The following is a 57671-nucleotide window of genomic DNA, read 5'->3' as shown; positions in this document are numbered from 1 at the left end:
TCCTCATTTAAAATGAGCGTCATGTGACCAAATTGAGGTGCTTCCCAACCAAATGCATCATAAATCATCATTTGTCTTGGTGTATTTGATATATGTTCTTCCCCACGTAATACATGACTAATCTTCATCAAGTGGTCATCAATCACTGCTGCAAAGTTATATGTTGGAACACCATTTTTCTTAACAATTACCCAGTCACCAAAATCACTTGATTCAAAGGAGATTGTACCACGCACAATATCATCAAATGTATACGTCACATTCTCAGGTACTCGGAATCTTATACTTGCCTCTCGTCCTTCAGCTTCAAATTGCGCTATTTGCTCATCCGTTAAGTTGGCATGTGCACCAGAGTATTTTGGAACTTGGCCTTTTGCACGTTGCTCTTCGCGTTCTTGTTCAAGTTCTTCCTCTGTCATATAGCATTTATAAGCTAAATTACGCTCAAGTAATTCATCTACATACTTTTGATAAATATCTAGTCGTTCAGTTTGACGATATGGTCCATATGCACCACCAATATCCGCGCCTTCATCCCATTCTAAACCAAGCCATTTTAAATATTTAAGTTGGCTTTCTTCTCCGCCTTCAACATTTCGTTTCTCATCCGTATCTTCCGTTCTAATAATAAACTGGCCACCAAAATGCTTAGCAAATAAATAATTAAATAATGCTGTTCTAGCATTTCCAATATGCAAGTGACCTGTTGGGCTCGGTGCATACCTTACACGAACTTCTTTTGTCATTGTCTTGCTTCCCCTTTCAATCAATTGCTCCTATTATCTTATCACTTTTTCATCAGGTTGTCCGAATGTTAGACTATTTTTGATAAAAAAAGCCTAGCACCACATCTATTAATTCTTATTATGTTAAACCTGACTTGTTTTAATCAATCTTACTAAATAATTTTCGACCTTTTCTAATGATCATTAGAAAAAGTGATAACACTCGTTATCACTTTTCTACCTTATCATTTATACCCTTTTTACAAAGCTTTTTCAAGTGCTTTTGGCTTGGCAAATATCATCCTACCTGCTGATGTTTGTAATACGCTCGTAATGATCACATCAATGGCTTCACCGATATAGTTCCTGCCTTCTTCAACTACAATCATCGTACCATCATCTAGGTAAGCAACACCTTGATCGTGCTCTTTACCATCTTTAATCACTTGAACTTTCAATAATTCTCCCGGTAAAACAACTGGCTTAACTGCATTGGCTAAATCATTAATATTTAAAACTTGTACATTTTGAAATTCACAAACTTTATTTAGATTAAAATCGTTCGTTACTACTATTCCGTCAACTTGCTTGGCAAGCTTAACTAATTTACTATCAACTTCTTGTGTATCCTCAAAATCGCCTTCATACATTTCAATTTTATCAGTAACATCTTTTTGCAATCGATTTAAAATATCTAACCCTCGGCGACCTCGATTACGCTTTAACGCATCAGAAGAATCTGCTATATGCTGAAGCTCTTGTAACACAAATTGAGGAATAATTATTGTCCCTTCAATAAAATGCGTCTGACATATATCTGCGATTCTCCCATCAATAATAACGCTCGTATCTAAAATCTTCGGTTTTGAACCGACCTGAGCTTGCGTCTCCTCTTCAGGTGATTGTTGCAAGGCCTTATCCTTCCTAGCTACCATCATAATATTAATAAATTCATCACGTCGCTTAAATCCAACTTGAAAACCTAAATAGCCGAATAAACCCATTATGAATAGAGGAATGACCTGCGATACGAAAAAGATATTAATATCATAGATTGGACGATTAATTAAGTAAGCAATTACTAAACCTAACGTTAAACCTATACCACCGAATAATAGATCCATTAAAGGCGCACTAAGTAGATACTTTTCTAAATACTGAATAAAGTAAACGATATAATCAACAAGCCAAAAGGAAATTAAATATAGTATGATTGCACCAAGAACTAAACCAATATACGGAGCTACAATAGGTTGATCGATCCACGTTCCTCTTGTAAAACTAATCAATTGGATTAATAGGGGCAAATAAAGGAATCCAAGAGTCCCTCCAGCTACAATTATAAATAGTTGTACGACTTTTTTAAGCATTCACTTCACCTCCTACATTCTATAATCCCCAATATATGATATTTTTAACCTTCTATTTTTTAAACAATCTAGTGCTATTCTATAATTGAAATTTTCATTGCTTCTTGAATAGAGTTAACACCGATGACCTCTATAGAATCTGGTATTTGTAGACCATCTAAATTTCGGGCTGGGATAATCACTCGTTTAAATCCTAATTTATTTGCCTCTTGGATACGTTGTTCAATTCGAGACACACGACGTATCTCACCAGTTAAGCCAACCTCTCCAATTAATACATCATAAGGTGAACATGCCTTACCTTTAAAGCTTGATGCTATACTAATCGCTACTGCTAAATCTATTGCTGGCTCATCTAGTTTAATACCCCCAGCAACTTTGACGTAAGCATCTTGATTTTGCATAAGTAATCCTACTCGTTTTTCTAATACAGCCATAAGCAGAGGTACTCGATTATGGTCAATACCAGTTGCCATTCGTCTAGCTTGGCCAAAGCTGGTCGGGGAAATTAACGACTGAATCTCAACAAGTACAGGTCTTGTCCCTTCCATTGATGCAACAACAGTAGATCCAGCTACACCTTGTGATCGCTCTTCTAAAAATATCTCTGATGGATTTAATACCTCATGAAGACCAGATTCCTTCATTTCAAAAATACCCATCTCATTTGTACTACCAAATCGGTTCTTTACACCGCGTAAAATTCGATAGCTATGATGTCTTTCACCTTCGAAGTAAAGCACTGTATCTACCATATGCTCAAGCATTCTAGGTCCTGCAATTGCGCCTTCCTTCGTAACGTGACCAACAATAAAAATAGGGATATGCTTTGTTTTCGCTATGCGCATTAGTTCACCCGTGCACTCTCGAACTTGTGAAACACTTCCAGGTGCACTTGTGACCTCATCTTTAAATACAGTTTGAATCGAGTCAATTACGACTAAAGAGGGATTTAGTTGATCAATTTGTGCTGAGATTATGCTCATGTTTGTTTCAGATAACACATATAACTGATCTGAACTAACATCAAGCCGGTCTGCTCGTAATTTTGTCTGTCGAACAGATTCCTCTCCAGAGATGTAGAGGACAGGATTACCTTTATTAGCTAATTGATTTGTAATCTGTAAAAGGAGCGTTGACTTTCCTATCCCTGGGTCACCACCGATTAAAACTAGTGAACCGGGAACGACACCTCCACCTAATACTCGATTTAACTCAGGCATATCAGTTTTCATTCTAGGCTCTTCTTTAGTTTCAATTGCTGTTATCTTTTCTGGCTTTTGGCCACTTTGTTGTCCTAACCCTCGATGCTTCGTTGATGTTTTAATGACCAATTCTTCTTCTAAAGTATTCCACTGTTGACAGGTAGGGCACTTTCCCATCCACTTAGGTGACTCATAGCCACATTCTCTACATACGAAGCTTGTCTTCTTTTTAGCCAAGGTCATCTCCCCTTTCCTCTATTATACGCTAAAATATAATGACAGATATTACATATTAGTTAATTCTTTGTGTAAAAATGGTGTAAACAAACTGATGCATCTGTATCACTTCGTTTTATCTATTATATGTAAAATAAAGCAGGAGGTAAAGTTTACCTCCCGCTTCCCTCAATTAAAGTAAATTTACTGCTTATTTAAAATAATAAATTTACCATTACTACTTAATCCAATCCGAATTGTTTCGTTCTTGTTGATCTCTCCTCTTAGCAATGCTTCAGATAAAAGATCTTCAATATTTTTTTGGATTGATCGACGTAATGGACGCGCTCCATACTCTGGATCAAAGCCTTCTTCTGCAATTTTTTCGATCGCTTTATTTGAGATTGTAAAGTCTAAGCCCTGTTTAACAAGACGATCTTGAAGTTGGCGAACCATTAATGTCACAATATCCTTCATATGACCACGCTCAAGCGCATGAAATACGATTGTTTCATCGATGCGGTTTAAGAACTCTGGTCTAAATGCTTTTTTCAGAGCATCTGTAACATTAGCTTTCATTTGCTTATGGTCTGTTTGGTGATCATCAATATTAAAGCCAACAAATTTATTTTTCTGCAATTCGCTTGCTCCAACATTTGATGTCATGATGAGAACTGTATTTCTAAAGTCAACGAGCCTTCCTTTTGAATCAGTTAATCGGCCATCTTCTAATACTTGTAACAGAATATTAAACACTTCTGGATGTGCTTTTTCAATCTCGTCAAGTAAGACAACAGAATATGGTTTACTACGGACTTTCTCAGTCAATTGGCCACCTTCTTCATACCCTACATATCCCGGAGGAGATCCAACTAAACGAGATGTCGTATGCTTTTCCATATATTCAGACATGTCAATACGAATCATTGCATCTTCATCACCAAACATTGCCTCAGCTAATGCACGCGCTAGTTCCGTTTTCCCAACTCCTGTTGGTCCTAAAAAGATAAATGAACCAATTGGACGCTTCGGATCTTTTAACCCAGCTCGAGCACGTCTAATAGCTTTAGAAACTGCTGTAACGGCTTCAGACTGGCCAATTACGCGACCATGTAAGATGGACTCTAAATTTAACAGACGATCCGCTTCATCTTTTGTTAACGAGTCTACTGGCACACCAGTCCAATTTGATACAACTGAAGCAATATCTTCAACAACAACTCTCGAATCTTCTTTCCCTTGCTTCTCTTGCCACTTTTCTTTTGTTAGTTCTAATTCTTTTTTCAGTTTTTGTTCTTGATCACGTAGTGCCGCTGCTTTTTCAAATTCTTGACTTTGAACAGCTGCATCCTTCTCTTTTCTAATTTCCGTTAGTTTGTTCTCTAACTCTTTTAAATTTGACGGAGCTGTATAAGAACGCAGGCGAACCCTTGATCCAGCTTCATCGATTAAATCAATCGCTTTATCTGGTAAAAAGCGATCCGTAATATAACGACTTGATAAATGAGCAGCTGCTTCAATTGCTTCATCTGTAATTGTAACTCTATGATGTGCTTCATATCGATCACGGAGTCCCTTGAGAATTTCAATTGACTCCTCTACAGTTGGCTCATCAACTCGAATCGGTTGAAACCTACGCTCTAATGCTGCATCTTTTTCAATATACTTTCGATACTCGTCAATCGTTGTTGCACCGATACACTGTAATTCTCCACGGGCTAACGAAGGTTTTAATATATTTGAAGCATCAATTGCACCTTCAGCACCACCTGCACCAATCAATGTATGCAACTCATCAATAAATAAAATAACATTTCCTGCTTGGCGAATTTCTTCCATAACCTTTTTCAAACGGTCCTCGAATTCACCACGGTATTTTGTCCCCGCTACTACCGTTCCCATATCGAGTGTCATAACACGCTTATCTCGTAATGTTTCAGGAACTTCATTATTTACTATTTGCTGGGCTAAGCCTTCTGCTACCGCTGTTTTTCCGACACCTGGCTCTCCAATTAATACAGGGTTGTTCTTAGTACGACGACTTAATACTTGAATGACGCGTTCAATTTCCTTCTCACGACCGATGACAGGGTCTACATTACCTTCTCTTGCCGTCTGAGTTAGATCACGCGCTAAAGAGTCTAGCGTTGGTGTACTTGCTGGGTTACTTTGGGTATGTCTTGCTTGACCTTTTCGGACAGATTCATTACTACCTAAAAGCTGTAATACTTGCTGTCTTGCCCTGTTTAGACTAACACCTAAATTGTTTAAAACTCTTGCTGCAATCCCTTCGCCCTCTCGAATTAATCCAAGTAAAATATGTTCTGTTCCAACATAGGTGTGACCTAACTTTCTTGCTTCATCCATAGATAATTCAATGACCTTTTTTGCGCGTGGCGTATAGTGGAGCGCTTGAGATGTTTGACTGCCTACGCCAATTAATGCTTCAACTTCTTCTTGGATTTTATCCTTTTCTAAGTTAAGCGCATGGAGTGCTTTAGCCGCAATCCCTTCTCCTTCTCGAATAAGACCAAGTAAAATATGCTCTGTCCCAATATTGTGGTGACCTAATCGGATCGCTTCTTCTTGTGATAATGCCAACACTTTTTGCGCTCTCTCTGTAAATCTTCCAAACATCATTCACTCATCTTCCTTCCCTACGATTCTTCTATATTTAAACGTTCCCGTATGATACTAGCTCGCTTAATATCACGTTTATCTGGTGTCAAAATTTCCTGAGCATATTGCTGTAAAAATCCTGGTTGTGTTAACACCATTAGTTCATTTATAACAGTTGTTGATAGCTCTTTAATATAGCCTAAATCTATTGCCAATCTTAAATCTGATAAGCATTTTGCTGCCTCTTTGGATTCTATGACCCGACTATACTTCAAGATACCATATGATCTAAAAATTCGGTCCTCTAAACGAACACCTTGCTGTTGAACTAACAACTGCCTAGCTTCTCTCTCATGGTTAATTAATTGTTTTACTACGCTATGGAGATCTTGAATAATGTCTTCCTCAGTTCTGCCTAATGTCACTTGGTTAGAAATTTGATAGACATTACCATGTGCTTTACTTCCTTCTCCATAGATCCCTCTCACCACTAAGCCAAGTTGATGGATAGCAGGGAGCATTTTTCTTACTTTACCCGTTAATGTTAATGCCGGTAAGTGCATCATCACAGATGCTCGAATACCAGTTCCAACGTTTGTCGGACAACTTGTTAGATAACCTCGATCTGGATCAAAAGCATAATCAATCTTTTCTTCTAACCAATCGTCAATTTTAAACGCTTCTTCTAATCCGCGTTCTAGCTGTAATCCTGGTAAGTATAATTGTAAGCGAATATGGTCTTCTTCGTTAATCATAATTGAAACTTGCTCGTTTTCAGATAGTAGTACACCACTTTCACTTTTTCGCTCAGCTAATAATGGGCTAATTAAATGCTTCTCCACAAGTACTTGTTTTTCTAACGGCTGTACATCTGCCATATCAAAATATTCAAGATTCTTATACGTTGTAAAAGAACGATAATTAAAATGTTCTTTTACCCAATTAGAAACGATTTGTAATTTTTCCTTATCTGCCATTAAAGGAAATGGTACATTTGAAAAATTTCTCGCTAATCGTATTCGAGTACTTAAAACGATATCATGATCTGGCCCTTGCTCTTGCATCCAAGGACTGATTGCTTGATCAATAAACGATTGTAATGACATTATCGATCATCTCCTTTTTGATCAGAAGATTCCCACTCTTTTTCTAGTTGTTTAATTTTATCTCGTAAATCAGCAGCTTCCTCAAACCTTTCCTCATTAACCAATACCTGCAGCTGCGTACGATAATCCTGAATTAACCGTTGATGTTGCAAATGTACATATTGCCTTTTAGGAATTTTACCATTATGAACTGTATTACCACCGTGGACCCTTTTAAAAACTGGATTTAAGTAATCTGAAAATGTCTGATAACATTTTGAACAACCGAACTTACCTGTTTTAGAGAATTGGTGATAGGTCATCTGACATTGTGGACATATCAATTGCTGTTCAACTCGCCCATGTGATTGTGTGTTTGGTGTTGGACTAGTATTAAAATTAAATAAGCCACTTAACAAATCATGGATTGTATATGAATCTTCATCTGCGTCAAAGTAACCCTTTTCTTTAGCACATTGTTGACATAGATGTGCTTCTGTTTTATGCCCATTTAAAAAGTTCGTTAAATGGACAGTTGCTTCTTGCTGTTGGCAGATTTCACATTTCAATTTAGGATCCTCCTTACACATATCAGTTTAATTGTGTTTTAGCGCTCTTAACATCGCAACTAATATTCGTGACCGCAATTCATCTCGAAGAGGTAAATTTAATGCTAAAACCTCTCTGTCAATCGCTCTAATCATTAAATTAGCCTCTCTAACTGAAATATATTCCTGCTCATATAAACGTTCGATAACAGCGATTGCCACACGTTGCTCAACAGTTGGTGTAACCAATTCAATGAGTTCATCAATTAAACGATTTTTGCTATTAACAACCATTCGTTGAATTCTTATATACCCGCCTCCACCACGCTTACTTTCAACGTGGTAGCCTTTCTCTGGAGTAAATCTTGTATTAATAACATAGTTGATCTGAGAAGGAACACAAGAAAATTGTTCAGCAATTTCACTACGTTTAATCTCAACTGTTTTATGTTTATTACGATCAATTATCTGCTTTAAATGCGCTTCAATCACATCAGAAATATTACGCATCTTTTCTCCTCCCGCTTGACTTTGACTATATTTGACTATAACTATATTTTATACTGCTTCTGAACGAGATGCAAATATTACACAACTTCCATATCTTTGACCTGTTTTACTTGATCTATACTTAATAACGCATGATAAAGATCATTGATCACTGTGTTTTTTCCGATTAAAACATCAAAGATAATAACTGTGTTTGCTTGATCCTTCTTTTCAAAGTTAATACTCCTAACTGTTACATCATACGTATTGAATTGAGAAAAAATTTGATTAATTTGTTCAACTTCCGTAACAGTTAACACTAGATTCTTTCTGTTTTCTTTTTTATTAATTAGTTTCTCAACATTATTAAGGAAAAATAAACTAAAAACTATAATTCCAGTTGTTAAAATTGCAATTTCTATCATACCAACACCGACAACTAAGCCTAATCCTGCAACAGCCCAAATTGATGCAGCAGTAGTTAAGCCTTTTACATTCACACCCGTTACAATGATTGTCCCTGCTCCTAGAAATCCAATACCACTAATAACATATGATGGGATTCTTGCTGGATCGAATCTAACAAAATCAGGAACTTCATCGAAATACTTTTGGAACCCGTATAGTGACAATAACATCATTAAACACGAACTTACACCAACTAATATATGCGTGCGAAATCCTGCTGAATGTCTGTTAATTTCTCTTTCAAAACCAATAATTCCAGATAACAACAGCGCCAACAGCAACCGCATACTCATAACAAAAAAATCAGAGTTAAAGATTTCACTCATCCTTATCATCATCCTCCAATCTGTTATCTAAACGACTAAAAATATTAATTTTAAGAAAAATAAATAGATCCCTTTTACGGAAATCTATTTATTATCTCAACTCATTTTCTTAACCAAGCTATAGCCATTGTACCATGACCTGTGTGGATACCTGCAACTGGTACTAACGGTTCAATCTTTATTGCTAAGTCTTTATACAATTTACTGAATTCCAGTTTCCATTGCTCCGCTACTTCTTTTGCACCGGCATGCATAATACCAATTTCCTGAACCGCACCACTTCTATATACGTCACCAACTTTATTAAATAAATGTTGTACGGCTTTCTTATGACTTCTAATTTTCTCTTCTACAATAACTTTACCGTTTTCAAACTGTAAAACTAAATTTATTTTTAGTAAATTTGCAAATACAGCTTGCGTTGTACTTACTCGACCACTACGTTTTAATTGATCTAAACTTTTCGGCAACAAATACATTTCTGCTTTATCTGGATAAGTTTTCAGTGTGGACACGATCTCTTCATAAGACTTTCCTTCTCGCTCCATCTTTAATCCCTGTTTAATCATCTTACCTAAAGCATATGATCCTATTTTCGAATCAATAACCTCTACTGGGAACTCCTCCATCTGCGCAGCACTCATTGAACTTTGGTAGGTTCCTGTCAGCTGACTAGAAGCATGAATAGCAATACCATAATCATATTCACTTTTTAACTTTTTATATAACTCTATAAATTCACCATAAGGAGGCTGACTTGTTTTTGCGCCCTCTCCATACTGTTCTAATAATTTATAAACATCATCTTTTGAAATATCAATATCTTCTCGATAAGATTTATGATCTATAATAACAATCATTGGCAAAACATAAATATTGTTAGCCTCTATAAACTCCTGAGATAAACCACACGTACTATCTGTAATCCAAGCAATTTTTTTCATAAATAGCCTCACTTTTTTTCATAATAAATTATATATTGCTAATAATTAACTATAACATAGATCACCACTATTATATAGTATATAGTTATTTACAGTTATATATCTTTCCAATATACCTTTTTTATAAACACTAAAAAACCTTCAAGATTATATATCTTGAAGGTTTTTCACTTGCTTAGCGACGTCCTACTCTCGCAGGGAAAACCCAACTACCATCGGCGCTGAAGAGCTTAACTTCTGTGTTCGGTATGGGAACAGGTGTGACCTCTTCGCTATTGTCACTAAACCTACAGGTTATATACCCTGAAAACTAGATAAGAAATGCACCTGACAAGTGTCATCAAATTCAATGCTGAACGGTTGGTTCAGCTTTTTAATTAATCTAGCTCAAGCTCCTAATAGCTAGCGTATAGTTAATCCATCCCTTTGCACAGAAATACACTGTGCGACGGTCTGTCTTATCTATCCGTACGCTATTGAACAGTCGCTTTCGCTTTTTGTTTTAGTTAAGTCCTCGATCGATTAGTATTCGTCAGCTTCACATGTCACCATGCTTCCACCTCGAACCTATCTACCTCATCGTCTCTGAGGGATCTTACTCTAAAAGATGGGAAGTCTCATCTTGAGGGAGGCTTCATGCTTAGATGCTTTCAGCACTTATCCTTTCCATACGTAGCTACCCAGCCATGCTCCTGGCGGAACAACTGGTGCACCAGCGGTATGTCCATCCCGGTCCTCTCGTACTAAGGACAGCTCCTCTCAAACTTCCAAACGCCCACGACGGATAGGGACCGAACTGTCTCACGACGTTCTGAACCCAGCTCGCGTACCGCTTTAATGGGCGAACAGCCCAACCCTTGGGACCGACTACAGCCCCAGGATGCGATGAGCCGACATCGAGGTGCCAAACCTCCCCGTCGATGTGGACTCTTGGGGGAGATAAGCCTGTTATCCCCGGGGTAGCTTTTATCCGTTGAGCGATGGCCCTTCCATGCGGAACCACCGGATCACTAAGCCCGACTTTCGTCCCTGCTCGACTTGTAGGTCTCGCAGTCAAGCTCCCTTCTGCCTTTACACTCTATGAATGATTTCCAACCATTCTGAGGGAACCTTTGGGCGCCTCCGTTACTCTTTAGGAGGCGACCGCCCCAGTCAAACTGCCTGCCTGACACTGTCTCCGAACCGGATAACGGTCCTGGGTTAGAAGGTCAACACCATCAGGGTGGTATCCCACCGGCGCCTCCACGTAAGCTAGCGCTCACGCTTCTTTGGCTCCCACCTATCCTGTACAAATGGCATCAACATTCAATATCAAGCTACAGTAAAGCTCCACGGGGTCTTTCCGTCCTGTCGCGGGTAATGCGCATTTTCACGCATAGTATAATTTCACCGGGTCTCTCGTTGAGACAGTGCCCAAGTCGTTGCACCTTTCGTGCGGGTCGGAACTTACCCGACAAGGAATTTCGCTACCTTAGGACCGTTATAGTTACGGCCGCCGTTCACTGGGGCTTCAGTTCAACGCTTCGTACCAAAGGTACTAACGCATTCCCTTAACCTTCCAGCACCGGGCAGGTGTCAGCCCCTATACTTCGCCTTGCGGCTTCGCAGAGACCTGTGTTTTTGCTAAACAGTCGCTTGGGCCTTTTCACTGCGGCTTCTTCTAAAAGAAGCACCCCTTCTCCCGAAGTTACGGGGTCATTTTGCCGAGTTCCTTAACGAGAGTTCTCCCGCTCACCTTAGAATTCTCATCTCGCCTACCTGTGTCGGTTTGCGGTACAGGCACCTGTGTCCTGGCTAGAGGCTTTTCTTGGCAGTGTGGAATCAGAAACTTCGGTACTATATTTCCCTCCCCATCACAGCTCATGATTAATATCAGACGGATTTGCCTATCTGACTCACTCACTGATTGGGCGTGCATTTCCATCAGCACGCTTTTCTTATCCTCCTGCGTCCCCCCTTCGCTCGTAACGGTCACGAGGTGGTACAGGAATATCAACCTGTCATCCATCGCCTACGCCCTTCGGCCTCGGCTTAGGTCCTGACTAACCCTGAGTGGACGAGCCTTCCTCAGGAAACCTTAGGCATTCGGTGAAGAAGATTCTCACTTCTTTTTCGCTACTCATACCGGCATTCTCACTTCTAAGCGCTCCACCAGTCCTCTCGGTCTGACTTCTCTGCACTTACAACGCTCTCCTACCATTGATCGAAGATCAATCCGTAGCTTCGGTGATACGTTTAGCCCCGGTACATTTTCGGCGCAGCGTCACTCGACCAGTGAGCTATTACGCACTCTTTAAATGGTGGCTGCTTCTAAGCCAACATCCTGGTTGTCTGTGCAACGCCACATCCTTTTCCACTTAACGTATACTTTGGGACCTTAGCTGACGGTCTGGGTTGTTTCCCTCTCGACTATGAACCTTATCACCCATAGTCTGACTCCCAAGTCTATATCTCTGGCATTCGGAGTTTGACTGAATTCGGTAACCCGATGAGGGCCCCTAGTTCAATCAGTGCTCTACCTCCAGGATACGTATCTTGAGGCTAGCCCTAAAGCTATTTCGGAGAGAACCAGCTATCTCCGTGTTCGATTGGCTTTTCACCCCTACCCACACCTCATCCCCGCATTTTTCAACATACGTGGGTTCGGGCCTCCAGTCAGTGTTACCTGACCTTCACCCTGGACATGGGTAGATCACACGGTTTCGGGTCTACGACCTTCTACTATATTCGCCCGTTTCAGACTCGCTTTCGCTGCGGCTTCACCTTTTCTGGTTTAACCTTGCAGAAAATCGTAACTCGCCGGTCCATTCTACAAAAGGTACGCCGTCACCCATTAACGGGCTCCGACTACTTGTAAGCACACGGTTTCAGGTACTATTTCACTCCCCTCCCGGGGTGCTTTTCACCTTTCCCTCACGGTACTGGTTCACTATCGGTCACTAGGGAGTATTTAGCCTTGGGAGATGGTCCTCCCGGATTCCAACGGAATTTCACGTGTTCCGTCGTACTCAGGATACACATCGGAGGTGATGATCTTTCCACTACAGGGCTGTTACCTTGTATCGCGGACCTTTCCAGATCGCTTCGTGTAAATCGTCACTTTGTAACTCCTAATGATGTGTCCTACAACCCCAGTAAGCAAGCTTACTGGTTTGGGCTAATTCCGTTTCGCTCGCCGCTACTCAGGAAATCGCTTTTGCTTTCTCTTCCTCTGGGTACTTAGATGTTTCAGTTCCCCAGGTCTGCCTCATTTAACCTATGGATTCAGTTAAATGTACTACTCCATTACGAGTAGTGGGTTCCCCCATTCGGAAATTCCCGGATCAATGCTTACGTACAGCTCCCCGAGACATATCGGTGTTTGTCCCGTCCTTCGTCGGCTCCTAGTGCCAAGGCATCCACCGTGCGCTCTTTCTTACTTAACTAAAGTTGAACTTTTTATTGCTTCACAGTAAAAAAGACTTTTGGTCTTACTTTGTTTAAAAGTTTGATTTGATGTCTTGTCATACAGCTCGTGTTCAATCCTCATCAATAAGGAATGTTCACTTACTGTTTATTCTTATCTAGTTTTCAAGGTACAATTCCACACGGATGTGGTGACTTCTGTGTTGTCACAAATGTTTTCGATGGGGCGAGTAATCGCAGTCCCACGGATGTGACGATTTTAACAGAAGATCCTTTGAGAGATTGATCTCTCAAAACTGAACCAAACAACTGAATTGTTAAGTCAGCCCGTAGGGCTGTTCCTAGATCAGTCTAGCTCCGACGCCTTATCGACTAGCAGATTTCGAATGCCTTCCTACGATAAGTCAATATCGATTCACTTACGTTCATCGTATTTCCTTTATCTCGTCAGGCCTTCTCCAATCTGTACGTCGATGAGCAAGGCGTCTCCACTTCCTGATTTTCCTTAGAAAGGAGGTGATCCAGCCGCACCTTCCGATACGGCTACCTTGTTACGACTTCACCCCAATCATTGGCCCCACCTTCGGCGGCTGGCTCGCTAAAAGCGTTACCTCACCGACTTCGGGTGTTGCTAACTCTCGTGGTGTGACGGGCGGTGTGTACAAGACCCGGGAACGTATTCACCGCGGCATTCTGATCCGCGATTACTAGCGATTCCGGCTTCATGTAGGCGAGTTGCAGCCTACAATCCGAACTGAAAATGGTTTTATGGGATTGGCTCCACCTCGCGGTTTCGCAGCCCTTTGTACCATCCATTGTAGCACGTGTGTAGCCCAGGTCATAAGGGGCATGATGATTTGACGTCATCCCAACCTTCCTCCGGTTTGTCACCGGCAGTCAACTTAGAGTGCCCAACTGAATGCTGGCAACTAAGTTCAAGGGTTGCGCTCGTTGCGGGACTTAACCCAACATCTCACGACACGAGCTGACGACAACCATGCACCACCTGTCACCGCTGTCCCCGAAGGGAAAGCTATGTCTCCATAGCGGTCAGCGGGATGTCAAGACCTGGTAAGGTTCTTCGCGTTGCTTCGAATTAAACCACATGCTCCACCGCTTGTGCGGGTCCCCGTCAATTCTTTTGAGTTTCAGCCTTGCGGCCGTACTCCCCAGGCGGAGTGCTTAATGCGTTAACGCCAGCACTAAGGGGCGGAAACCCCCTAACACCTAGCACTCATCGTTTACGGCGTGGACTACCAGGGTATCTAATCCTGTTCGCTACCCACGCTTTCGCGCCTCAGCGTCAGTTACAGACCAGAGAGTCGCCTTCGCCACTGGTGTTCCTCCACATCTCTACGCATTTCACCGCTACACGTGGAATTCCACTCTCCTCTTCTGTCCTCAAGTTCTCCAGTTTCCAATGACCGCTTGCGGTTGAGCCGCAAGATTTCACATCAGACTTAAAGAACCGCCTGCGCGCGCTTTACGCCCAATAATTCCGGACAACGCTTGCCCCCTACGTATTACCGCGGCTGCTGGCACGTAGTTAGCCGGGGCTTTCTCGTTAGGTACCGTCAAGGTACCACCCTATTCGAATGGTACGTGTTCTTCCCTAACAACAGAACTTTACGATCCGAAGACCTTCTTCGTTCACGCGGCGTTGCTCCGTCAGACTTTCGTCCATTGCGGAAGATTCCCTACTGCTGCCTCCCGTAGGAGTCTGGGCCGTGTCTCAGTCCCAGTGTGGCCGATCACCCTCTCAGGTCGGCTACGCATCGTTGCCTTGGTGAGCTTTTATCTCACCAACTAGCTAATGCGCCGCGGGCCCATCTATAAGTGATAGCTTGCGCCATCTTTTATCCTCTTGTCAGGAGACAAAAGGTTTTATCCGGTATTAGCTCACGTTTCCGTAAGTTATCCCAGTCTTATAGGCAGGTTGCCCACGTGTTACTCACCCATCCGCCGCTCGATCCATTAAACGTCACTCCGAAGAGATCTGTTTAATTTCACGCGCTCGACTTGCATGTATTAGGCACGCCGCCAGCGTTCATCCTGAGCCAAGATCAAACTCTCAATAAAATTGATAGAGTTACGATTAACTCAATTTTGAAGCACTAGCTTCTTCTTACTTGTTTTTCTTAACATCTTTCGTTGTTTGGATTCAGTTTTCAAAGAACAAAAATGGTGGAGCCTAGCGGGATCGAACCGCTGACCTCCTGCGTGCAAGGCAGGCGCTCTCCCAGCTGAGCTAAGGCCCCACAATTAAAAATTATTGTGTTAAATGGTCGGGAAGACAGGATTCGAACCTGCGACCCCTTGGTCCCAAACCAAGTGCTCTACCAAGCTGAGCTACTTCCCGTAAATGGCGCGCCCGAGAGGAGTCGAACCCCTAACCTCTTGATCCGTAGTCAAGCACTCTATCCAATTGAGCTACGGGCGCTTATGGTGCCGAGGACCGGAATCGAACCGGTACGGTAGTTACCTACCGCAGGATTTTAAGTCCTGTGCGTCTGCCAGTTCCGCCACCCCGGCAAGGATATGTTTTTAATCACCTGGCAAACTAAATGATTAAATCCTTGGAGCGGAAGACGGGATTCGAACCCGCGACCCCCACCTTGGCAAGGTGGTGTTCTACCACTGAACTACTTCCGCGTATATATTAAATTATTTTGGTGCGGGTGAAGGGATTTGAACCCCCACGTCGTAAGACACTAGATCCTAAGTCTAGCGCGTCTGCCAGTTCCGCCACACCCGCGTGTGGATGGTGAGCCATGAAGGATTCGAACCTTCGACCCTCTGATTAAAAGTCAGATGCTCTACCGACTGAGCTAATGGCTCATCTATAATGAGTTGTTAGAATGGTGCCGGCCAGAGGACTTGAACCCCCAACCTACTGATTACAAGTCAGTTGCTCTACCAATTGAGCTAGGCCGGCATATGGTGGAGGATGCAGGGCTCGAACCTGCGACCCCCTGCTTGTAAGGCAGGTGCTCTCCCAGCTGAGCTAATCCTCCGTATGCTTGGCGACGTCCTACTCTCGCAGGCAAAAACCAACTACCATCGGCGCTGAAGAGCTTAACTTCTGTGTTCGGTATGGGAACAGGTGTGACCTCTTCGCTATTGTCACCAGACATATTATTTTCAAGGACAAGATATATTATATTCACTTTTCCGAATAAAAGCAAGTGTTTTTTAAAAGTTTTTTTAAAAGTTTCTTCTTCTATTCACTTCGTGAAAATATATCCTGAAAACTAGATAAGAAATGCACCTGACAAGTGTCATCAAATTCAATGCTGAACAGTCGCTTTCGCTTTTTGTTTTAGTTAAGTCCTCGATCGATTAGTATTCGTCAGCTTCACATGTCACCATGCTTCCACCTCGAACCTATCTACCTCATCGTCTCTGAGGGATCTTACTCTAAAAGATGGGAAGTCTCATCTTGAGGGAGGCTTCATGCTTAGATGCTTTCAGCACTTATCCTTTCCATACGTAGCTACCCAGCCATGCTCCTGGCGGAACAACTGGTGCACCAGCGGTATGTCCATCCCGGTCCTCTCGTACTAAGGACAGCTCCTCTCAAACTTCCAAACGCCCACGACGGATAGGGACCGAACTGTCTCACGACGTTCTGAACCCAGCTCGCGTACCGCTTTAATGGGCGAACAGCCCAACCCTTGGGACCGACTACAGCCCCAGGATGCGATGAGCCGACATCGAGGTGCCAAACCTCCCCGTCGATGTGGACTCTTGGGGGAGATAAGCCTGTTATCCCCGGGGTAGCTTTTATCCGTTGAGCGATGGCCCTTCCATGCGGAACCACCGGATCACTAAGCCCGACTTTCGTCCCTGCTCGACTTGTAGGTCTCGCAGTCAAGCTCCCTTCTGCCTTTACACTCTATGAATGATTTCCAACCATTCTGAGGGAACCTTTGGGCGCCTCCGTTACTCTTTAGGAGGCGACCGCCCCAGTCAAACTGCCTGCCTGACACTGTCTCCGAACCGGATAACGGTCCTGGGTTAGAAGGTCAACACCATCAGGGTGGTATCCCACCGGCGCCTCCACGTAAGCTAGCGCTCACGCTTCTTTGGCTCCCACCTATCCTGTACAAATGGCATCAACATTCAATATCAAGCTACAGTAAAGCTCCACGGGGTCTTTCCGTCCTGTCGCGGGTAATGCGCATTTTCACGCATAGTATAATTTCACCGGGTCTCTCGTTGAGACAGTGCCCAAGTCGTTGCACCTTTCGTGCGGGTCGGAACTTACCCGACAAGGAATTTCGCTACCTTAGGACCGTTATAGTTACGGCCGCCGTTCACTGGGGCTTCAGTTCAACGCTTCGTACCAAAGGTACTAACGCATTCCCTTAACCTTCCAGCACCGGGCAGGTGTCAGCCCCTATACTTCGCCTTGCGGCTTCGCAGAGACCTGTGTTTTTGCTAAACAGTCGCTTGGGCCTTTTCACTGCGGCTTCTTCTAAAAGAAGCACCCCTTCTCCCGAAGTTACGGGGTCATTTTGCCGAGTTCCTTAACGAGAGTTCTCCCGCTCACCTTAGAATTCTCATCTCGCCTACCTGTGTCGGTTTGCGGTACAGGCACCTGTGTCCTGGCTAGAGGCTTTTCTTGGCAGTGTGGAATCAGAAACTTCGGTACTATATTTCCCTCCCCATCACAGCTCATGATTAATATCAGACGGATTTGCCTATCTGACTCACTCACTGATTGGGCGTGCATTTCCATCAGCACGCTTTTCTTATCCTCCTGCGTCCCCCCTTCGCTCGTAACGGTCACGAGGTGGTACAGGAATATCAACCTGTCATCCATCGCCTACGCCCTTCGGCCTCGGCTTAGGTCCTGACTAACCCTGAGTGGACGAGCCTTCCTCAGGAAACCTTAGGCATTCGGTGAAGAAGATTCTCACTTCTTTTTCGCTACTCATACCGGCATTCTCACTTCTAAGCGCTCCACCAGTCCTCTCGGTCTGACTTCTCTGCACTTACAACGCTCTCCTACCATTGATCGAAGATCAATCCGTAGCTTCGGTGATACGTTTAGCCCCGGTACATTTTCGGCGCAGCGTCACTCGACCAGTGAGCTATTACGCACTCTTTAAATGGTGGCTGCTTCTAAGCCAACATCCTGGTTGTCTGTGCAACGCCACATCCTTTTCCACTTAACGTATACTTTGGGACCTTAGCTGACGGTCTGGGTTGTTTCCCTCTCGACTATGAACCTTATCACCCATAGTCTGACTCCCAAGTCTATATCTCTGGCATTCGGAGTTTGACTGAATTCGGTAACCCGATGAGGGCCCCTAGTTCAATCAGTGCTCTACCTCCAGGATACGTATCTTGAGGCTAGCCCTAAAGCTATTTCGGAGAGAACCAGCTATCTCCGTGTTCGATTGGCTTTTCACCCCTACCCACACCTCATCCCCGCATTTTTCAACATACGTGGGTTCGGGCCTCCAGTCAGTGTTACCTGACCTTCACCCTGGACATGGGTAGATCACACGGTTTCGGGTCTACGACCTTCTACTATATTCGCCCGTTTCAGACTCGCTTTCGCTGCGGCTTCACCTTTTCTGGTTTAACCTTGCAGAAAATCGTAACTCGCCGGTCCATTCTACAAAAGGTACGCCGTCACCCATTAACGGGCTCCGACTACTTGTAAGCACACGGTTTCAGGTACTATTTCACTCCCCTCCCGGGGTGCTTTTCACCTTTCCCTCACGGTACTGGTTCACTATCGGTCACTAGGGAGTATTTAGCCTTGGGAGATGGTCCTCCCGGATTCCAACGGAATTTCACGTGTTCCGTCGTACTCAGGATACACATCGGAGGTGATGATCTTTCCACTACAGGGCTGTTACCTTGTATCGCGGACCTTTCCAGATCGCTTCGTGTAAATCGTCACTTTGTAACTCCTAATGATGTGTCCTACAACCCCAGTAAGCAAGCTTACTGGTTTGGGCTAATTCCGTTTCGCTCGCCGCTACTCAGGAAATCGCTTTTGCTTTCTCTTCCTCTGGGTACTTAGATGTTTCAGTTCCCCAGGTCTGCCTCATTTAACCTATGGATTCAGTTAAATGTACTACTCCATTACGAGTAGTGGGTTCCCCCATTCGGAAATTCCCGGATCAATGCTTACGTACAGCTCCCCGAGACATATCGGTGTTTGTCCCGTCCTTCGTCGGCTCCTAGTGCCAAGGCATCCACCGTGCGCTCTTTCTTACTTAACTAAAGTTGAACTTTTTATTGCTTCACAGTAAAAAAGACTTTTGGTCTTACTTTGTTTAAAAGTTTGATTTGATGTCTTGTCATACAGCTCGTGTTCAATCCTCATCAATAAGGAATGTTCACTTACTGTTTATTCTTATCTAGTTTTCAAGGTACAATTTTTTAGAGAGTTTTTGATCTCTCAAAACTGAACCAAACAACTGAATTGTTAAGTCAGCCCATAGGGCTGTTCCTATGATGTCCAGCTTAGTCATCCAACGACTAGTAAACTTCCTTCACCTCCGTACGATAAGTCAACATCAACTCACTTGCGTTCGTTGTGTTTCCTTTATCTCCTTCGGTTCAGTCCAGTTTATACGTCGTTAAACAGATGCCTTCGCCTTTCATTATCCTTAGAAAGGAGGTGATCCAGCCGCACCTTCCGATACGGCTACCTTGTTACGACTTCACCCCAATCATTGGCCCCACCTTCGGCGGCTGGCTCGCTAAAAGCGTTACCTCACCGACTTCGGGTGTTGCTAACTCTCGTGGTGTGACGGGCGGTGTGTACAAGACCCGGGAACGTATTCACCGCGGCATTCTGATCCGCGATTACTAGCGATTCCGGCTTCATGTAGGCGAGTTGCAGCCTACAATCCGAACTGAAAATGGTTTTATGGGATTGGCTCCACCTCGCGGTTTCGCAGCCCTTTGTACCATCCATTGTAGCACGTGTGTAGCCCAGGTCATAAGGGGCATGATGATTTGACGTCATCCCAACCTTCCTCCGGTTTGTCACCGGCAGTCAACTTAGAGTGCCCAACTGAATGCTGGCAACTAAGTTCAAGGGTTGCGCTCGTTGCGGGACTTAACCCAACATCTCACGACACGAGCTGACGACAACCATGCACCACCTGTCACCGCTGTCCCCGAAGGGAAAGCTATGTCTCCATAGCGGTCAGCGGGATGTCAAGACCTGGTAAGGTTCTTCGCGTTGCTTCGAATTAAACCACATGCTCCACCGCTTGTGCGGGTCCCCGTCAATTCTTTTGAGTTTCAGCCTTGCGGCCGTACTCCCCAGGCGGAGTGCTTAATGCGTTAACGCCAGCACTAAGGGGCGGAAACCCCCTAACACCTAGCACTCATCGTTTACGGCGTGGACTACCAGGGTATCTAATCCTGTTCGCTACCCACGCTTTCGCGCCTCAGCGTCAGTTACAGACCAGAGAGTCGCCTTCGCCACTGGTGTTCCTCCACATCTCTACGCATTTCACCGCTACACGTGGAATTCCACTCTCCTCTTCTGTCCTCAAGTTCTCCAGTTTCCAATGACCGCTTGCGGTTGAGCCGCAAGATTTCACATCAGACTTAAAGAACCGCCTGCGCGCGCTTTACGCCCAATAATTCCGGACAACGCTTGCCCCCTACGTATTACCGCGGCTGCTGGCACGTAGTTAGCCGGGGCTTTCTCGTTAGGTACCGTCAAGGTACCACCCTATTCGAATGGTACGTGTTCTTCCCTAACAACAGAACTTTACGATCCGAAGACCTTCTTCGTTCACGCGGCGTTGCTCCGTCAGACTTTCGTCCATTGCGGAAGATTCCCTACTGCTGCCTCCCGTAGGAGTCTGGGCCGTGTCTCAGTCCCAGTGTGGCCGATCACCCTCTCAGGTCGGCTACGCATCGTTGCCTTGGTGAGCTTTTATCTCACCAACTAGCTAATGCGCCGCGGGCCCATCTATAAGTGATAGCTTGCGCCATCTTTTATCCTCTTGTCAGGAGACAAAAGGTTTTATCCGGTATTAGCTCACGTTTCCGTAAGTTATCCCAGTCTTATAGGCAGGTTGCCCACGTGTTACTCACCCATCCGCCGCTCGATCCATTAAACGTCACTCCGAAGAGATCTGTTTAATTTCACGCGCTCGACTTGCATGTATTAGGCACGCCGCCAGCGTTCATCCTGAGCCAAGATCAAACTCTCAATAAAATTGATAGAGTTACGATTAACTCAATTTTGAAGCACTAGCTTCTTCTTACTTATTTTTTCTTAACATCTTTCGTTGTTTGGATTCAGTTTTCAAAGATCAATTGTTACTGCCTTCGTTTGCGACAGCTTTTATATTATATACTGACTGCCGTTCAAATGTCAACAACTTTTTTAAAAAACTTTTTTAATTTTTGCTGACCAATTTTGGCGACTTGATTAATATAACACGATAATTTCACTTCGTCAACACTTTTTTAAAAATAAAATAAGTTCCTATTTGTAATTAGATTTATGAGTGTAGCGCCATGGCCTCTTTCATTATCTTCCCCTTACAATAGGAACTTATTACTCAAATTTCAAATTTACTAAAATAATTATATATTTATAGAAGAACTTATCTTATTTACTTTTCATTTGTGGGAAAAGTAATACATCACGTATAGATGGTGAGTTCGTTAATAACATTACTAAGCGGTCAATACCTATACCTAATCCACCTGTTGGTGGCATACCATATTCAAGTGCTTCTAAGAAGTCCTCATCCATTTCATGTGCTTCGTCGTTTCCTTGCTCTCTTTCTTTAACTTGCGCTTCGAATCTCTGTCTTTGATCAATTGGGTCGTTTAATTCAGAGAACGCATTCGCATGTTCACGACGAACAATAAACAATTCGAAACGATCAGTGAAACGTTCATCCTCTTTATTCTTTTTAGCTAAAGGTGATATTTCAACAGGGTGTCCATATACAAATGTTGGTTGCACCAAATGTTCTTCAACTTTTTGCTCGAAGAATTCATTGACAATGTGTCCGAATGTCATCATTTCATTAATTTCTACATTATGTTTTTTCGCTAGAGCTCTTGCTTCATCATCTGTCATCTTCGGCCAGAAATCTACGCCGGTAAATTCTTTTATAATATCAACCATGTGGACTCTCTTCCAACCTGGTTTTAATTCAATCATATCATCTCCGTACTGAACTGTAGTAGAGCCTGTTACTTCCTCTGCAATATGAGCGACCATATTTTCAACTAAACTCATGATATCTTCATAATCGGCATATGCTTGGTAAAGTTCAATCATTGTAAATTCAGGATTGTGTCTCGTTGATACACCTTCATTTCTAAAGACTCGCCCAATCTCATAAACACGTTCCATTCCACCAACAACTAAACGCTTCAAGTGTAACTCGATCGCTATACGCATATAAAGATCAATATCAAGTGTATTGTGATGTGTGATAAACGGTCTAGCAGATGCTCCACCCGGGATATTGTGCATCATCGGTGTTTCTACTTCTAAGAAACCAGCATTATCTAGGTAACGGCGCATTGATTGAATAATCTTGCTTCGCATAATAAAAGTTTCCTTGCTGTCGTGATTTGTAATTAAATCAAGGTATCTTTGACGATAGCGTTGCTCTACATCTTTTAATCCGTGGAATTTTTCAGGCAACGGTCGTAAGGATTTTGTCAACATAGTGAAAGAAGTTACTTTCACTGATAATTCTCCTACGTTCGTTTTGAACAATTCACCTGATACACCAATTATATCTCCTAAGTCCGCTGTATTAAATAGCTCATAAGCGTCTTCCCCGATTTCATCTTTACGAACATATATTTGAATCTGTCCACTAAAATCTTGGATATGAGAGAAACCTACTTTTCCTTTTCCACGTTTAGTCATAATCCGTCCAGCGATTGTAACGTTTACCGCCTTCTCTTCAAGTTCCTCTTTTGACAGCTCGTTATATTGTTCTACTAGCTCATTTGCCATATGGGTACGTTCAAATTTATCTCCAAAAGGATCGATCCCTTTAGCGAGCATATCATTCATTTTATTTCTTCTAACCCGCATATGCTCATTTAATTCTTCTGACATAATTTCTTCACTCCGATTCTAGATTATCTTCTTATATAATATTGTTCATTAGTTTACCATAGCATACCATCATTATCTAACCTTTTTAACTAATTAAAATATGGCTAATTTTACTAATTGCGTTAACAAGGGATCGTCAATTATGGTTTTCATTTTTCATGAGGTGGTTCAAGTTCCACAAGAGGTACACCAAGAGTCTCAACTGTTCTTTCTAAAAATTCCTTAGTTGGTTTTCGCTTTCCACGTTCAATTTCCCCAACAATAGATAATGAAACGCCTATTGCATCTGAGAATTCAACCTGAGTATAGCCTTTTAACTTTCGGTAAGCTTTGATCCGTCTTCCCCATCTTTCTTGATCCATTTAACGACACCTCTTTTTTCTTCATTTGTGATTAGTGATAATTGCTCGGTTACAGTTTTATTAATTGTAGGAATCACCAAATTCGGATTCACTTCAACTAATGGAACTAATACAAATGCTCTAACGTGCATACGAGGATGAGGTATAACTAATTGATTCATCATTATATTTTCTTGATTATATAGCAAAATGTCAAGGTCAATTGTCCGTGGTCCCCATCTTACTTCACGTTTTCTTCCTAATTTCCGTTCGATCATCTGGCATTCTTCTAACAATTCAACGGCTGAACAGTTCGTTTCGATCTCAATCACTTGATTCAAAAACTTTTCTTGATCCTCAAATCCTACTGGATCAGTCTCATAAATACTCGATAATTTAACAATAGAAGTCTGTTTAATTTGCTCAATTTCATTAATAGCTTGTTCTAAAAATTCATTTCGCGGATTAATATTCGATCCTAATGCAATATAAGCCTTATTCATAGTCTGTTTTCTCCCGGTAAATTTCAACAGCAACTGACTGATAATGTCCTGCGATTGGCGGATTAGGTTTAATCACTTTAACTTTACATGCACAGAGTTTGTCATATTGCGTAATAAGCTCAGAGGCAATTTTTTCAGCTAGAGCCTCAATTAACGCAACCGGCTTTCCTTCTACAATCTCTTTCACCTTTTGATAAACTTCACCATAATGAATTGAGTCAGTTACTTGGTCAGACACTCCTGCTTTTTTTAAATCTAAAAGTAATTCTAGATCAACCATAAAAGTTTGCCCCAACTCATTTTCTTCTTTTAGAACACCATGATAACCATAGAATGCTAATTGATTCAAATATATTTTATCCAATTACTTGTCACCCTTCCCAACCAGCGCATCTGTCATTTTAGCAATACGCGCATTCATCAAGACATTATGTACACGGACAATATCGGCACCTTTCGTAATGCCGTATCCTGTTATCGCACCAGTTCCTTCATCTCTCTCACCTATCGGCAGGTCTAACACGTGACCAATGACTCTCTTTCTAGACACACCCAATAGTAATGGGTAGCCCATTGCTTTAAAGCGATCCAAATGACGTATTACTTCCAGGTTCTCATCCATACTTTTAGCAAAACCAACGCCTGGATCCAAAATAATTTGATTGTCTTTAACGCCATTTGCTTTTGCAATCGCGATACTTTCTCGGAGATCGCGTTCCATATCAGCGATTAAGTCGTTATAGATCGCTTCCTCTCGATTATGCATTAATATAATTGGCACATTATATTCTGCTGCTACTTTAGCTATATCGGGATCATACTTCGCTCCCCAAATATCGTTAATAATTGAAGCGCCTGCCTCAATGGCAGCCTTTGCAGTTTCAGCTTTAAATGTATCAATAGATATCGGAGTAGATAACGTTCGGTTAATTGCTTCAATAGCAGGAACAACTCTATTTATTTCATCCGCTATACTCACTGGTGTATAGCCTGGCCTTGTCGACTCTCCCCCAATATCAATAATATCAGCACCATCAGCTACCATTTTTTTCGCCTGTTCAACTGCTCGATTCACATGATTATATTTACCACCATCAGAGAATGAATCAGGTGTTACATTTAAAATTCCCATAATCATCGTTTTATCTTTAAAGTTTAAAAGTCCATTTTTCGTTACAATTGATTGGTTCAAATTTATTCACCCTTATGTTTTTATTTCATTTTAACACCATTTATCGGCAATTAGCAGCTTTTTTAGACGGTTTTATATTAATATCTTCTCACTATATCATAACATTATTTTACATAAAAAAAGCAACTCCCGAAAGAAAATTGAGAGTTGCTTCAAAAACATTAATCTTCAAATTGATAAAGTGGAGTAGATAAATAGCGCTCCCCATTACTTGGTATAATCGCTAGAACTTTCTTTCCTTTACCAAGTGACTTTGCAACCTGTTTAGCCGCATATAATGCAGCCCCTGAAGAGACTCCACCTAATAACCCTTCAAGTCTAGCCACTTCACGTGATGTTTCATATGCTTGATCATTTGTTACTGTAATAATTTCATCATAAATATCTGTGTCTAATACTTTAGGAATAAAACCAGCACCAATTCCTTGAATCTTATGAGAGCCAGGTTCTTTTCCTGATAATACTGCTGAGTCTGTCGGCTCAACTGCATATAATTTAATATCCTTATACTTTTCCTTCAATACTTTTCCAGCACCAGTAATTGTACCACCCGTTCCAATACCAGCAACAAAAGCATCCAGTTGATCACCCATTTGCTCAACAATTTCTTTTCCTGTTGTTCTTTCGTGAACAAGTGGGTTGGCAAAGTTTTCGAACTGTTGAGGCATAAAGTAGCCTTTCTCTTCACTTAATTCTTTCGCCTTTTTAATAGCTGCATTCATTCCACCTGATCCTGGTGTTAAAATGAGCTCTGCGCCATAAGCACGTAATAAATTTCTTCGTTCTAAACTCATAGTATCCGGCATAACTAAAATTGCACGATACCCTTTTATAGCAGCGACCATGGCAATTCCTATTCCGGTGTTTCCACTTGTTGGTTCAATAATTGTTGAATTCTCATTTAAATATCCTGCTTCTTCAGCTGCTTCGATCATCGCTAATGCAATACGGTCTTTAACTGAGCTGCCTGGATTCATATACTCAAGCTTTGCATAAACTTCTGCGTCTTCGGATCCTGTCAAACGATTTAGCTTCACAATCGGTGTATTACCAATTAATTCTGCAATTGAATTTGCAATTTTCATTAAACACCCTCCTAATTCCGAGTAAACTTATTAGTTTAATAATACATTATGCGGATTTATTTGTCAATATATCCAATCAATATTAAATTCATCCCAAAAATCTTTAATTGATGGTGTTGTTTCTAATTCCTCAATTGCGATTTTAACGCGTATATAATCTTTTAAATCATTAAATCCTAATTCTATTGTTGGCAAATCCCTATGTAAGTATAAGATGACATAACCTTGACTGCTTAAAAACGGTTCACTAAACTGATACTCCTCTATATCCCTTGTTTTTTCAAAATAATTCACCGGTAAAAAGCTACTCTCTTTTGTAAAGAAACCGAGATAACCACCAGCCGACCTTGAATCTTCATCAATACTGTACTCATAAGCTAATGCCTTAAAATCTGCTCCTTCTTCTAACTCTTGATAGACGCGATTAGCGGTTTCAAGATTTTCTACAACGATATGTGATAATTCAACCCTATGCGAGAATTGATACTGAGATTGATACTTATCATAATAAGAGCGCAACTTATCTTCTGAAATAGTCACATCTTTTGCAAATAGCATATCTGTAAGTAAGCGATGCTCGATGTTTTCACGCCATTCTGCCTCAATTTTTTCTACTTTATTTTCTGGTAATTGGCCAACCAATGTGGCTAAGAAAGAGACCTCCAGATCGATTATCTTTGGATCAACAGATAGGTTTTGTTGATTGGCCAACTCTTTAACAACATATCGATCAATCATTTCAGCCAAGGCCTCTTCGCCGTAATTTGTTTCTAAATAGGCTACCCAATCGTCATAGTAAATATCTTGATCATCTATACTTGCCACTGGTTGTTTCACATCAATCTCGTCAACCGGTTCTGTTCCTTCAGTTAAGTCTTCTTTATCATTTTTCATGAATACAACTGTTAAAATATTTGTTACGACTAAAATAACAATAATCCCCATTAATAACTTGCGCATTTTTAGTTCTCCTTAGATTGTTTAAGTTCTATCAGCTCTTCTTTCGTTAACACATATTTTTCATTACAGAAGTGGCATGTCGCTTCTGCGCCTTGATCCACTTCAATCATTTGATTCAGCTCTTCCTCATCAATGCTCGCAATTGCATTCTTAATCCTATCGATAGAACATGTACAACGGAAGTGAATTGGCATTTTGTCTAAGACCTTTACTTCTTCCTTACCAAAAATCTCTTCTAAAATATCCTCTGGGCTTTTTCCAGACTCAATAAGTTTAGAAATAGCTGGTATTGATTTAATTCGTTGTTCAATATAGTCAACCGTTTCATCAGGAGTACCTGGCAAGACTTGAATAATAAATCCACCTGCTGCTAATACAGACTGATCAGGATTGACCAAGACGCCTGCACCTACAGCGGTTGGAATTTGTTCAGAGCTTGCAAAATAATAAGTAAAATCTTCACTAATTTCTCCAGATACAATTGGTACTTGTCCAGTAAAATGTTCTTTCAAACCAAGGTCTTTAACAACACTTATATAACCACTCGTCCCGACAGCACGAGCAACATCTAATTTACCTTTTTCATTTAAATCAAAATCAACATGTGGATTAGTAATATATGCCCTTGCTTCACCCTTAGCATTCGCATCAGCCACGATCGGCCCAGTTGGACCGTCACCTTCAATTTTGACAGTTAACTTATCTTCGCCCTTCAACATTGTACCCATCATGGCGGTAATTGTAATCGTTCTACCTAACGCGGCAGTTGCCGTTGCCCAAGTATCTTGTCGCCTTCTTGCTTCTTCAGCTAATTCTGTTGATTGAATCGCATATGCACGAACAGTGCCGTTACACGATGTTGCTTTAATTAAGTAATCTTTCAAGTCCAAAACTCCTTTTTACTTTACAATTTTATATATTTCCGCTAATCCTTTTAATGTAAGCGACATATCAATTACATCGATTTCATTTGACTGTTGACCGATAAGTTCAGCCAATCCACCAGTTGCAATGACTTTAGGGTTTTGCTTACACTCAGCTTTAATTTTTCGAATGACTGAATCGACTTGGCCTACATAGCCATAATATACTCCGGATTGGATCGCCTCAATCGTAGAAGTACCAATGACTTTTTCCGTCTGTTCAATTTCTACGCGTGGCAATTTAGCTGCTCGATCATATAGCGCATCAACGGATATCTTTATTCCAGGCACTATTGCGCCACCTACGTATGAAGCTGTTTCATCTATATAACAGAAAGTCGTTGCAGTTCCGAAGTCAATAATAATCAACGGTGTGCCATATTCCTTTATCGCACCAACAGCGTTTACAATGCGGTCAGCACCAAGCTCTTTAGGATTTGGATAGGTCATCTTTAAATACTTTTCAATTGGATACTGTCCCACGATGATTGGCTCTACATGAAAATATCTTCTTGCCATATTTTCTAGAGCATACATTATCGGTGGTACTACAGATGAAATAATTATATCGTTAACATCGTTTAACTTTACCCCTTGATATTTAAATAAAGATCTAATCAGCATTGCATACTCATCTTCTGTTTTTTCACGATCAGTTTGAATTCTCCATTTATGAATTAATTGATCATCTTCAAATAGACCAAGTACTGTATTGGTATTCCCTACGTCCAAAACTAATAACATAACTTCACCACTCTTAATTTATTATCTTACCGTAATAATTTCATTTTACTTAATTTTTTATCATTCGCAAAACAATCAGTTCCATTTAATTAGTTGTAACTTAAAATTTGAAAATTACATGTCTATATTATACGTCAAATCTACATTTTCAAACGAAAAACCAGGTTACACCCTATTTCACGGTTTAACCTGGCTTATCATTAATTAGTTGTTTTTGTTATCGTCTGATAAATCAGCTTGATTTTCGTCTGGTTCACTTTGTTCTTGTTCTTGAACCGTAGGCGATTCAACTTCTGCTTCTTCTTTTGCTTGAATCGTTACTTTCACATCTGCTAATTCTTGTTCGCTAACAGGTGTTACTTGTTCCGTTTTAGCATTAGTTTCATCATCTGGCAATTTGCCTGTTTCAAATAGAGATTTAATTTGAGCCTCGTTCAACGTTTCAACCTCTAATAACGTTTGAGCTATAAGCTCTAATTTATCTTTATTTTCAGTTAGGATTTGTCTTGCCTTTTCATAACAAGCATTAATCATTCTTTGCATTTCTTTATCGATTTCATATGCAATCGCATCACTATAGCCTACTTCGCTTTGCATATCGCGGCCTAAGAACACTTGGTCACCACTGCCGTTAAACTGTAATGGACCAATCTTCTCACTCATACCATACTCAGTAACCATTTTACGTACAATACTTGTTGCGCGTTGGAAATCGTTATGTGCACCTGTGCTCACTTCACCAAAAATTATTTCTTCGGCTACTCGACCACCTAGTAAACCTGTAACTTTATCAAGAAGCTCTGGCTTTGTCATAAAATAGCGATCTTCTCGAGGAAGCATGACAGCATAACCACCCGCTTGCCCACGAGGGACAATTGTTACCTTATGAACCAAGTCAGCTTCATCTAAAACTAAACCAATAATTGTATGACCACTTTCGTGATATGCAACAATATTTCGTTCTTTTTGCGAAATGACTCGACTCTTCTTCGCAGGACCTGCAATAACGCGATCTGTTGCCTCGTCAATATCTTCTAGTTCAATTTGCTTCTTATCAGTTCTTGCCGCAACTAATGCTGCTTCATTTAATAAGTTCTCTAAATCAGCACCTGAGAAACCAGGCGTACGCATCGCAATTGTTTTTAAATCAATTTCTGGCGATAACGGCTTATTACGAGCATGAACTCTTAGAATAGCCTCTCGTCCTTTTAGATCAGGGCGATCAACCCTAATTTGTCGATCAAATCGACCTGGACGTAATAATGCGGGGTCTAAAATATCTGGCCTGTTAGTTGCTGCAAGGATAATAATCCCTTCATTATCACCAAAACCGTCCATTTCAACAAGCAACTGGTTTAAAGTTTGTTCTCGTTCATCATGACCTCCACCTACTCCAGCTCCACGCTGGCGACCAACGGCGTCAATCTCATCAATAAATATAATACATGGGGCATTCTTTTTAGCATTTTCGAATAAATCTCGAACACGTGAAGCACCCACACCTACAAACATTTCAACAAAGTCTGAACCACTAATTGAGAAGAATGGTACTCCAGCTTCTCCAGCTACTGCTCTGGCAAGTAAAGTTTTACCCGTTCCCGGAGGACCGACTAACAGCATCCCTTTAGGAATTTTTGCACCAATGGCAGTAAATTTCCGTGGATCTTTTAAGAAGTCAACAACTTCAACAAGCTCTTGCTTTTCTTCATCTGCACCAGCAACATCTTCAAAGCGAACTTTTTTCTTATCTTCTCGATACATTTTAGCTCTACTCTTACCAAAGTTCATTACCTTGTTGCCGCCGCCCTGCGAATTATTCATTAAGAAGACAAAGATGACAATCACAATAATGAATGGTGCTAAAGTGAGTAAGAAGCTCACCCACGGACTTGGTTGCTCTTCTTCTTTAATTTCAAGAACACCGAGATTTGAACCTTGCACCGTTATACTCGCTACAATGTCCGGATTATCAGGAACATTAGTAATAAATTCAGTTTTATCCTTATCATTAAGGACACCCGTCACTCGCATAACACCGTTTGACGGACGCATTTCCATACTTTCAATTTCTTCATTGCTCAATACTTCAACAAATTCATTAAATTTTAATTCTTTTGTTCTATTGACTTGCCCTGTTATTAACTGCATAGCAGAAATAATGACAAGAAAAATAACAAAATAAAAAATTAAATTTCGCGTTAAACGCTTCATTACTTTCCTCCTCCCAAAACGAGAAAACTACAGTACATCGTACCATAGAAAAAACAGTCCTGACAAATATATTGCCACTATTATTTCTATAATCACGTGCATTTATGCTACTCTCATTGGTATTTCAATAATCATCATTTACAATTTCTAAATTAACGTTAAATACTTCAACTTACTTTAGTCATTCTATGCAAAGTGCAATCAGATTTATTCTGCACCATATACATGTGGTTTTAACACACCAATATAAGGGAGGTTACGGTATTTCTCTTGATAATCTAAACCATATCCAACAACAAATTCATTAGGTACTTTAAAACCAACCACGTCTGCTTTTATATCAACCGTTCTGCCCGCAGGTTTATCTAGTAAAGTAACAATTTTAATCGAACGTGCCTTGCGGTATTTGAACAGATCAACTAAATAGCTAAGTGTCAGACCTGAATCAATAATATCTTCAATGATCAACAAATCTCGACCTTCAACTTTAGTATTTAGATCTTTTTCAATTTTCACTTCTCCAGATGAAGTTGTGCCACCGCCGTAACTAGAGACATCCATAAAATCCATTTCAAGATACGTATCCATATGTCGAAGAATGTCTGACATAAATGGTAATGCACCTTTTAAAACGCCAATGGCTAACGGGAATCTATCTTTATATTCTTCCGCTAGTTGTTTCCCTAATTCCCGACATTTCTCTTGAATTTCTTCTTCTGTTACAAGTATTTTTTCAATATCATTGTGCATAAAAGCCCTCCTAAAAATCGATGTTCTCTCGATGTGTTATCTTCAAATATTGTGTTGCCTCTACTTGCATATAGCGATCACTTTTTTCAAGACCAACGACCCAAAGAATATGATTATCCCCCGTTATTAAAATTGGCCATTGTTCTCGCTTAGCTAAAGGTATTTTTTCATCTATAAAGATTCTGCTAACTTTTTTCCTACCGTTAAGGTGAACTAAGTAAATTCGATCTCCTGGTAGACGAGACCGAACGGACAAATCAGGTAATTGACCGTTAATAATCGGAATGTAAAAAATAGATCGGGTATCTTCTGTTGATTCAATCGTATCAACTACTTCTGTAATTAATTCATCATGATTTGGTAATGCCATTTTTCCTGGAATTATCAATGGAATGTGATAGTTCTTTTTCGTATCCTCTTTAAATTGAAAGGTTACGAATTGATATGACTTAATCATTTCTAATTGTAGTGGCAAATCAATAGATAGACTGGCTTGATGATGATTAATTAAGTCAAAGAATTGATTTTCGTGTCTATAATTTAACCGATCTGGTAGCTCTTCATATAGATATTCTAATATTAGATGAAACAACCTTCTTTGTAAAGCACGAGGGTGTTTTATTAAGTCATTAATTCGAACGGTTACCTTTTTGGGGTTACGCGAAAAAGTTAACAGTTCTTGACTTAATTTTTTTGCTTGAATATTTAAATATTGACTATCTTCTGCTATTTTATCAGTCATATGCAAAATTGTTTCAGTTAAATTTGGATTCTTTTGTTTTAATAGTGGTAAGACGTGTAGGCGAAAGTAATTTCTCGTATAGGTATCTTGTTCATTCGATTGATCACGCCTTGGTATGATCCCCTGTTGTTCACAGTATTGCTCAATCGTCTCTTTAGTGATTGACAAAAATGGCCGAATCAAAACTCCTGTAGAAAAATCGCGTTTGTTTTTTATCCCTTGTAAAGAATCAAGATGTGTCCCTCTAGTTAATCGCATAAAGACAGTTTCTACCTGGTCGTCTGCATGATGGGCTAAAGCTAAATAATCAGCTTGATAACTTTTCATCAGCTGATTAAACGCTTGATATCTTAAAATCCTCGAAGCTTCTTGAGTACCTAATTTATGAGCTTTTTGATACTCTTTGACGTTTATTTGCTTCGTTTCAAATTGGATTTGATTTTGTAAACAGTAATTCCTAACGTACTCTACATCTTGAAGCGACGCTTCTCCTCTTAACCCATGCTCTACCGTAACGGCAATTAAGTCCAAATTAAATAAACTTCGTTTTGTTAACAAATAATGAAGTAAGGCCATTGAATCAGGTCCGCCTGAAACACCAATCATAATCTTTGAATTGGGCTTAATTAGCTGATGTTTTTCAATATAGCGATCAACTTCTGTCACTAGCATATTAATACCTTCTTTAAATTTGATATATTCTGCTAACTATCGTATCAAAAAAAATCATGATTTTAAAGCAATGCATGACTAAAATTAACTGTTAATTGCTATCTATTAAATACAGAGTAACAGCTAGAATAAATAACTAATTAAACCCGTTATCAAACTAATCATAGATAAGATTACAATTTCAATCCAACTGACCTGATTATCATAGTTTGCAAGTGATTGATTAGGTTGCCTTCTTTGCATTCTTCTTAAATGGTATTTTTCTAAATCCCGCTTCATCTCGAAACAACTTTTATACTTCCCTAATAGAGCTCGTTCTAAAAACAACTGATAATTTGCTAAAGACTTAGACTGCTTTAGTTTATTTAACAGTTGTCGCCTAGGTTGATCAGTTTTTTTGAATTGATTAGGATACACACAATGTATTGCTACCATCGCTAAAGAAAACAAATCATATTTTGGTTCTGCCTTTCGATCACCAAATTTCCAATATCCTCTATCATAAAAGTCAGTATATTCTTTAACTGATCGACCAAATGATGTGACACCACCTACATCAATAAAGCGAAGTCGGATTGGACTTTTCGTTACAATTAAGTTGTCTATCTTTAAATCCCCTAAGACAAACCCTAATTGATGAAGTTTCTCTAATTCTGATAACAACTGACAAAGTAAGACAGCGAGCCAATCAATTCCTTTGCTTGAAATAAACTGATCAAGCCGTTCACCGTGTACATACTCCATAGTATAGAAAGGATAACTTTGACCGCTTCTACTAATCCAATCATCAGTATCAAACAAAGAAGGTCCTGGGGTTGACCCATGGACCTTAGTGAGTTTTTTTAATACGTTGACTTCAGAAGAGATTGATGCTATTTGATCGCTAATTTTTAACGCAGCAAATTGACCATCTCTATTTTTAACTAAATAGACTGCACCAATCGCCCCTTTTCCAAGTAAGCGCAAGATCGTATAGGTCTGCTTGTTCCACTTCCCTATAATTTGACTCCCAACTGGCAAATTAAATGCCGAAGTCGACTTCTTCTGACTTAACATCTCTTCTCAAACTCCTTAATAAACCAGTTTGACTAAATGCATATAACGCTTCTTTTAGTGCGGGGCCTGTAGGTGTCATTCCACCGCTCGTTAATTTAGGGAAAATTGCTTCTAATTTGTTCAGATTAGCTGACCAATCTAGCACTTTATTAATCGACTTCCTCTTTCCAGGAAACGTATAAACTGAAAATTGATTATCCCCTATTCTTGAATTCATACTAATTGACAAATCTATCAGTGCCTCTTTTACAGTCGGTAACTTCTTCTGCATACTTGCACTCGTATCAACTAAAACTAGCAGTTGTAAATCACTCGTCTCCGTTAAATCTTCGACAACTTCTAGCACCTCACCTCTTTGGTCAGGTGATAAATCCTCGATTGTTTCTTGCTTACCAAGAATCTGTTGTAACTCTTGATTAACTACACTTTGTAGTGTTTGTGTCATTGCTTGTCTCGTAACAGCTTGCACCGTTTGACTAAGTGCTTGCGGGTAGACTATTTGACACACTCCACCACCAGCAGAGGCTATATCCTCAACCTCTGATAGACTATCAGACTCTGATTGACGTTGATCAAGTACACCGATCACATTAACAGTAATACCTTGCTCGTTAATATAGCTTGATACTAAAGTCGGATCTTCCCCTTGATTTGAACAACCATCTGTTATTAATAAAATTTGTTTTAGTTTCCCTTTTCTCATTTCTCCAATTCCTCCTTGGTGTTTGATTATCATCATTGTCACCAGAAGGCCATGATTATATACTAAATTTGAGAAATTTATAGTTTATTAATTAACTTGTGATTGGTATGCAGGAATTGTCGCCCACTTAGATTGGAATTTCTTCACTTTACCTACTAATACGGTCATATCATCCTCAATCAGACCAGACGAATAGCGAATAACCTCCTCTAGTAATAAATCCGCCACATCTTGTGGGTCATCTGTTTTAAGCTCTTTGATAATGCGCTTTAACCAGATCGATTGATTCTCAACGACTTTAGGTGCTTCAAAGATGCCATCACTCGTCATTATTAATAAATCTCCATCCTGTAGCTGTTCCTCTACTACCTCAACATCAAATTCCTTAACAATTCCGATTGGTAAATTACTAGACTCTATTTGAATAACTTGTCTACCACGCTTAACAAAGCTTGGCGTTGAGCCAATTTTCAGAAATTGTGCATTAGCAGTTTGTAAATCTACCATCGCCAAATCTAACGTTGAGAATACCTCGTCAGTCATCCTTAATGATAATACGGAATTAATGGATTTAATCGCTACTTGTTCATCAATCCCCGATTGTAATATTTGCTGCAACAGTCTTAATGTCTGCATACTTTCCTCACTTGCCCGTCTGCCATTTCCCATACCATCACTAATAGCTAAGGCAAATTTCCCTGCCGCAAGCTCCATAATCGAGTAGCTATCACCAGATATAAATCCTCCATTTTGTGCCGCATGAGCAACACCAACATCTAATTGATACTTTTTAGCTGAGTGGAAGATTAAGAAGCAGTACCCATTAGGCATCGGGGAGACTTCCTCTTCTTTTACAACGACAATTTCATCTAATATATCTGAAAGTATTGGGGCAATTATCTTTTCTCCTTCACCATGATATTGGTACACTGATAACGTCATTTCAATATCAATTTCCCCTTTTTTTAATGAATATATATCGAGTTGTTCAACCTCAATTCCGATTGATTGGAGCGCAGTTAAAATTTGATGTTCTTGCTGATCGTGATAGTCACGTTCATGTACAATCTCTTTTGCGAAGTTGTTCATAACCTCAGATACTCCTAACAGTTGATCCGCAACAAAACGACGGCTTTCACCAACTTGCTTTCTAAGTTGTTGATTAGCATGATAATATGACAGCTCCTCTTTCATAACCGCTTCAATTTTATGCGGTTTAACACAAAATTTATTGAACTTGGCTTCAGTCATGTGTGAAACAGCTCCATTCTCTGTAAGATCACGTTTCATTTGCTTCATATGGTGATACGTATCATCAAAGTGTTCCGACCAACACCACGCTTTTTTAAAACACGTTTGGCAAGTTCTTTCAGTTACATGGCTCAAAAATTCATCTGTCGCCTTTTGATCATCTTCAAAGTCTGCTTGCTCAACTAATTTGCCTGTAAAAGTTTTTGATAAAGCCATAAATACATCTGAAAATTGCTCCATTCTATTTGCTGTGACGTCTCTAAGCTTCTGCAGATATTGCTGTTGCTCTTCAAATTGCTCATGTGTCCCTGGTATATAGCGTGCAAATCTCTCAAGTCTCTTTTTTGGAGTGAGTGAAAAAAGTATAATCGCTAGTAACGTAGAAATCATTGACGGAAAGAGTTGACCTCCTTCTGAACCATAAAACCCTAATAAAAAGGTACCAATAAGTAACCCTAAACTGACGGTTAACCTTTTACCATCCTTCATCAATCCACCTAACAAACCACTAAAAGCAAGTAAACTCATTTGTGCTAAAGTTGGCTCATTAACCAAACTTAAAATTAACCCAATGACTACACCGACAGTCGCACCTATTGTTGGCCCACCTGTAAAAGCGAATAATAGGATTAAATATCTTGAAACAATGTAGTCGAGATTTACTCCCTTTATCACCAAACCAGATAAACCAGCAAGAACAGAAGTAAATAGAATCACGAAGGAAATTAACTCTTCATTTTTCAGGCTTACTTTATATCGTTTAGGTGTTAGTAATGGTGTGCTTTGGATAAAGATTAAAACAAGTACTGCACATAATAATGATTCAACAAAAGAAATAAAAATCCCATAGCCTGTCCAATTACTAGTTAACGTCGTATAGGCAACCCTACTTAAAAAGTTTGAGATGAATACGATATAAGGTAAATACTTTTTTGACTCAACAAGCACTCCCAGCGAGACGAAAAAGCCAAAAAATAAAAAACTAATCATAATAATTAAGCTGTTTGAAATACTGATAGTAACTGCACCCAGTAAACTAACTAATATAACTAAACGACAACGTTCCTTCTTTACTAACCAGACACTTACTAAATAAGCTAGTGAAAAAGGCGTTAACTCACTTAAAATGACTGCTCTTCCAAGCAAAAAGGCAACGACTAATATTAAAATATCCTTTTCTTTAATTATTTGATAAATATGTTCAAGTCTTTTTTTACGACGAGTATTATTATGTTTTTCTTCTACTAGATTTGAAATCATTGCCACTGTCCGCTCACCTCTTTATTAGTATGTTGTCTATTAAAACACAACTAACAGAGATAATTTGTCAAAATTTCAGTTCGAATCAAAAGAATCCTTCGACATTTTCTATTGACACTTTATTAATTATTTTCAAAAAATCTATTGACATAGTTTAAATGCTATTGTATGATATCACTTGTGTCTTTTAAAAATTATATGATGGCGGTGTAGCTCAGCTGGCGAGAGCGTTCGGTTCATACCCGAAAGGTCGTGGGTTCGACTCCCTCCGCCGCTACTAAAACAAAAAAGTGTTTCAACTAAATTTAGTTGAAACACTTTTTTTAATAGATCCACCGTTCGAATAAAGTTAATTGATTTAACACGACCACTCCAATTGTTAAACAGCCCATCAGCACGAGGCTAATTGTATCGCGCATCTGCCAAGATAACCGGCGGAAACTTGAACGCTTCTGACCCGGTTGATAACCTCTTACTTCTAACACATCAGCCATTTCCTCAGCCCGTTTCAATGAACTTGAAAATAGTGGGATAATTAATGGAACTATTTTCTTCATTTGTTCCGTTAGCCGTCCTTCACCAAACTCAACTCCTCTAGCACGTTGAGCATCAAGTACTTTCTGCGTCTCATCTAGTAAATTCGGTATAAAACGTAATGATATTGATAGCATTAATGAAAATTCTGATGTCGAGATCCCAATAAGGCGAAGCGGCTTTAATAGAGCATCAATGGCATCTGTTAAATCGACAGGCTTTGTCGTTAACGTCAAAACTGTTGAGATGAGTATAATTAATACAAATCGATTGAAAGTATAAAAACCTAATAGTAATCCATAACTTGAAATGGCTATCGGTCCTTTACTGACAAATATTGTACCACCTGCTGTAAAGATCACTCGAAAAAAGACAGCCATTAAAATGAGCCATATTAACGGCCTAATTCCTCTTAAGTAGATACGAACTGACACGCCAGTTAATTTAATGACACAAAACACAAATCCAATCATTAATAAATATCCAACAATCGAGTTCACAAAAAATAACAACGCAATAAAATAAATGGCTAAGCATAGCTTTGCTCGTGGATCAAGTTGATGTATTAATGAATTCCCCGGGAAATACCGTCCTAAGATTAATTTGTTCATAATAATTTTTCCTCAATAAGTTGATCAATTAACATAGATTTTGATAGTGAGACTCTTTTAAACTGTATCCCAGTTTTTTGCTCTATTTGTCGTTGCAGATGAACGACATCCGGTAGGTCAAGATCCCACCTTTCCAGCTGACTCTGATTACTAAAGAATGATTCAATCTCTTCATAGCAAACTAATTTACCCTTATCCATTAATAATACATAATCAGCATATTTTAAGACGTCATTCATATCATGCGTCACAACTAAAATCGTCATCGATTCAGTTTGATTTAACGTTTTTAGTAATGAGAAAATTTCCTGTTTTCCTTCTGAGTCTAAACCTGCTCCAGGTTCGTCTAATACTAAAATATCAGGTCTTGTTGCAAGAACACCCGCTAATGCCACACGCCTCTTTTGTCCTCCTGATAATGAAAATGGCGATCTCGATAAAAGATCTTCACTTAACCCGACTTGCTTAAGACTATCTAACACAACTCGATCAACTTGATCACGTGTGAAACCAAAATTTTTCGGACCAAAGGCAATATCATCTGCTACCGTTTCAGCAAAAAGCTGATTCTCAGGAAACTGAAAAACCATCCCGACACGCTTTCTAATCTTATTTAACTCTGAATTCTTAGTTTGTTTATTGATCGTGACTTCTTCAACTTGTACCGATCCTGACGAAGGGATCAATAATCCATTGATTAGTTTAAGCATACTTGTCTTCCCAGCACCTGTTTTTCCTATAACTGCTGAAAATGTCCCCTGAGAGATCTGAAGTGAAAAATCATCAATAATATTCATGGCACGAATTGGGCCTAATTGATAATCAGCTTTAACTTGATCAAATTTTATTTGCATAGCCATTCCACCAATTCATCATTTGTCATATACCTATCGGGCACTTGAATCCCTCGTTGCTTCAGTTTTCTACGGAATTGCTCAGAAAATGGAGGGGTAATCCCCTTATTACGCATAAAAACATCTCGAAGATCACCTTGATCTTTAATTTTACCTTCAGATAGTACAAGTAATCGATCTGCTAATGTTGTTTCAAAATGATCATGTGTAATTGAGATCACAGTTAGCCTATACTGTTGTTGAATCAATTTAAGGTCATATAAGAGCTGTTTTCGACTTTTGGGATCTAACATAATAAACGCTTCATCAAATATCATGATTTCTGGTTCTAGTGCCAACACTCCTGCGATCGCAACTCGTTGCTTTTGGCCACCCGACAATTGAGATGGGTCTTTTTCTCTTAACTCATACATCCCTACTAGCTTTAGAGCTTTCTCTACTCTAATTTTCATCTCTTCGTAAGGTAAGTTTAAATTTTCAAGACTAAAAGCGACATCATCCTGAACAGTTGTGCCAATAAATTGATTATCCGGATTCTGAAACACAATGCCAATCTTTCCTAATAAATTGGATCTGCTTGATTGATCGAAAGACTGTCCATCGACTAGGATTGAACCTGATTCCGGATTTGCTAAACCGACCATTAATCTTGCAAGCGTAGATTTTCCTGATCCATTGGCTCCTAATACCGTTAGCCATTCACCACGCTTTACCGAAAAAGTAACATCCGATAATGCATATTGTTCACTTCTAAGATCATACCGATATGACACATTTTCAAATGTTACGATTTCCTCTTGTCCGTTTCTATTCATCACTTAATCACATCCAAAGTAATGCTATTGATAGCAACACAACTATTGCCCCGTTAATCAGTACTAAGTTTTTTACTGCTACTGAAAATGTTTTATGCTTAATTTGTTCCTTGTTGAAAGCTTTAATATTTTTAAATAACGGAAAAATAATTAGCACAATACCTAATAAAACTACTGGATATATATCTAAAGCTACTGCAACAATAATACTTAAAATGACAAGGATATACAGTAGGTTAAAGAGATAAACCGCGTTCTTTTTCCCAATGTAATAAGGCAAGGTAAAGCGATGGTTTTTAATATCTTCTTCTAAATCGCAAATATTATTGGCTAGCATAAGGTTGGAAATCGTCAACACACTAGGCAAAGAAACCAATGCAATTTCTAACAGCAATAATAGGTTCACATTAAGTTGAGCGATGCCTGCTCCGAAACTGAGATTAGCAATCCCTTCAGTATAAGCATTAATATAAATCGTTAGAAATATAATACCAAAGCCCATTGTCACGCCTGAAAACACTTCCCCTAACGGCATTCGTGACAGTGGAATCGGTCCGAAAGTATAAAAGATCCCAATAGCAAAGCTTAGCATACCGATAAATAACACTAATAAATCTGTTCTGTAAACAAGCCAAATTCCTAAGCCAGTTGATATGATGAGCATCGTCATGATTGTTAACCTAACAAGTGGTAACGGGATGCTCTCCTGACTAATAATGTTATGCTCTCGACGATATTGTTCAGAACTCGCCTTTTTATAATCCATATAGTTATTAATTACTGTTGTTGTTAAATCAAATAAAAGTAGCGCAACAAAGAAAATAAGCGTATTTCTCCAGTCAAAACTTTGATAACGATACGTAACAAATAACGCTCCAATTAAAAACGGGAAGAAGCTTGCTATTTTCGTTTGAATTTCAGCTAGTTTTAAAAACACTTTAAATGACATCTTTATCCTTCTTTCTAATTCTCTATAATCTCAAATTGATCGTTCGTCAATTCGAATTGATCAGCTAAACCTGTACTTAACACAACCTGCCGATCCTTTGTAATGAAAATCGCCTCAGCCCCATCAAAGGATTCAATAAAAGCTTTTCCTTCTTCCAGACCCTTGGCAAATACAACTGTCGATAAAGCGTCTCCGTCAATTGATGCTTTACTTACTATTGTTACACCCGCAATCTCATTATCAAAAGGATATCCTGTAGTTGGATCTAATAAATGGTGATACTTGACCCCATCAACCTCTAGATATCGCTCATATATACCTGATGTAACAATTGACTGATCTGTCGCCTTGATTCCTCCAATAATCTCACCACGTGCTAGAAATGGATTTTGGATTCCTACTGACCATTTATCGCCATTTGAACGATTTCCCATTACAAATATATTTCCACCTAAATCAATAATTGCTGAGGTAACATTTTCAGCAAGAAATAGTTCATGTACCTGATCGGTAATATAGCCCTTAGCAATCGCACCAAAATCAAGTTGCATCCCTTTTTCCATTAAAAATACGGATTGATCTTCCGGGTTCAGTTGAATTTTCTGATCATCTATTAATGGCAATACCTGTTCAATCTCATCTAGTTCTGGTTTTCTCGCATCATCATAGCCAATTCGCCATAAATTCGTTAATGGACCTACCGTGACATCAAATCCACCATCTGATTTTTCACCATAGGCAATACTTTGTTCGATTAAATAATAAAGCTCGTCCGACACTGAAATCGGCTTGACTCCTGCATGTTGATTAATTTGATCAACCTCAGTGCCTTTAATCTCATCACTAATTACATACTCTAATTCTTCAATGAGATCCATTGCCTTTTCAATCACATATTCTTTATCTGCATCATATACGCTTAAATTAACAATCGTCCCCAATAAGAACTTAGTTTGCTTATGTGGCGAATCGAGTAAATTATTCCCATCCGTTGAGCAAGCTGTCAACATGAATAGGCAGATAAATACGACGCATAATAATTTATGTTTAATCATTTAACATATCTCTCCTTAATAGCCGATTTTAAAACATACTAACCAAATCTTATTTAACTATACTAAAATAACATGTTTTGATAATTTTCGAATAATGTTAACAGTTTTTGTTTCTAAATACATGCCTCATTTTAACGTGTTTTATTAGAGAAGTGAATACATTTATCGCCCTTTTTCGTGTTATTTATTTCGCAAATATAAAAACTATGTAAACTTTACACTATTTTTTATATAAAATCTTTAAAAACCCTAGACAAGGCTACAAAACAAGGCTACAATAGTTATCGTTGTTCAGTTATTCACACTGTTTACACTTTGTATTTATAAATTTTTAATAGAGGAGAGGAAAACAATGGCTAACAAAAACATTGTTATCATCGGTGCTGGATATGCTGGTGTCCATGCAGCTAAGAAATTAGCTAAAAAGTTTAAAAAAGATGATTCTATCTCAATTACTTTAATTGACCGCCACTCTTACCATACGATGATGACAGAATTGCACGAAGTAGCGACACATCGCGTTGAACCGGATGCCATTCAGTTTGACCTGCGACGTTTATTTAATCGCACAAAAGTAAATCTTGTCACAGATAATGTGACTCATGTTGATCATGATACAAAAACCGTAAAAACTGAAAACGGTGAGTATCCATTTGATTACTTAATCTTAGGAATGGGTGCAGAGCCAAATGACTTTAAAACTCCAGGCGTTAAAGAACATGCCTTCACATTATGGTCATTTGAAGATGCAATTAGATTAAGATCTCATATTGAAAAAACAGTAGCAGCTGCAGCAGTAGAACATAATGAGGCTAAGCGTCGTGCTATGCTTACATTTGTTGTTTGTGGATCTGGCTTTACTGGAATTGAATTAGTCGGTGAATTTATTGAGTGGAGAGATCGTTTAGCAATAGACAATAAGATTGATCCAGAAGAAATTACTCTATACGTTGTAGAAGCAGCAACAACTATTTTAAACATGCTAGAACGCCGTGAAGCGGATAAAGCAGAAGCATATTTAGTTAAAAATGGTGTTAAAATTTTAAAAAACTCACCAATTGTTGAAGTACGTGAAGATGAAGTAGTTATTATGGATAAATCGACAATTCCAACGTATACATTAGCATGGACAGCCGGTATTCAAGCTAATTCTGATACTGCAGAATACGGTATGGAAAAAGCTCATGCTCGTCGTCTAAAAGTTAATCAGTATATGGAATCTGAACAATATGAAGGTGTCTATGTTGTTGGAGACCTTGCATATTTTGAAGAAGAAGAAGGAAAACCAACACCTCAAATTGTTGAGGCTGCTGAACAAACAGGTTCAACTGCTGCTAAAAATATCATTGCTGATATTACAGGCGGAGAAAAGACTGCTTACGAAGGTAAATACCATGGTATTATGGTATCAATTGGTGCACGCTATGGTGTGGCTAACTTAATGGGTATCCACCTAAGTGGATGGTTTGCAAACTTTGTAAAACACCTTGTGAACCTATTCTACTTATTCACAATTGGCAGTGGATACTACATGTTTAAATATGTACAACACGAATTCTTCCAAACGAGAGACAAACGTAATATATTCCGTAATCTCTTAACACGTTATGGAAATGTCCTTTGGAGCTTACCACTTCGTATATTTGTCGGTGCCTTTTGGTTAGCAGAAGGTGGCGCTAAATTATGGGGTCAGGAAATCTGGCAGAAAGCAACTTCAAGCTTTAGTGACTTACCATTGTTATTTAAAGGTATTGGTGAGGACTCATGGTTACGTACGTCAACTGTAAACATGACATACCCTTGGCTACAAGATCCTACTAGTGGTGCAACAGACGCAGCAACAGATTGGGCAGAGCCTATCTTAAGTGAAATGCCTGGTTGGTTTGCTTGGATCATGGAAATTATGATGCCAAATGTTGAAGTAGCTCTATTTATGCAAAAAATGATGGTATTCATTGAAATCGCGATTGGTCTTGCAATTATCTTTGGTTTATTTACATGGTTAGCTAACGCAGCAAGTGTTGCTTTCCTAACAATGTTTACTCTATCTGCTATGCTTGGTTGGGATAAAGTTTGGGCTCTACCAGCGTCTATCGCTTTAATGAATGGATCAGGTAGAACGTTCGGTCTTGATTACTGGGTAATTCCATATGTTCAAAATAAATTAGGCCGCTTCTGGTACGGAAAAGAACAATCGATCTATCGAGACAAGTAATTGTTTAATTAAATATTTTTAAAATTGATCAGCGAAAGGCTCTTTTATAAAGAGTCTCTCGCTATCTTATTTTTATCATGTATAATTATTATGTTACGACTAATTTTAAGCTTAGACATATGACCCAAAAATTTCGTTCTTTACAAATAATTAACCCTGATAATTATCAGTCTGAAATGGGGGCAGCAAATGAAAGAACTTCTCGATACATTAAAAATTGGCGATTTAATCATCATCATTCTACTCTTATTAATTTCCTTCTCCCCAATTGCCATCTTCACTTGGCAACAAGCACAAATTGATGGAGAGAAGCTAGTTGCTGTTATTTCTTTAGAAAATGAAGTTCTTTATGAAATTAACCTATCTGACCATGAAGGAAATGAAACGTTTGATATCCATACGCATGATCATGAAACGAACACGGTTGAAATCGTTAATGGACAGATTCAAATAAAAAGCGCAACTTGTCATGATCAAGTTTGCGTCAGAACTGGGTTTATTAGTCGAGTTGGACAAACAATCATTTGTTTGCCACATCAACTTGTGATAGAAATCCAAAATTTTGGTGAAGATACTCCTGAACTAGATCAAGTCGACATTATCAGTTCTTAAATGCCTATATATGATGGTGGTGAGTAAATGACTAGAAACCAACGACTTGTTTATATTGCTTTATTAGCGGCTCAAGCTGTTATAATTAGTTTAATTGAACGTTCAATCCCGTCTCCATTTTTCTTTATGCCTGGAGCTAAAATTGGTCTGGCAAATATTATTACATGTATCGCTTTGTATACGTTAACAGTCAAAGATGCTGCCAAAGTTGTACTCATTCGCATTGTACTGGCCACATTACTAGGCGGAACGCTATCTACATTCATTTATAGTGCTACTGGAGCATTATTTAGCTTTATCTCGATGCTTTTCATTAAGAAGATAAAATTCCTTCCTATCAGTCTTATTGGCGTTAGTATGGCCGGAGCGGTTTTCCATAATGTTGGACAATTGTTTATTGCCAGTTGGATTGCACAAACATTCGCCGTCATGCTTTATTTACCTGTGCAATCCGTGATTGGAATATTAACAGGACTTGCAATAGGAATTACGGCAAATTACTTATTAAAACATGTTGATCGATTACATTACTATATGTACTTAAAATCAACTTAATCGACAATGAAAGAAGGTTTTTACATGGAAATCCATCCATTTTGGCATGGTTATCCCGAGCTGAGGAAAAGGTTAGCAAAAGTTAATCAAGTGATTCACTCACATATTCGAATTAAAGATCAAAATATTAAAGGAATTATTAATGATGTAATAAATTCTGGTGGTAAATTACTAAGACCCGCATACGCAATACTATGTAGTGAAATTGGTCCGGAACAAGATGAGGATAAAGCAATAGCAATAGCAGCAGCGTTAGAAACTTTACACATTGCAACTCTTGTCCATGATGATGTCATCGATCAGGCAGAAACGCGAAGAGGAAACGCCACATTACATGAATTGTACGATAATAAATTTGCTATTTATGCAGGAGATTATTTATTCTCTGTCTGCTTCTCTATAATGTCTAGTTATGCAGATTCTTTATCAACAATATCGTATAACACACGTAGCATGGAGAAAATCTTATCTGGTGAATTAGAACAGCTTCATTCTAGATTCCAGCCCCCTACTAGCGTCAAAAACTATTTGTCGAGAATCTCTGGTAAAACAGCACACCTCTTTGCTCTAAGCTGTTATATTGGGGCGGTTGAGAGTAAAGCTAGTAGACAAATTGCCCGAAGAGCTTGGAACATGGGACATTATATTGGTATGGCTTATCAAATTACAGATGATATTCTAGATTATTTAGGTGATGGGGAAAAGATGGGGAAACCCGTAATGGCAGATGCTAAACAAGGGATATACACTTTACCATTAATTTATACGATGCAGTATGATAAAAATGCTGTTACAGCTATACTTGATAAAGAAGAACCACTAACAAACAACGATATAAATCAACTGATGAATCTCATCAATCAAGCTCAGGGAATCGAAAAAGCTCAAAATATCGCGCGCAGATATACAAATAAGGCTCTTCAACAATTAAACAAACTACCTGATGGGGATTACAAAGATACACTCTATCAATTAACCCAACAATTATTAAAGCGAACAACCTAATGGCTGTTCGCTTTTTATAATCTTAGATTTATTCTACTGAAGTTTCGCCTTCAACAGTTCCTGCAATATCTGCAGATGCTTCATAGTCAGCATTAGCAAATACAAGGTTACCAGTGATTGTTGCAGTCTCATCTAATACGAATCCGTCTGCTTCTACGTATACATCACCTTCAACAATACCACCTTTGAAGTATAGGTTCTCGCTTTGAACTACTAAACGTGGCGTTGTAATTGTACGTTGTGCAGTAATATTTTGATCTGCATCAGTTTCGTATGCAGCAAATTTACGATAAACATCGTTAGCTTCATCGCCTTGATTATGGAAAGTACCAGCTACAACTAACTCTTCCTCTAAAGTAATATCAGTTGTTGGGATAATAATCCATGAACCATTTTCTGATGAAGTAGCTTTAAGTTCTTCTGCGTCTCCTGCGGAAGAAGCTGCTGATACAACATCTGTACCTGTGTCAGTTCCTTTATCTGCTTCTTTATCTGTGTCGTCTCCTCCACACGCAACTAACAGGCTTACTGCTAAAAGCATTGATAAGAATAATTTAAATTTCATTTGTGTCCCCTCTTTCTTTTTGTTTGTTCAATAATGTACAAAGATTATATTAGCATGTTTTTTAATATTTGTATATATAAATATTAAAAATAGTTATAAGTATACAAACTATCTTTGACAATATTGTTAACACTGTTATCATAACCGTTTTTGCCTCTAGTTAAACTAAAAAAAACAAAAAAGTTATTAGAGTACAATGCTTGTAGCTCTAATAACTTTGTAAGTATATCTATTGTAATGATTGATTTAATTATGACTTGACCTACCTATTACTATAAATGAGACAGCAAATAAGTCTTATCTAGCACCTCTTCCACCGCGTTTAGATTCTGTATGCTTACGCAATGTCGCTAGACGATCTTCAGAATCCTTTAGGAAACGGTCAATTTTTGCTTCGAAATTCTCTGAGCGCACTGGTCTTGATGGCTTCCGACGCCCTTGCCCTTGATCAGGATTATCCTTTGCCTTCTTAATTGACAATCCAATCTTACCATCTTTTTCAACATTAATGACCTTTACTGTTACACTATCACCTACAGTTAAGTGTTCATTAATATCTTTCACATAATTATCGGCAACTTCACTAATATGAACAAGTCCTGTCGTCCCTTCTTCCAATTCAACAAACGCTCCGAAATTAGTGATACCCGTTACCTTACCCTGCAATTTGCTGCCTACTTCGATTGACATAAAAAAAATGCTCCTCCTTAAATTTAAAAAACATATATAAATATACGTACTCAACTACATTATAGCTAAGCAATGAAAACTCTGTCAATAAGCTGGAGCCTCTTCTAGAAGTTTAAAAACAATTTCCCCTTCTTCGGTAAAGAAGTAGTTGGTTTTGGCAATCCGTAGAACATAGGATTCATCTTCTAATAACTTAATTTCTTCAATCAAGGCAGATTCCTCAGCTAATAACTCTTGTTTCTCTTGTTGTAACATTTCATACTGAGCTTTCTTCTCCGCATAGAGGCCTCTTTGACTTAGATGGTATGTAAATAGACTGGAGAAGGAAATGATTACAATCGCGCCAAACAAAATTAACCGCCTCTTTAATAGACGTTTTCTTTTACGTTGTCTTTCCATGTGTGCATCATATTGATTCATATATGGGGAGTCGATTCGAGATACTTTTGAATGTCTTCTTTGCATGACACGCGATCCTCCTCTATTTCTGTTTACGATTTAATACCCTTTCTATTATCTTACTACACATTTTGGATAATGAAACTAAGTACTTTCTCACATTTTTCGGTATGATTAGTAGTATCGGCCTAAACAGCCAACCTATCATTATCAACAAAAAGGAAAATATTTTTAATACCATCATTATAACAAGATTTATGACTGTTAAAAAGGCTAAAACTAGTAATTTTATCGGTTTAATTATAATTGTTGTAATTGTTTTTTTAATAAATAGTAAAATAGCCTTAATAAGCTGAATAATTCTTGCTAAAATCCTTTGATAGACTTTTCTAAACCGAAGGAAATAGAGCCAATAGCCAAATATAATCGCAATGATAAAGTAAAGACGAACTTGACCGCCATTAACTTTTACAAGTAGGTAAAATATAACCATACTCTGTATTAACCAAAAAACTAGCTGACAAAGCCCCTTAACTATACGCGAACCCTTTATTGCCTGAATTATTCGCTCATTTGTATCAAACATACAACCTAAATAAAAGCCAACTATACCCATCGTAATAAAAGAGGCGAATTGAATCTCAATTGTCATTTAAAGAGTTTCCCGAGAAAACCCTTTGTTTGATCATTTTGGTGGTCATCTAAGTATGAGAAATCAAGGAGTTTCCCCCTAATCTCTACTTTACCTTTCGTGACATCCAATGTTTTAATTTGTAAATTGTCGCCTCTAATCATTAGGTATCCTAAAACTGTTTCTAATAAAAACTCTTCACTATCAAAGCTATCAACTTCTTTTACGCCTGTGATTTCAATTAATCGTCTATTACGTACTTTTACTTCATGTTCTGTTGATTGTACGGGTGTAAATGAATGATTGGTTTCTTGTAACATGCTAGTCCCTCCTTTTATATCAATAACAAGATATGTAGGAGAGGCAATAGATAGAACATCTTTAAGATGATATTATTAATTTTCTTTTGAAATTTGTTCTTCTTTTAAAACGGTATAAAGCGTTGCAGCATCTTCCTTACGTGTAGTATCTTTTAAATCTGTTACTCTAATAGTAACTATCTTTTGGCCAAATTGAATCACAATTTCGTCGTCAATCGCAACTGTTGAAGACGCCTTTGCTACATGACCATTAATTTTCACTCTACCTTGGTCAGCAACCTCTTTGGCTAACGGACGTCGTTTAATTAAACGAGATACTTTTAAAAATTTGTCTAATCGCATCTTAATTATCTCCTCTATTTTAGTTTTTCTTTGCCTTTTCCCAAAAATGATCTAAATCTTCTAAAGTTAAATCGGTCATTTGCTTCCCTAGCTTGTCTATTTCAGACTCCATGTATTGAAATCGATCTTTAAACTTATTATTAGTTCTATTTAACGCCAAATCACTACTAATTTGATAATGACGTGCTAGATTTACGATCGTAAAAAGAAGATCACCAATTTCCTTTTCAATATCTGTTGTTTCTCCCTGCTGAATAGCTTCTGTTACCTCTTCTAACTCTTCAGTTAATTTTTCAATGACTGGTGTAGCTGTATCCCAATCAAAACCTACTTTAGCAGCTTCCTTTTGTAGGAGGTCTGCTGTGACTAATGTAGAGGCAGAGAAAGGTATCCGATCAAGTAATGATTGATTAATTTCATTATTTTGCTCACGTGCTTTAATGATCTGCCAGTTCTCCATGACATCTTGTTCATTTGCTACTTGAACATCAGAAAAAACATGCGGATGTCTTCGAATCATCTTTTCAGTAATGGAACGAATCACATCATCGATGGTGAAAAATCCGTGATCTTCACCAATTTGACTGTGCAACATAACTTGCAGTAATACATCACCAAGTTCTTCGATAATGTGATCATCATCTTCTTCATCAATAGCGTCGATTAATTCATAAGCTTCTTCAATCAAATATTTTCGTAACGATTGGTGTGTTTGTTTTCGATCCCACGGGCAACCATTTGGCCCCCTTAATGTCGCAATGACCTCTCTTAATCGGGTGAATTGATGCGGCAAGGCTTCTTGTGTAATAGGCTCTACATAAACACTTGTAAGGTTACTTAATTGAATAACTTGATCCAACTCTACTAACGGGACACGTATAGTCTGTTCTGCTGAGCTTCCAGCTGCTTCTACGACAACTACTGGGTGATGAGGCGGTAAATCCTCTAAAAGCGTCAGCTTTACGTCTGAAGCAATCATCTGGTCGTAAACCTGACAAAATATAAGATGACTCGTATAATCGATTTGGCTTCGTTCAAAACTAGTTGCATCTAAAAATTGAAAACCTTCAATGGGATCAATTTTTACTGCAGTAAATAGATCATCGAGAAAACTTTGACCACCACTAATTTCTACCTTAACATCAGTTTGATCAAGTAACATTTGAACAGTGCGTTCAGCTAACATTGGATGCCCCGGGACTGCGTAACGAATGAACTGATGTTGTTGTGCTAAGCTTAATAGTTGGCGAACAATCTCTTCATAAACTGCTTCAAAATGGTCATGCGCTTGATAGATCGAATCAAATGCTTGAAATGTAATATTTTCTTGTTTAAGCGAATCAAGTACAGGATGATCTGCTGTCCGGACAAACAACGGGACGTTCTGTTCTATTAATTTTCGATAAGTACCTAGATTAAGCTGATCGATATCACCAGCTCCTAAACCAATAATCTCTATTCGACACATAGTTAATCAACCCTTTTTAATAAATTTAAGCGGTAAAACTTCTTGCTCCTCTTTAGTAAAGACAGCAAATTTCTTTAAACTTAATATATAAGTGGTAACTCCAATCACAATCATGCACACTAGATAAATGAATTGACCGAATCGACTAAACTGATAGAATTGGGCTTTCCCTAACAAATTCAAACTATAAACTACTACTCCCATAATGGACAGGGCAGTCACTAATTTAAACCACGGCACTACAATACGGTCTAATTCATTTGTATGTCGCTTTAAGTAGTAGACATTTAGTAATAAAATGATGAGTGACGATAACACTGTTGCCAAAGCGCCACCCTTAATTCCCCACATAGGGATAAGCATCAAGTTTAAAATTAACTTCGCAATCATACCTACGATGACAAATAGCGCCGTTTGGTATATATAACCTAATCCTTGCAGGATTGATGCTGTTGAAATACTCAATGCCGAAAAAATAATCGTGACAGAAAAGATTCGTAAGCTTATGGAACCTAAATCTACTTTAAAAAGTAATGTATTAACCTCAGGAAACAGCACAATCAGTCCTACTGTTGCTCCACTAGCCAAATAAAGTGTAAACCGCCATGTACTCGCAACATAACTTGTAAATCGCTTCCGATCATTTTTTAGTCTCAATTTTGTGACTGATGGAATTAATGCTAATGCTAAAGAAGAAGCTGCAACAATTCCGAATTGAGCCAATGGTTGCCCTCGATCAAGTACTCCTTTTAAAACTTGAGCATCAAAAAGCGATATGCCTGTTTTCCTTAGCAAAGGAACAAGTGTAAAAACATCAACGAATTGTAAGAGCAAAAGAACCATATGATTGATCGCTATTGCTAATCCATAGCCAATGACTTCTTTAAATAAATTTTTATTAGTCACTTGCTCAATCTGAGCATTATTAGAATATGTCCTTTCTCTTCTTGCATAAAATAACATTAAACTCATTAGAGATAGTAAGCTACCAATAATCGTAGCTATCGCTGTTCCAAACCCAACATCATATAAAGAACGATTTAACTTCACAATTAAATAAGCTGTTACAATAATTAAACTAACCCGAATAACCTGTTCAACCATTTGTGAAATCGCTGTCGGTATCATATTATTTTCACCTTGAAACAGGCCTCGGAAATATGAAACAAAAGGGACGAGTAGAAATGAAAAAGCACTAACTCGAATAGCAGGAATCAATCCAATATCACTCATTAAGCGTGCCAATTGCGGCGCTAACATATAGATTAATATAAATACAGATCCTGAACATATCATCAGGTAAGCTAATATCCTTTTTCTTAATTGCTGATTATTCTGGTTCGATTGTCTAGCGATTATGCGTGATATTGCAGCTGGAAATCCATATAAGGCTAGTACCATCGACGCACCAATAAACGGATAGATCTGTTGATAGATGTAAAAACCAACATCTCCAGTCAAATTTTGCAATGGGATTCTATAAATTGCACTTAAAACTTTACCAAACAACCCTGCATATGTAAGCAAAAATGCCCCTTTAAAAAATTGCTGTTGTTCATTTTGTTTGCTCATGATAATATTTTACCCTTCTTCAGTATAAAATCATTTTCATTATAGCATAGACACCTTTGCATGAAGCGTTCAATCTGTTGAATAACCTTGAGTTTGACATTTAAAAAACAGTAGGCGATTTGCCAAGCTAAATAACCCGAACATTAAAATGTTCGGGTTAATAAAACAACATTTACTTTTTATGGCGCTATCACTGCATTTGTTTTCCTAAGAAGTTTGCTGCAATTTCTAATGTGACTTTTTCTTCATTAGTTGCTTTTTCATCTTTTGAGAACACGATAATCGCACCGACTGGATCACCGTTAGCTATGATAGGTTGGATAATGTATGATGCATTAATTACTGCGTGATCTTTAACCAGCTCTAACGCAACAAATGACTCCTTCACTAATGGTTGTCGATCTTCCATGACACGCTCAATTAGATCTGAAACACTCTTATTCAAATATTCCTTCTTATTTGAGCCATCAACGGCAATAAAAGTATCTCGGTCAGAAATCAAAACAGTCTTGTTAAGTGAAAGAAACAACGATTCTGCATATTCTTGAGCAAAATGACCAAGTTCCTGAATTGGAGAATATTTCTTTAATATTACTTCTCCTTCACGGTCAACGAAAATTTCTAGTGGATCACCTTCTCTAATTCTTAACGTTCTTCGAATTTCTTTAGGGATAACCACTCTTCCTAGATCATCAATCCTTCTAACAATACCTGTAGCTTTCATATGTTTGACCTCTTTTCTTTAACAAATTTAATTCAATTCACTGACTTAGCGTTTGGAAAATCTTCTTGTTGTAAAAGTATGGACCCCGTGGTTTTTAAAAAAAGTAACACTTTACATTTATATTCCCATTATTTTATAGGATAAACATTTCAGTGTATATTTAGTATGGTTAACCAAATAGAGAACTATACATTATTCTCTCTTTAAATTTTCTAACGCAGTTAAAAATGATCGAACATATTGATAGCGCTCTGGAAGAATGTTTTTCTGAAAAGTGAAAGTTATTTTTAACTTATTTTGCTCTGTACCTAACATTATCATTCGACCAAAATCAACAGCATAATTAAATAATTTCTCTCCATCAACTTCCCGACTCATCTTCTCATTAAATATGATGGTAATCTTATTTTTAACTTCTTTAATGGTCTCAACATAATGTTTCTTAGCATCGATACGTATTTGACAAACAGTTAGCAAGTTTTCAACCTCTTTAGGATAATCTCCAAATCGATCAGTTAATTCATCGATTATATCATCAATACCTTCTTGACTATCTACCGCCTGGAAGCGTTTATACATGGCAATTTTCTGTTTACTATCTGAAATATAGTGGTCAGGTATAAATGCTTCAATTGCTAAACTTAGTTCCGGCTCGATAGATTCTTCAACTTGATCTTGTTTTAGTTTTCTCTTCTCAATCGATTCAGCTAACATATCAGAATATAAATCAAAGCCTACTGAATCAATAAACCCATGCTGTTCAGCACCTAATATATTTCCAGCCCCGCGAATAGATAAATCACGCATTGCAATTTTAAAACCAGAACCAAGCTCTGTAAATTCTTTAATAGCTTGTAATCGTTGTTCAGCAACCTCTGACAGTACTTTGTTTTTCTGGTAAGTGAAATAAGCGTAAGCAATTCGATTACTTCGCCCTACACGACCTCGTAATTGATAGAGCTGACTTAATCCCATTCGATCAGCCTGATCAACAATCAGTGTATTTACATTTGGTATATCAACGCCAGTCTCTATAATCGTAGTACTAACTAAGACATCGTACTCACCTTCTAAAAACGCGAGCATTATATTTTCTAATTCAGTTTCATTCATTTGTCCGTGAGCAACAGCAACTCTAGCTCCTTCAACAAGATTCTCAATTTCCTGTGCTTTTTGCTCTATATTTTCAACACGATTGTATAGGAAGAAAACTTGACCACCTCTCCCTAGTTCTCTTTCAATAGCTTCTCTAATAAAGACTGGATTATATTCCATGACATACGTCTGAATTGGGAATCGGTTCGCTGGTGGTGTTTCAATAACTGATAAATCACGAACGCCAAGCATAGACATATGTAACGTTCTAGGAATTGGCGTAGCCGTTAAAGTCAGGACGTCTACATTAGTTTTAATTTGCTTAATTCTCTCTTTATGCTTAACACCAAATCGCTGCTCTTCATCGACAATAAGCAAACCTAAATCTTTATAAACAACATCTTTTGAAAGTAAACGGTGTGTCCCGACGACAAGATCAACGACACCCTCTTTTAACCCTTTTAGTGCATCTTTCTGCTCCTTTTGTGTCCTAAAACGACTGAGCAATCGTACTTCAATCGGGTAATCATGGAACCGTTCAATAATGGTCTCAAAGTGTTGCTGCGCCAAAATTGTCGTCGGTACAAGGAATGCAACTTGTTTACCATCCATGATTGCCTTAAAGGCAGCCCGTATCGCTACTTCTGTTTTACCATAACCAACATCACCACAAAGCAAGCGATCCATTGGTCTAGCCCTTTGCATGTCTTGCTTTATTTCCTCAATACTACGCAACTGATCTTCTGTCTCTTCATATGGAAAAGCATCTTCAAATTCCCTTTGAAGTAGTGTATCTTCACTAAAGGCATAACCTTTTGTCGCTTCTCTTTCAGCATATAGCTTGATTAATTCATCAGCGATATCTTCAACTTTAGATTTGACTTTACTTTTTACTTTTTTCCACTCTGTACCGCCAAGCTTATATAACTTCGGCTCCTTCGCTTCTGATCCTACATACTTTTGAACGAGGTCAATTTGATCGATTGGAACAAATAAACGATCGTCACCCCGGTATTTAATTAACATGAAATCCTTTTGAACACCTTGCACTGTTAATGTTTCAATACCAACAAAACGACCAACACCGTGGTTAACGTGAACAACGAAGTCTCCTTCTTTTAATTCGGTATAACTCTTCATACGTTCAGCATTGGATAGCTTTTGTCGCTTTTGTTTACGTCTGTTCAATTTAGCTTTAAACAATTCTTGATCCGTTACAACCGCCAACTTTTGCATCGGTAATTCAAAACCACTCGATATATTTCCTACCATGATAACTGGTTGTTTAATTGGAAGTGTCGTTGTTTCATCAGCCAATCCAGCTTCAATATGATAATCAGCTAAGATTGATTGTACCTTTTCAGCTCTTGTATGCGTTGGGACTAAAAATATCACTGAGTAATCAGCACGATTCCAACGTGTAATCTCACCTTGTAATAGATTCATCTGTCCATGGAATTGCTGCATTGGACGACTTGAAAGGTTCACAATATTCTTTGGTGAGGTGTTTGGTACATGCCTTAAAAATACCGTTAAATAAAGTTTTTGCTGAGTCATTTGGCCCCAAATATGACGCCAATCATTTGAAAAGGTTAAGTCACGTACAATTTTTTGGTCAGATAATAGAACTTCTATTAATTCAAGTTCTTCCTGGTCTAGCTGTTCAGCCGTTTCCTGAATCCTACCTATTTCATCTAAAATTATTAAACCATCTTGTCCTAAATAGTCTAGTAAACTAGCAGGCTCTTCATAAAAATAGCGACTATATTTATATAGTTCTTGAAACGTTTCATTTGTCCGCAAAAGTTCTATCTCTTCACCTATATTTCCTTGTAGATTCAGTTTGGTCTTTTGGTCTTGAATTTGACTTAACGAACTTGATAGACCTTGTTCTAATCGATCCGCGATCCGACTTATATCTTCATCCAATAGAAGAAATTCACTTGTAGGTTTTAGTGTAATACTATTAATTTTCTCTAGTGAACGTTGTGTTGCAATATCAAAATAACGTATTGAATCAACTTCATCATCAAATAATTCAATCCGTAATGGGTTCGACTCAGTAATCGGGTAGATATCAATAATTCCACCCCTCATACTAAACTCACCTGGATTTGTTACCATATCGACACGCTCATAACCCATTTTGACCATCATCGTTAAATGATGACTAATATCAATACTTTCACCAACTTGGTAATCAAGAATAAACTGACCCCAATATTCAACAGGTGGTAAAATTCGCTTTAAGGCAGCAACGGGAGCAACTAGGATATGATCATCATGCGCTAACCAAGATGTCAATGCCTCAATTCTCTGACTCCTTAGTTCAGGACTTGAGATTGCCATATCTGCAATAAGCAATTCATTGACTGGATAGAGATGTACTCGATTAGGATCTATCAGTTCAGATAAATCTTCATAAAGCTGTTGAGCTTGTGTTAGTTGATTACTGACAAGCAACATTCGCTTTTTTACTTTTCTTTGGATTGCAGCAATCCAAACACTTCTTGCAGAACCTGATAAACCGGTGATTAATTGTTCATCCAGCTTAGAATTTATTCCAGATATTATTGAATCGATATCTTCATGTTCTGATAAATATTGATCAATCCCTCTCATTTTTTATCCCCCTATAATAAAACACAACTTGTTGTGTACGTGCAAAAACGCTTTGGCTACTAATAACCAAAGCTTTCTTACTTGTTTACTTTAATTAGTTAATGAATAAAGAACTCTAATTCTCGGTAATTTGGATAATGATACAAAGCTGACTCACA

At 38.8% G+C, this 57671-nt stretch carries 44 protein-coding genes, 10 tRNA genes and 6 rRNA genes (2 of these 60 cut by a window edge); 5 read left to right on the top strand and 55 right to left on the bottom strand.

What is annotated here, in order from left to right; genetic code table 11:
* The 39 genes from gltX to spoIIE form a co-directional block, all read right to left on the bottom strand.
* On the bottom strand, positions 1 to 746 hold the 5' portion of the coding sequence (gene gltX / locus AXY_RS00580; protein ID WP_015008839.1) for a glutamate--tRNA ligase. 718 nt of this gene lie to the left of the window's left edge; the window shows 746 of its 1464 coding nt (coding positions 1–746); it begins with the start codon at positions 744 to 746; the stop codon falls past the left edge of the window.
* Positions 747 to 985: 239 nt separating this feature from the next.
* Positions 986 to 2095 (bottom strand): PIN/TRAM domain-containing protein, encoded by a 1110-nt coding sequence (locus tag AXY_RS00575; RefSeq protein WP_015008838.1) that lies wholly within the window; start codon positions 2093 to 2095, stop codon positions 986 to 988.
* A gap of 74 nt (positions 2096 to 2169) precedes the next feature.
* The gene (gene radA / locus AXY_RS00570) at positions 2170 to 3537 is read right to left on the bottom strand and encodes a DNA repair protein RadA (protein WP_015008837.1); all 1368 of its coding nucleotides are present in this window, start codon (positions 3535 to 3537) and stop codon (positions 2170 to 2172) included.
* Between the two features lie 183 nt (positions 3538 to 3720).
* Complete coding sequence (locus tag AXY_RS00565) at positions 3721 to 6156, bottom strand: ATP-dependent Clp protease ATP-binding subunit (RefSeq protein ID WP_015008836.1); 2436 nt, start codon at positions 6154 to 6156, stop codon at positions 3721 to 3723.
* 17 nt (positions 6157 to 6173) lie between these two features.
* Positions 6174 to 7241 carry a protein arginine kinase gene (locus tag AXY_RS00560; RefSeq protein WP_015008835.1) on the bottom strand — a complete coding sequence of 356 codons (1068 nt, stop codon included), beginning with the start codon at positions 7239 to 7241 and terminating at the stop codon, positions 6174 to 6176.
* Entirely contained in the window at positions 7241 to 7789 is a 549-nt protein-coding gene (locus AXY_RS00555; protein ID WP_015008834.1) for a UvrB/UvrC motif-containing protein, read from the bottom strand. The genes AXY_RS00560 and AXY_RS00555 overlap by 1 nt, the downstream gene beginning before the upstream one ends.
* Positions 7790 to 7816: 27 nt before the next feature.
* Entirely contained in the window at positions 7817 to 8278 is a 462-nt protein-coding gene (locus tag AXY_RS00550; protein WP_015008833.1) for a CtsR family transcriptional regulator, read from the bottom strand.
* A 77-nt stretch (positions 8279 to 8355) separates the two neighbouring features.
* Positions 8356 to 9051 (bottom strand): MgtC/SapB family protein, encoded by a 696-nt coding sequence (locus AXY_RS00545; RefSeq protein WP_015008832.1) that lies wholly within the window; start codon positions 9049 to 9051, stop codon positions 8356 to 8358.
* 101 nt (positions 9052 to 9152) lie between these two features.
* Entirely contained in the window at positions 9153 to 9995 is an 843-nt protein-coding gene (locus AXY_RS00540; protein WP_015008831.1) for a DegV family protein, read from the bottom strand.
* A 173-nt stretch (positions 9996 to 10168) separates the two neighbouring features.
* Positions 10169 to 10281 (bottom strand): 5S ribosomal RNA (rrf, locus tag AXY_RS00535).
* 216 nt (positions 10282 to 10497) lie between these two features.
* Positions 10498 to 13420, bottom strand: a 23S ribosomal RNA gene (locus AXY_RS00530).
* A gap of 489 nt (positions 13421 to 13909) precedes the next feature.
* Positions 13910 to 15479 (bottom strand): 16S ribosomal RNA (locus AXY_RS00525).
* A gap of 103 nt (positions 15480 to 15582) precedes the next feature.
* A tRNA-Ala gene (locus AXY_RS00520) sits at positions 15583 to 15658 on the bottom strand.
* A 24-nt stretch (positions 15659 to 15682) separates the two neighbouring features.
* Positions 15683 to 15759 (bottom strand) — tRNA-Pro (locus AXY_RS00515).
* Between the two features lie 4 nt (positions 15760 to 15763).
* A tRNA-Arg gene (locus AXY_RS00510) sits at positions 15764 to 15840 on the bottom strand.
* A gap of 3 nt (positions 15841 to 15843) precedes the next feature.
* Positions 15844 to 15932: transfer RNA gene (locus AXY_RS00505), tRNA-Leu, on the bottom strand.
* A 45-nt stretch (positions 15933 to 15977) separates the two neighbouring features.
* Positions 15978 to 16052 (bottom strand) — tRNA-Gly (locus AXY_RS00500).
* Between the two features lie 18 nt (positions 16053 to 16070).
* Positions 16071 to 16155: transfer RNA gene (locus AXY_RS00495), tRNA-Leu, on the bottom strand.
* Positions 16156 to 16162: 7 nt separating this feature from the next.
* Positions 16163 to 16238, bottom strand: a tRNA-Lys gene (locus AXY_RS00490).
* A 21-nt stretch (positions 16239 to 16259) separates the two neighbouring features.
* A tRNA-Thr gene (locus AXY_RS00485) sits at positions 16260 to 16335 on the bottom strand.
* 3 nt (positions 16336 to 16338) lie between these two features.
* Positions 16339 to 16414 (bottom strand) — tRNA-Val (locus tag AXY_RS00480).
* Positions 16415 to 16418: 4 nt separating this feature from the next.
* Positions 16419 to 16531, bottom strand: a 5S ribosomal RNA gene (gene rrf / locus AXY_RS00475).
* 188 nt (positions 16532 to 16719) lie between these two features.
* A 23S ribosomal RNA gene (locus tag AXY_RS00470) occupies positions 16720 to 19642 on the bottom strand.
* Between the two features lie 394 nt (positions 19643 to 20036).
* Positions 20037 to 21606: ribosomal RNA gene (locus tag AXY_RS00465) — 16S ribosomal RNA — on the bottom strand.
* Together the 16S, 23S and 5S rRNA genes with 9 tRNA genes alongside form the textbook arrangement of a ribosomal RNA operon.
* 399 nt (positions 21607 to 22005) lie before the next feature.
* On the bottom strand, positions 22006 to 23487 hold the full coding sequence (lysS, locus tag AXY_RS00460; RefSeq protein WP_015008830.1) for a lysine--tRNA ligase: 1482 nt from the start codon (positions 23485 to 23487) through the stop codon (positions 22006 to 22008).
* Positions 23488 to 23636: 149 nt separating this feature from the next.
* On the bottom strand, positions 23637 to 23849 hold the full coding sequence (locus tag AXY_RS00455; RefSeq protein WP_015008829.1) for a helix-turn-helix domain-containing protein: 213 nt from the start codon (positions 23847 to 23849) through the stop codon (positions 23637 to 23639).
* Positions 23801 to 24331 carry a 2-amino-4-hydroxy-6-hydroxymethyldihydropteridine diphosphokinase gene (gene folK / locus AXY_RS00450; RefSeq protein WP_015008828.1) on the bottom strand — a complete coding sequence of 177 codons (531 nt, stop codon included), beginning with the start codon at positions 24329 to 24331 and terminating at the stop codon, positions 23801 to 23803. Before folK ends, AXY_RS00455 begins: the two co-directional genes overlap by 49 nt.
* Positions 24324 to 24695 carry a dihydroneopterin aldolase gene (folB, locus tag AXY_RS00445; RefSeq protein WP_015008827.1) on the bottom strand — a complete coding sequence of 124 codons (372 nt, stop codon included), beginning with the start codon at positions 24693 to 24695 and terminating at the stop codon, positions 24324 to 24326. The genes folK and folB overlap by 8 nt, the downstream gene beginning before the upstream one ends.
* The gene (gene folP / locus AXY_RS00440; protein WP_081585473.1) at positions 24696 to 25469 is read right to left on the bottom strand and encodes a dihydropteroate synthase; all 774 of its coding nucleotides are present in this window, start codon (positions 25467 to 25469) and stop codon (positions 24696 to 24698) included. It abuts the gene before it with no gap.
* Positions 25470 to 25684: 215 nt separating this feature from the next.
* The gene (gene cysK / locus AXY_RS00435) at positions 25685 to 26608 is read right to left on the bottom strand and encodes a cysteine synthase A (RefSeq protein WP_015008825.1); all 924 of its coding nucleotides are present in this window, start codon (positions 26606 to 26608) and stop codon (positions 25685 to 25687) included.
* A 63-nt stretch (positions 26609 to 26671) separates the two neighbouring features.
* On the bottom strand, positions 26672 to 27568 hold the full coding sequence (locus AXY_RS00430; protein ID WP_015008824.1) for a peptidylprolyl isomerase: 897 nt from the start codon (positions 27566 to 27568) through the stop codon (positions 26672 to 26674).
* A gap of 2 nt (positions 27569 to 27570) precedes the next feature.
* Complete coding sequence (gene hslO, locus AXY_RS00425; RefSeq protein WP_015008823.1) at positions 27571 to 28452, bottom strand: Hsp33 family molecular chaperone HslO; 882 nt, start codon at positions 28450 to 28452, stop codon at positions 27571 to 27573.
* Between the two features lie 15 nt (positions 28453 to 28467).
* Positions 28468 to 29235 (bottom strand): type III pantothenate kinase, encoded by a 768-nt coding sequence (locus tag AXY_RS00420; RefSeq protein WP_015008822.1) that lies wholly within the window; start codon positions 29233 to 29235, stop codon positions 28468 to 28470.
* Positions 29236 to 29439: 204 nt separating this feature from the next.
* The gene (ftsH, locus tag AXY_RS00415; RefSeq protein WP_015008821.1) at positions 29440 to 31446 is read right to left on the bottom strand and encodes an ATP-dependent zinc metalloprotease FtsH; all 2007 of its coding nucleotides are present in this window, start codon (positions 31444 to 31446) and stop codon (positions 29440 to 29442) included.
* Positions 31447 to 31653: 207 nt separating this feature from the next.
* Complete coding sequence (gene hpt, locus AXY_RS00410; protein ID WP_015008820.1) at positions 31654 to 32196, bottom strand: hypoxanthine phosphoribosyltransferase; 543 nt, start codon at positions 32194 to 32196, stop codon at positions 31654 to 31656.
* A 10-nt stretch (positions 32197 to 32206) separates the two neighbouring features.
* The gene (tilS, locus tag AXY_RS00405; protein WP_015008819.1) at positions 32207 to 33610 is read right to left on the bottom strand and encodes a tRNA lysidine(34) synthetase TilS; all 1404 of its coding nucleotides are present in this window, start codon (positions 33608 to 33610) and stop codon (positions 32207 to 32209) included.
* A 123-nt stretch (positions 33611 to 33733) separates the two neighbouring features.
* A complete protein-coding gene (locus AXY_RS00400; RefSeq protein WP_041450058.1) occupies positions 33734 to 34666 on the bottom strand; it encodes a protein kinase domain-containing protein in 933 nt (310 codons plus the stop codon).
* Entirely contained in the window at positions 34632 to 35369 is a 738-nt protein-coding gene (locus tag AXY_RS00395; protein ID WP_015008817.1) for a vWA domain-containing protein, read from the bottom strand. The genes AXY_RS00400 and AXY_RS00395 overlap by 35 nt, the downstream gene beginning before the upstream one ends.
* An 87-nt stretch (positions 35370 to 35456) precedes the next feature.
* Entirely contained in the window at positions 35457 to 37880 is a 2424-nt protein-coding gene (gene spoIIE / locus AXY_RS00390) for a stage II sporulation protein E (protein ID WP_041450209.1), read from the bottom strand.
* Between the two features lie 203 nt (positions 37881 to 38083).
* Here spoIIE and AXY_RS00385 point away from each other — a divergent pair.
* A tRNA-Met gene (locus tag AXY_RS00385) sits at positions 38084 to 38157 on the top strand.
* A gap of 46 nt (positions 38158 to 38203) precedes the next feature.
* Here the strand turns inward: AXY_RS00385 and AXY_RS00380 are convergent.
* Genes AXY_RS00380 through AXY_RS00360 form a run of 5 tightly spaced genes read right to left on the bottom strand, consistent with a single transcriptional unit; the run spans position 38204 to position 42698 of the window.
* The gene (locus tag AXY_RS00380; RefSeq protein WP_015008815.1) at positions 38204 to 39025 is read right to left on the bottom strand and encodes an energy-coupling factor transporter transmembrane component T family protein; all 822 of its coding nucleotides are present in this window, start codon (positions 39023 to 39025) and stop codon (positions 38204 to 38206) included.
* A complete protein-coding gene (locus AXY_RS00375) occupies positions 39022 to 39879 on the bottom strand; it encodes an energy-coupling factor transporter ATPase (protein WP_015008814.1) in 858 nt (285 codons plus the stop codon). Before AXY_RS00375 ends, AXY_RS00380 begins: the two co-directional genes overlap by 4 nt.
* Complete coding sequence (locus tag AXY_RS00370) at positions 39870 to 40694, bottom strand: energy-coupling factor transporter ATPase (protein WP_015008813.1); 825 nt, start codon at positions 40692 to 40694, stop codon at positions 39870 to 39872. Before AXY_RS00370 ends, AXY_RS00375 begins: the two co-directional genes overlap by 10 nt.
* 7 nt (positions 40695 to 40701) lie before the next feature.
* Positions 40702 to 41643, bottom strand: coding sequence for a 1,4-dihydroxy-2-naphthoate polyprenyltransferase (menA, locus tag AXY_RS00365; protein WP_015008812.1), 942 nt, complete (start codon positions 41641 to 41643; stop codon positions 40702 to 40704).
* 14 nt (positions 41644 to 41657) lie between these two features.
* Positions 41658 to 42698, bottom strand: coding sequence for an FAD:protein FMN transferase (locus tag AXY_RS00360; protein ID WP_015008811.1), 1041 nt, complete (start codon positions 42696 to 42698; stop codon positions 41658 to 41660).
* Between the two features lie 352 nt (positions 42699 to 43050).
* Here AXY_RS00360 and AXY_RS00355 point away from each other — a divergent pair, with 352 nt between their 5' ends.
* From AXY_RS00355 to AXY_RS00340, 4 genes are all read left to right on the top strand, one after another.
* A complete protein-coding gene (locus AXY_RS00355; protein ID WP_015008810.1) occupies positions 43051 to 44913 on the top strand; it encodes an FAD-dependent oxidoreductase in 1863 nt (620 codons plus the stop codon).
* A gap of 189 nt (positions 44914 to 45102) precedes the next feature.
* Positions 45103 to 45525 carry a NusG domain II-containing protein gene (locus AXY_RS00350; RefSeq protein WP_015008809.1) on the top strand — a complete coding sequence of 141 codons (423 nt, stop codon included), beginning with the start codon at positions 45103 to 45105 and terminating at the stop codon, positions 45523 to 45525.
* A gap of 27 nt (positions 45526 to 45552) precedes the next feature.
* Positions 45553 to 46080, top strand: coding sequence for a Gx transporter family protein (locus AXY_RS00345; RefSeq protein WP_015008808.1), 528 nt, complete (start codon positions 45553 to 45555; stop codon positions 46078 to 46080).
* A 24-nt stretch (positions 46081 to 46104) separates the two neighbouring features.
* A complete protein-coding gene (locus AXY_RS00340) occupies positions 46105 to 47085 on the top strand; it encodes a polyprenyl synthetase family protein (RefSeq protein ID WP_015008807.1) in 981 nt (326 codons plus the stop codon).
* Positions 47086 to 47113: 28 nt separating this feature from the next.
* On the opposite strand, the gene AXY_RS00335 is transcribed toward AXY_RS00340, so the two are convergent.
* The 11 genes from AXY_RS00335 to AXY_RS00285 all read right to left on the bottom strand — a co-directional run.
* Positions 47114 to 47650 carry a hypothetical protein gene (locus AXY_RS00335; protein WP_015008806.1) on the bottom strand — a complete coding sequence of 179 codons (537 nt, stop codon included), beginning with the start codon at positions 47648 to 47650 and terminating at the stop codon, positions 47114 to 47116.
* Positions 47651 to 47947: 297 nt separating this feature from the next.
* On the bottom strand, positions 47948 to 48340 hold the full coding sequence (locus AXY_RS00330; protein ID WP_015008805.1) for a S1 domain-containing RNA-binding protein: 393 nt from the start codon (positions 48338 to 48340) through the stop codon (positions 47948 to 47950).
* An 84-nt stretch (positions 48341 to 48424) separates the two neighbouring features.
* Entirely contained in the window at positions 48425 to 48805 is a 381-nt protein-coding gene (locus tag AXY_RS00325) for an FtsB family cell division protein (RefSeq protein WP_015008804.1), read from the bottom strand.
* Positions 48806 to 48821: 16 nt separating this feature from the next.
* The gene (gene yabQ, locus AXY_RS00320) at positions 48822 to 49391 is read right to left on the bottom strand and encodes a spore cortex biosynthesis protein YabQ (RefSeq protein WP_015008803.1); all 570 of its coding nucleotides are present in this window, start codon (positions 49389 to 49391) and stop codon (positions 48822 to 48824) included.
* Positions 49388 to 49690 carry a sporulation protein YabP gene (gene yabP / locus AXY_RS00315; RefSeq protein WP_015008802.1) on the bottom strand — a complete coding sequence of 101 codons (303 nt, stop codon included), beginning with the start codon at positions 49688 to 49690 and terminating at the stop codon, positions 49388 to 49390. The genes yabQ and yabP overlap by 4 nt, the downstream gene beginning before the upstream one ends.
* 75 nt (positions 49691 to 49765) lie before the next feature.
* A complete protein-coding gene (locus AXY_RS00310) occupies positions 49766 to 50032 on the bottom strand; it encodes an RNA-binding S4 domain-containing protein (RefSeq protein WP_015008801.1) in 267 nt (88 codons plus the stop codon).
* Between the two features lie 19 nt (positions 50033 to 50051).
* Positions 50052 to 51500: a bifunctional methyltransferase/pyrophosphohydrolase YabN gene (yabN, locus tag AXY_RS00305; protein ID WP_015008800.1), complete on the bottom strand. Its 1449-nt coding sequence runs from the start codon at positions 51498 to 51500 to the stop codon at positions 50052 to 50054.
* A 6-nt stretch (positions 51501 to 51506) separates the two neighbouring features.
* Positions 51507 to 53072 carry a putative polysaccharide biosynthesis protein gene (locus AXY_RS00300; RefSeq protein WP_015008799.1) on the bottom strand — a complete coding sequence of 522 codons (1566 nt, stop codon included), beginning with the start codon at positions 53070 to 53072 and terminating at the stop codon, positions 51507 to 51509.
* A 190-nt stretch (positions 53073 to 53262) separates the two neighbouring features.
* Complete coding sequence (gene spoVT, locus AXY_RS00295) at positions 53263 to 53796, bottom strand: stage V sporulation protein T (RefSeq protein WP_015008798.1); 534 nt, start codon at positions 53794 to 53796, stop codon at positions 53263 to 53265.
* A gap of 192 nt (positions 53797 to 53988) precedes the next feature.
* Positions 53989 to 57513, bottom strand: a complete 3525-nt coding sequence (mfd, locus tag AXY_RS00290) for a transcription-repair coupling factor (protein ID WP_015008797.1) — start codon at positions 57511 to 57513, stop codon at positions 53989 to 53991.
* A 98-nt stretch (positions 57514 to 57611) separates the two neighbouring features.
* Positions 57612 to 57671 carry the 3' end of an anti-sigma-F factor Fin family protein gene (locus tag AXY_RS00285; protein WP_015008796.1) on the bottom strand. Its footprint extends 171 nt past the window's final position, so 60 of the gene's 231 nt are visible here — the last part of the coding sequence; its start codon lies off the right edge, out of view; its stop codon occupies positions 57612 to 57614.

Source organism: Amphibacillus xylanus NBRC 15112 (genome assembly GCF_000307165.1).
GTDB lineage: Bacteria > Bacillota > Bacilli > Bacillales > Amphibacillaceae > Amphibacillus > Amphibacillus xylanus.
The sequence above is the reverse complement of the archived record's forward strand: the minus strand, read 5'-3'. Positions and strand labels throughout refer to the sequence as shown.

What these genes read in the sequence shown, in the direction of transcription:
- AXY_RS00575 (WP_015008838.1), bottom strand. Translation starts at nt 2,095, where the DNA reads ATGCTTAAAAAAGTCGTACAACTATTTATAATTGTAGCTGGAGGGACT.
- AXY_RS00565 (WP_015008836.1), bottom strand. Translation starts at nt 6,156, where the DNA reads ATGATGTTTGGAAGATTTACAGAGAGAGCGCAAAAAGTGTTGGCATTA.
- AXY_RS00560 (WP_015008835.1), bottom strand. Translation starts at nt 7,241, where the DNA reads ATGTCATTACAATCGTTTATTGATCAAGCAATCAGTCCTTGGATGCAA.
- AXY_RS00550 (WP_015008833.1), bottom strand. Translation starts at nt 8,278, where the DNA reads ATGCGTAATATTTCTGATGTGATTGAAGCGCATTTAAAGCAGATAATT.
- AXY_RS00545 (WP_015008832.1), bottom strand. Translation starts at nt 9,051, where the DNA reads ATGAGTGAAATCTTTAACTCTGATTTTTTTGTTATGAGTATGCGGTTG.
- AXY_RS00540 (WP_015008831.1), bottom strand. Translation starts at nt 9,995, where the DNA reads ATGAAAAAAATTGCTTGGATTACAGATAGTACGTGTGGTTTATCTCAG.
- lysS (WP_015008830.1), bottom strand. Translation starts at nt 23,487, where the DNA reads ATGTCAGAAGAATTAAATGAGCATATGCGGGTTAGAAGAAATAAAATG.
- AXY_RS00455 (WP_015008829.1), bottom strand. Translation starts at nt 23,849, where the DNA reads ATGGATCAAGAAAGATGGGGAAGACGGATCAAAGCTTACCGAAAGTTA.
- folK (WP_015008828.1), bottom strand. Translation starts at nt 24,331, where the DNA reads ATGAATAAGGCTTATATTGCATTAGGATCGAATATTAATCCGCGAAAT.
- folP (WP_081585473.1), bottom strand. Translation starts at nt 25,469, where the DNA reads ATGATTATGGGAATTTTAAATGTAACACCTGATTCATTCTCTGATGGT.
- cysK (WP_015008825.1), bottom strand. Translation starts at nt 26,608, where the DNA reads ATGAAAATTGCAAATTCAATTGCAGAATTAATTGGTAATACACCGATT.
- AXY_RS00430 (WP_015008824.1), bottom strand. Translation starts at nt 27,568, where the DNA reads ATGCGCAAGTTATTAATGGGGATTATTGTTATTTTAGTCGTAACAAAT.
- AXY_RS00420 (WP_015008822.1), bottom strand. Translation starts at nt 29,235, where the DNA reads ATGTTATTAGTTTTGGACGTAGGGAATACCAATACAGTACTTGGTCTA.
- ftsH (WP_015008821.1), bottom strand. Translation starts at nt 31,446, where the DNA reads ATGAAGCGTTTAACGCGAAATTTAATTTTTTATTTTGTTATTTTTCTT.
- hpt (WP_015008820.1), bottom strand. Translation starts at nt 32,196, where the DNA reads ATGCACAATGATATTGAAAAAATACTTGTAACAGAAGAAGAAATTCAA.
- tilS (WP_015008819.1), bottom strand. Translation starts at nt 33,610, where the DNA reads ATGCTAGTGACAGAAGTTGATCGCTATATTGAAAAACATCAGCTAATT.
- AXY_RS00400 (WP_041450058.1), bottom strand. Translation starts at nt 34,666, where the DNA reads ATGTTAAGTCAGAAGAAGTCGACTTCGGCATTTAATTTGCCAGTTGGG.
- AXY_RS00395 (WP_015008817.1), bottom strand. Translation starts at nt 35,369, where the DNA reads ATGAGAAAAGGGAAACTAAAACAAATTTTATTAATAACAGATGGTTGT.
- spoIIE (WP_041450209.1), bottom strand. Translation starts at nt 37,880, where the DNA reads ATGATTTCAAATCTAGTAGAAGAAAAACATAATAATACTCGTCGTAAA.
- AXY_RS00380 (WP_015008815.1), bottom strand. Translation starts at nt 39,025, where the DNA reads ATGAACAAATTAATCTTAGGACGGTATTTCCCGGGGAATTCATTAATA.
- AXY_RS00375 (WP_015008814.1), bottom strand. Translation starts at nt 39,879, where the DNA reads ATGCAAATAAAATTTGATCAAGTTAAAGCTGATTATCAATTAGGCCCA.
- AXY_RS00370 (WP_015008813.1), bottom strand. Translation starts at nt 40,694, where the DNA reads ATGAATAGAAACGGACAAGAGGAAATCGTAACATTTGAAAATGTGTCA.
- menA (WP_015008812.1), bottom strand. Translation starts at nt 41,643, where the DNA reads ATGTCATTTAAAGTGTTTTTAAAACTAGCTGAAATTCAAACGAAAATA.
- AXY_RS00360 (WP_015008811.1), bottom strand. Translation starts at nt 42,698, where the DNA reads ATGATTAAACATAAATTATTATGCGTCGTATTTATCTGCCTATTCATG.
- AXY_RS00355 (WP_015008810.1), top strand. Translation starts at nt 43,051, where the DNA reads ATGGCTAACAAAAACATTGTTATCATCGGTGCTGGATATGCTGGTGTC.
- AXY_RS00350 (WP_015008809.1), top strand. Translation starts at nt 45,103, where the DNA reads ATGAAAGAACTTCTCGATACATTAAAAATTGGCGATTTAATCATCATC.
- AXY_RS00345 (WP_015008808.1), top strand. Translation starts at nt 45,553, where the DNA reads ATGACTAGAAACCAACGACTTGTTTATATTGCTTTATTAGCGGCTCAA.
- AXY_RS00340 (WP_015008807.1), top strand. Translation starts at nt 46,105, where the DNA reads ATGGAAATCCATCCATTTTGGCATGGTTATCCCGAGCTGAGGAAAAGG.
- AXY_RS00335 (WP_015008806.1), bottom strand. Translation starts at nt 47,650, where the DNA reads ATGAAATTTAAATTATTCTTATCAATGCTTTTAGCAGTAAGCCTGTTA.
- AXY_RS00330 (WP_015008805.1), bottom strand. Translation starts at nt 48,340, where the DNA reads ATGTCAATCGAAGTAGGCAGCAAATTGCAGGGTAAGGTAACGGGTATC.
- AXY_RS00325 (WP_015008804.1), bottom strand. Translation starts at nt 48,805, where the DNA reads ATGCAAAGAAGACATTCAAAAGTATCTCGAATCGACTCCCCATATATG.
- yabQ (WP_015008803.1), bottom strand. Translation starts at nt 49,391, where the DNA reads ATGACAATTGAGATTCAATTCGCCTCTTTTATTACGATGGGTATAGTT.
- yabP (WP_015008802.1), bottom strand. Translation starts at nt 49,690, where the DNA reads ATGTTACAAGAAACCAATCATTCATTTACACCCGTACAATCAACAGAA.
- AXY_RS00310 (WP_015008801.1), bottom strand. Translation starts at nt 50,032, where the DNA reads ATGCGATTAGACAAATTTTTAAAAGTATCTCGTTTAATTAAACGACGT.
- yabN (WP_015008800.1), bottom strand. Translation starts at nt 51,500, where the DNA reads ATGTGTCGAATAGAGATTATTGGTTTAGGAGCTGGTGATATCGATCAG.
- AXY_RS00300 (WP_015008799.1), bottom strand. Translation starts at nt 53,072, where the DNA reads ATGAGCAAACAAAATGAACAACAGCAATTTTTTAAAGGGGCATTTTTG.
- spoVT (WP_015008798.1), bottom strand. Translation starts at nt 53,796, where the DNA reads ATGAAAGCTACAGGTATTGTTAGAAGGATTGATGATCTAGGAAGAGTG.
- mfd (WP_015008797.1), bottom strand. Translation starts at nt 57,513, where the DNA reads ATGAGAGGGATTGATCAATATTTATCAGAACATGAAGATATCGATTCA.